Annotated in this window: 51 protein-coding genes and 6 tRNA genes (1 of these 57 only partly in view); 41 read left to right on the forward strand and 16 right to left on the reverse strand. The window is 72.4% G+C overall.

Features of this window, described 5'->3' with window-relative positions; genetic code table 11:
* Nucleotides 1-105: 105 nt before the first annotated feature.
* From ACFXHB_RS27620 to ACFXHB_RS27635, 4 genes are all read right to left on the reverse strand, one after another.
* Nucleotides 106-177 (reverse strand) — tRNA-Val (locus ACFXHB_RS27620).
* A gap of 41 nt (nt 178-218) precedes the next feature.
* Nucleotides 219-290 (reverse strand) — tRNA-Val (locus ACFXHB_RS27625).
* Nucleotides 291-324: 34 nt separating this feature from the next.
* A tRNA-Cys gene (locus ACFXHB_RS27630) sits at nt 325-398 on the reverse strand.
* Between the two features lie 40 nt (nt 399-438).
* Nucleotides 439-511, reverse strand: a tRNA-Gly gene (locus ACFXHB_RS27635).
* A 307-nt stretch (nt 512-818) separates the two neighbouring features.
* Here ACFXHB_RS27635 and ACFXHB_RS27640 point away from each other — a divergent pair.
* The 3 genes from ACFXHB_RS27640 (at nt 819) to ACFXHB_RS27650 (ending at nt 3692) form a co-directional block, all read left to right on the forward strand.
* Nucleotides 819-1868: a chorismate-binding protein gene (locus ACFXHB_RS27640; RefSeq protein WP_380577357.1), complete on the forward strand. Its 1050-nt coding sequence runs from the start codon at nt 819-821 to the stop codon at nt 1866-1868.
* Nucleotides 1869-1943: 75 nt separating this feature from the next.
* Entirely contained in the window at nt 1944-2774 is an 831-nt protein-coding gene (locus ACFXHB_RS27645) for an aminotransferase class IV (RefSeq protein WP_380577358.1), read from the forward strand.
* 78 nt (nt 2775-2852) lie between these two features.
* Nucleotides 2853-3692: a GNAT family N-acetyltransferase gene (locus ACFXHB_RS27650; protein WP_380577359.1), complete on the forward strand. Its 840-nt coding sequence runs from the start codon at nt 2853-2855 to the stop codon at nt 3690-3692.
* A 7-nt stretch (nt 3693-3699) separates the two neighbouring features.
* Here ACFXHB_RS27650 and ACFXHB_RS27655 read toward each other — a convergent pair whose 3' ends face one another.
* Entirely contained in the window at nt 3700-4200 is a 501-nt protein-coding gene (locus tag ACFXHB_RS27655) for a DsbA family protein (protein WP_380577360.1), read from the reverse strand.
* A 119-nt stretch (nt 4201-4319) separates the two neighbouring features.
* Here ACFXHB_RS27655 and ACFXHB_RS27660 point away from each other — a divergent pair, with 119 nt between their 5' ends.
* A complete protein-coding gene (locus ACFXHB_RS27660; protein ID WP_380577361.1) occupies nt 4320-4793 on the forward strand; it encodes a hypothetical protein in 474 nt (157 codons plus the stop codon).
* A 46-nt stretch (nt 4794-4839) separates the two neighbouring features.
* Here ACFXHB_RS27660 and ACFXHB_RS27665 read toward each other — a convergent pair whose 3' ends face one another.
* On the reverse strand, nt 4840-5409 hold the full coding sequence (locus ACFXHB_RS27665) for a CGNR zinc finger domain-containing protein (RefSeq protein ID WP_380577362.1): 570 nt from the start codon (nt 5407-5409) through the stop codon (nt 4840-4842).
* A 449-nt stretch (nt 5410-5858) separates the two neighbouring features.
* The gene (locus ACFXHB_RS27670) at nt 5859-6272 is read right to left on the reverse strand and encodes an SsgA family sporulation/cell division regulator (protein ID WP_030056266.1); all 414 of its coding nucleotides are present in this window, start codon (nt 6270-6272) and stop codon (nt 5859-5861) included.
* 194 nt (nt 6273-6466) lie between these two features.
* Here ACFXHB_RS27670 and ACFXHB_RS27675 point away from each other — a divergent pair, with 194 nt between their 5' ends.
* From ACFXHB_RS27675 to ACFXHB_RS27685, 3 genes are all read left to right on the forward strand, one after another.
* Nucleotides 6467-6973, forward strand: a complete 507-nt coding sequence (locus ACFXHB_RS27675) for a TIGR02611 family protein (protein ID WP_380577363.1) — start codon at nt 6467-6469, stop codon at nt 6971-6973.
* A gap of 112 nt (nt 6974-7085) precedes the next feature.
* A tRNA-Val gene (locus ACFXHB_RS27680) sits at nt 7086-7157 on the forward strand.
* Between the two features lie 211 nt (nt 7158-7368).
* A tRNA-Val gene (locus tag ACFXHB_RS27685) sits at nt 7369-7440 on the forward strand.
* A 101-nt stretch (nt 7441-7541) separates the two neighbouring features.
* Here the strand turns inward: ACFXHB_RS27685 and ACFXHB_RS27690 are convergent.
* Nucleotides 7542-8309, reverse strand: coding sequence for a 3'-5' exonuclease (locus tag ACFXHB_RS27690; RefSeq protein ID WP_380577364.1), 768 nt, complete (start codon nt 8307-8309; stop codon nt 7542-7544).
* Between the two features lie 147 nt (nt 8310-8456).
* Between ACFXHB_RS27690 and ACFXHB_RS27695 the strand changes: the two genes are divergently transcribed.
* The 4 genes from ACFXHB_RS27695 (at nt 8457) to ACFXHB_RS27710 (ending at nt 12923) form a co-directional block, all read left to right on the forward strand.
* Nucleotides 8457-9011: a DUF4365 domain-containing protein gene (locus ACFXHB_RS27695; RefSeq protein WP_380577365.1), complete on the forward strand. Its 555-nt coding sequence runs from the start codon at nt 8457-8459 to the stop codon at nt 9009-9011.
* 31 nt (nt 9012-9042) lie between these two features.
* Complete coding sequence (locus ACFXHB_RS27700; protein ID WP_380577366.1) at nt 9043-10215, forward strand: hypothetical protein; 1173 nt, start codon at nt 9043-9045, stop codon at nt 10213-10215.
* A gap of 87 nt (nt 10216-10302) precedes the next feature.
* A complete protein-coding gene (gene thrS, locus ACFXHB_RS27705) occupies nt 10303-12282 on the forward strand; it encodes a threonine--tRNA ligase (protein ID WP_380577367.1) in 1980 nt (659 codons plus the stop codon).
* Between the two features lie 80 nt (nt 12283-12362).
* Complete coding sequence (locus ACFXHB_RS27710) at nt 12363-12923, forward strand: HIT family protein (RefSeq protein WP_380577368.1); 561 nt, start codon at nt 12363-12365, stop codon at nt 12921-12923.
* A gap of 63 nt (nt 12924-12986) precedes the next feature.
* Here ACFXHB_RS27710 and ACFXHB_RS27715 read toward each other — a convergent pair whose 3' ends face one another.
* Nucleotides 12987-14633 (reverse strand): hypothetical protein, encoded by a 1647-nt coding sequence (locus ACFXHB_RS27715; RefSeq protein ID WP_380577369.1) that lies wholly within the window; start codon nt 14631-14633, stop codon nt 12987-12989.
* A 183-nt stretch (nt 14634-14816) separates the two neighbouring features.
* Between ACFXHB_RS27715 and ACFXHB_RS27720 the strand changes: the two genes are divergently transcribed.
* Nucleotides 14817-15251 (forward strand): thiol-disulfide oxidoreductase DCC family protein, encoded by a 435-nt coding sequence (locus ACFXHB_RS27720; RefSeq protein WP_380577370.1) that lies wholly within the window; start codon nt 14817-14819, stop codon nt 15249-15251.
* Nucleotides 15252-15296: 45 nt separating this feature from the next.
* Here ACFXHB_RS27720 and ACFXHB_RS27725 read toward each other — a convergent pair whose 3' ends face one another.
* Nucleotides 15297-17360, reverse strand: coding sequence for an elongation factor G-like protein EF-G2 (locus ACFXHB_RS27725; RefSeq protein WP_380577371.1), 2064 nt, complete (start codon nt 17358-17360; stop codon nt 15297-15299).
* A gap of 287 nt (nt 17361-17647) precedes the next feature.
* Between ACFXHB_RS27725 and pgsA the strand changes: the two genes are divergently transcribed.
* The 16 genes from pgsA to ACFXHB_RS27805 all read left to right on the forward strand — a co-directional run bounded on the left by pgsA (nt 17648) and on the right by ACFXHB_RS27805 (nt 33635).
* Nucleotides 17648-18295: a phosphatidylinositol phosphate synthase gene (pgsA, locus tag ACFXHB_RS27730; RefSeq protein WP_380577372.1), complete on the forward strand. Its 648-nt coding sequence runs from the start codon at nt 17648-17650 to the stop codon at nt 18293-18295.
* Between the two features lie 17 nt (nt 18296-18312).
* Nucleotides 18313-19305: a phosphatidylinositol mannoside acyltransferase gene (locus ACFXHB_RS27735; protein ID WP_380577373.1), complete on the forward strand. Its 993-nt coding sequence runs from the start codon at nt 18313-18315 to the stop codon at nt 19303-19305.
* A gap of 31 nt (nt 19306-19336) precedes the next feature.
* A complete protein-coding gene (locus ACFXHB_RS27740; protein ID WP_380577375.1) occupies nt 19337-20521 on the forward strand; it encodes a glycosyltransferase family 4 protein in 1185 nt (394 codons plus the stop codon).
* 109 nt (nt 20522-20630) lie between these two features.
* The gene (locus tag ACFXHB_RS27745; protein WP_380577376.1) at nt 20631-21002 is read left to right on the forward strand and encodes a 5-carboxymethyl-2-hydroxymuconate Delta-isomerase; all 372 of its coding nucleotides are present in this window, start codon (nt 20631-20633) and stop codon (nt 21000-21002) included.
* A gap of 28 nt (nt 21003-21030) precedes the next feature.
* Nucleotides 21031-21576 (forward strand): hypothetical protein, encoded by a 546-nt coding sequence (locus ACFXHB_RS27750; RefSeq protein WP_380577377.1) that lies wholly within the window; start codon nt 21031-21033, stop codon nt 21574-21576.
* A gap of 155 nt (nt 21577-21731) precedes the next feature.
* Nucleotides 21732-22643 (forward strand): pyridoxal 5'-phosphate synthase lyase subunit PdxS, encoded by a 912-nt coding sequence (gene pdxS / locus ACFXHB_RS27755; protein WP_380577378.1) that lies wholly within the window; start codon nt 21732-21734, stop codon nt 22641-22643.
* Nucleotides 22644-22694: 51 nt separating this feature from the next.
* Nucleotides 22695-23318, forward strand: a complete 624-nt coding sequence (pdxT, locus tag ACFXHB_RS27760) for a pyridoxal 5'-phosphate synthase glutaminase subunit PdxT (protein WP_380577379.1) — start codon at nt 22695-22697, stop codon at nt 23316-23318.
* 100 nt (nt 23319-23418) lie between these two features.
* Nucleotides 23419-24177 carry a YebC/PmpR family DNA-binding transcriptional regulator gene (locus ACFXHB_RS27765; RefSeq protein WP_380577380.1) on the forward strand — a complete coding sequence of 253 codons (759 nt, stop codon included), beginning with the start codon at nt 23419-23421 and terminating at the stop codon, nt 24175-24177.
* Between the two features lie 175 nt (nt 24178-24352).
* On the forward strand, nt 24353-24955 hold the full coding sequence (gene ruvC / locus ACFXHB_RS27770; protein WP_380577408.1) for a crossover junction endodeoxyribonuclease RuvC: 603 nt from the start codon (nt 24353-24355) through the stop codon (nt 24953-24955).
* Entirely contained in the window at nt 24952-25563 is a 612-nt protein-coding gene (ruvA, locus tag ACFXHB_RS27775; RefSeq protein WP_380577381.1) for a Holliday junction branch migration protein RuvA, read from the forward strand. Before ruvC ends, ruvA begins: the two co-directional genes overlap by 4 nt.
* A 64-nt stretch (nt 25564-25627) precedes the next feature.
* Nucleotides 25628-26704, forward strand: a complete 1077-nt coding sequence (gene ruvB / locus ACFXHB_RS27780; protein WP_380577382.1) for a Holliday junction branch migration DNA helicase RuvB — start codon at nt 25628-25630, stop codon at nt 26702-26704.
* A 246-nt stretch (nt 26705-26950) separates the two neighbouring features.
* Entirely contained in the window at nt 26951-27364 is a 414-nt protein-coding gene (yajC, locus tag ACFXHB_RS27785; RefSeq protein ID WP_380577383.1) for a preprotein translocase subunit YajC, read from the forward strand.
* Nucleotides 27365-27509: 145 nt separating this feature from the next.
* Nucleotides 27510-29312, forward strand: a complete 1803-nt coding sequence (secD, locus tag ACFXHB_RS27790; protein WP_380577384.1) for a protein translocase subunit SecD — start codon at nt 27510-27512, stop codon at nt 29310-29312.
* 4 nt (nt 29313-29316) lie between these two features.
* Nucleotides 29317-30423: a protein translocase subunit SecF gene (gene secF, locus ACFXHB_RS27795; protein ID WP_380577385.1), complete on the forward strand. Its 1107-nt coding sequence runs from the start codon at nt 29317-29319 to the stop codon at nt 30421-30423.
* 26 nt (nt 30424-30449) lie between these two features.
* Nucleotides 30450-31001, forward strand: coding sequence for an adenine phosphoribosyltransferase (locus ACFXHB_RS27800; RefSeq protein WP_380577386.1), 552 nt, complete (start codon nt 30450-30452; stop codon nt 30999-31001).
* Between the two features lie 153 nt (nt 31002-31154).
* Nucleotides 31155-33635, forward strand: coding sequence for a RelA/SpoT family protein (locus tag ACFXHB_RS27805; RefSeq protein ID WP_380577387.1), 2481 nt, complete (start codon nt 31155-31157; stop codon nt 33633-33635).
* Between the two features lie 49 nt (nt 33636-33684).
* Here ACFXHB_RS27805 and ACFXHB_RS27810 read toward each other — a convergent pair whose 3' ends face one another.
* From ACFXHB_RS27810 to ACFXHB_RS27820, 3 genes are all read right to left on the reverse strand, one after another.
* Entirely contained in the window at nt 33685-34122 is a 438-nt protein-coding gene (locus ACFXHB_RS27810; protein ID WP_380577388.1) for a hypothetical protein, read from the reverse strand.
* A gap of 344 nt (nt 34123-34466) precedes the next feature.
* On the reverse strand, nt 34467-35696 hold the full coding sequence (locus ACFXHB_RS27815; RefSeq protein ID WP_380577389.1) for a DUF349 domain-containing protein: 1230 nt from the start codon (nt 35694-35696) through the stop codon (nt 34467-34469).
* A 264-nt stretch (nt 35697-35960) separates the two neighbouring features.
* Complete coding sequence (locus tag ACFXHB_RS27820; RefSeq protein ID WP_380577390.1) at nt 35961-36797, reverse strand: peptidylprolyl isomerase; 837 nt, start codon at nt 36795-36797, stop codon at nt 35961-35963.
* A 280-nt stretch (nt 36798-37077) separates the two neighbouring features.
* On the opposite strand from ACFXHB_RS27820, the gene ACFXHB_RS27825 reads away from it, so the two are divergent.
* From ACFXHB_RS27825 to ACFXHB_RS27840, 4 genes are all read left to right on the forward strand, one after another.
* Nucleotides 37078-37794 carry an MBL fold metallo-hydrolase gene (locus tag ACFXHB_RS27825; protein WP_380577391.1) on the forward strand — a complete coding sequence of 239 codons (717 nt, stop codon included), beginning with the start codon at nt 37078-37080 and terminating at the stop codon, nt 37792-37794.
* Nucleotides 37795-37805: 11 nt separating this feature from the next.
* Complete coding sequence (gene hisS, locus ACFXHB_RS27830) at nt 37806-39068, forward strand: histidine--tRNA ligase (protein ID WP_380577392.1); 1263 nt, start codon at nt 37806-37808, stop codon at nt 39066-39068.
* Complete coding sequence (gene aspS, locus ACFXHB_RS27835; protein WP_380577393.1) at nt 39065-40870, forward strand: aspartate--tRNA ligase; 1806 nt, start codon at nt 39065-39067, stop codon at nt 40868-40870. The genes hisS and aspS overlap by 4 nt, the downstream gene beginning before the upstream one ends.
* A 92-nt stretch (nt 40871-40962) precedes the next feature.
* A complete protein-coding gene (locus ACFXHB_RS27840) occupies nt 40963-41469 on the forward strand; it encodes a GNAT family N-acetyltransferase (protein WP_380577394.1) in 507 nt (168 codons plus the stop codon).
* On the opposite strand, the gene ACFXHB_RS27845 is transcribed toward ACFXHB_RS27840, so the two are convergent.
* Nucleotides 41466-42392 carry a LysR family transcriptional regulator gene (locus tag ACFXHB_RS27845; protein ID WP_380577395.1) on the reverse strand — a complete coding sequence of 309 codons (927 nt, stop codon included), beginning with the start codon at nt 42390-42392 and terminating at the stop codon, nt 41466-41468. The genes ACFXHB_RS27840 and ACFXHB_RS27845 overlap by 4 nt on opposite strands.
* 265 nt (nt 42393-42657) lie before the next feature.
* On the opposite strand from ACFXHB_RS27845, the gene ppk2 reads away from it, so the two are divergent.
* From ppk2 to rpsD, 3 genes are all read left to right on the forward strand, one after another.
* A complete protein-coding gene (ppk2, locus tag ACFXHB_RS27850; RefSeq protein WP_380577409.1) occupies nt 42658-43440 on the forward strand; it encodes a polyphosphate kinase 2 in 783 nt (260 codons plus the stop codon).
* A 165-nt stretch (nt 43441-43605) separates the two neighbouring features.
* Nucleotides 43606-44955: a replication-associated recombination protein A gene (locus ACFXHB_RS27855; protein WP_380577396.1), complete on the forward strand. Its 1350-nt coding sequence runs from the start codon at nt 43606-43608 to the stop codon at nt 44953-44955.
* 361 nt (nt 44956-45316) lie between these two features.
* The gene (rpsD, locus tag ACFXHB_RS27860) at nt 45317-45931 is read left to right on the forward strand and encodes a 30S ribosomal protein S4 (RefSeq protein ID WP_063346792.1); all 615 of its coding nucleotides are present in this window, start codon (nt 45317-45319) and stop codon (nt 45929-45931) included.
* A gap of 120 nt (nt 45932-46051) precedes the next feature.
* Here rpsD and ACFXHB_RS27865 read toward each other — a convergent pair whose 3' ends face one another.
* Nucleotides 46052-46372 carry a tetratricopeptide repeat protein gene (locus tag ACFXHB_RS27865; protein ID WP_380577410.1) on the reverse strand — a complete coding sequence of 107 codons (321 nt, stop codon included), beginning with the start codon at nt 46370-46372 and terminating at the stop codon, nt 46052-46054.
* 78 nt (nt 46373-46450) lie between these two features.
* Entirely contained in the window at nt 46451-48688 is a 2238-nt protein-coding gene (locus ACFXHB_RS27870; protein WP_380577397.1) for an ATP-binding protein, read from the reverse strand.
* A gap of 240 nt (nt 48689-48928) precedes the next feature.
* Between ACFXHB_RS27870 and ACFXHB_RS27875 the strand changes: the two genes are divergently transcribed.
* The 6 genes from ACFXHB_RS27875 to mltG (ACFXHB_RS27900) all read left to right on the forward strand — a co-directional run.
* Nucleotides 48929-49405 (forward strand): DUF948 domain-containing protein, encoded by a 477-nt coding sequence (locus tag ACFXHB_RS27875; protein WP_380577398.1) that lies wholly within the window; start codon nt 48929-48931, stop codon nt 49403-49405.
* 4 nt (nt 49406-49409) lie between these two features.
* Nucleotides 49410-49847, forward strand: a complete 438-nt coding sequence (locus tag ACFXHB_RS27880) for a DUF6167 family protein (RefSeq protein ID WP_380577399.1) — start codon at nt 49410-49412, stop codon at nt 49845-49847.
* Entirely contained in the window at nt 49847-52516 is a 2670-nt protein-coding gene (gene alaS / locus ACFXHB_RS27885; RefSeq protein ID WP_380577400.1) for an alanine--tRNA ligase, read from the forward strand. Before ACFXHB_RS27880 ends, alaS begins: the two co-directional genes overlap by 1 nt.
* Complete coding sequence (gene ruvX / locus ACFXHB_RS27890; RefSeq protein WP_380577401.1) at nt 52516-53001, forward strand: Holliday junction resolvase RuvX; 486 nt, start codon at nt 52516-52518, stop codon at nt 52999-53001. Before alaS ends, ruvX begins: the two co-directional genes overlap by 1 nt.
* A gap of 91 nt (nt 53002-53092) precedes the next feature.
* Nucleotides 53093-54385 (forward strand): endolytic transglycosylase MltG, encoded by a 1293-nt coding sequence (mltG, locus tag ACFXHB_RS27895; RefSeq protein WP_380577402.1) that lies wholly within the window; start codon nt 53093-53095, stop codon nt 54383-54385.
* A gap of 151 nt (nt 54386-54536) precedes the next feature.
* Nucleotides 54537-56252, forward strand: partial view of an endolytic transglycosylase MltG gene (gene mltG, locus ACFXHB_RS27900; RefSeq protein ID WP_380577403.1) — the 5' portion only. 234 nt of this gene lie beyond the right edge of the window; only the first 1716 of its 1950 coding nucleotides appear in the window; it begins with the start codon at nt 54537-54539; its stop codon lies off the right edge, out of view.

Below are 56252 nucleotides of genomic sequence, written 5' to 3' on the forward strand. Positions count from 1 at the left end.
ACTGGGATTGAACCAGTGACCCCTACCGTGTCAAGGTAGTGCTCTCCCGCTGAGCTAATCGCGCCTGGTGAGGCGGTCTTGCAGCAGACCCCGAAGGGCCCGACGTGCGCGATACTGGGATTGAACCAGTGACCCCTACCGTGTCAAGGTAGTGCTCTCCCGCTGAGCTAATCGCGCCTGGTGAGGCGGTCTTGCAGCAGACCCCGAAAGGCCCGACGTGCGCGATACTGGGATTGAACCAGTGACCCCTACCGTGTCAAGGTAGTGCTCTCCCGCTGAGCTAATCGCGCGGGGAGGTCAACCGGACGAACCGGTCGGACCTCTTGGAGGTGGAGACGGGATTTGAACCCGTGTAGACGGCTTTGCAGGCCGTTGCCTCGCCTCTCGGCCACTCCACCAGGCAACACTCGAAGAACGATCTTACACTGTTCTCCATCGAGCGGACGACGAGATTCGAACTCGCGACCCTCACCTTGGCAAGGTGATGCTCTACCAACTGAGCCACGTCCGCCTGTCTCCCGGGGGCTTCACCGCTTTTCCTCGGCTGCGCTCCCTGGCGACGTGTTGAACTCTAGCGGATTCCTGGGCCAGCTAAAAATCCGTTCCCGCAGCGTGCCGCGGGGGTGCCTCCAGGGCGCCGTGCCGCGGGGCCGCCGCCCCCCACCTGCGGCGCACCCGAACGGTCAGCCGCGGGTCACCCGGCGCACACCCGCGTGACGCCCACAGCTGCTCGCGCCCCCGTCGGCGGCCCGACCTTCGTTCGCGCCCCCGACCTACACTTCAGGCACCGCAGCCCAGCCACCCCGCGCAGGAGAACCGTGTCCGGCCACCCCGTCCCCCACAGCCCGCTCGCCCGCTTCGGCGGCCGCATCGCCACCGGGCTGCGCGACGTCACCTCGGACCCGGCCGCCCTGGACTCCGCCGGCTTCTGGGCCGTCGCCCACGACTTCGAGGGCCGCCTCACCTGCGCCCGCTTCGACGAGGTCCGCTCCGCCCCCGTGCCCCCGTCCGGCGCCGGCTGGCTCGGCCCGGCCGCCGACAGCTGGCACAGCTCCCTGGACCGCGCCGCCTACGAGGCCGGCGTCCGCCGCGTCCGCGACCACATCGCGGCCGGCGAGGTCTACCAGGCCAACCTCTGCCGCGTCCTGTCCGCCCCGCTGCCGGACCTGACCCGTACCGACATCGACGCCCTCACCGGTCTGCTCGCGCACGGCAACCCCGCCCCCTACGCGGGCACGATCCGGATTCCCGCGCACGGCGTCGAGATCGCCACCGCCTCGCCCGAGCTCTACCTGCGCCGCGACGGCCGCACCGTCTCCTCCGGCCCGATCAAGGGCACCGGCCGCACCGAGGCCGACCTGCTGGAGAAGGACCACGCGGAGAACGTGATGATCGTCGACCTGGTCCGCAACGACCTGGGCCGGGTCTGCGACACCGGCACCGTCACCGTTCCCGACCTCTGCGTGGTCGAGAAGCACCCCGGACTGGTCCACCTGGTCTCCACCGTCCAGGGCACCCTGCGCGCGGACGCCGGTTGGCCCGAGCTCCTCGACGCGACCTTCCCGCCCGGCTCGGTCACCGGCGCCCCCAAGTCCAGTGCGCTGCGGATCATCGAGGCCCTGGAGACCGCCCCGCGCGGCCCCTACTGCGGCGCCGTCGGCTGGGTCGACGCCGACCGGGGCGAGGCCGAACTCGCCGTCGGCATCCGCACGTTCTGGATCGACCGGAGGGCCCCCGAGGCGCCCGTGCTGCGCTTCGGCACCGGCGCGGGCATCACCTGGGGCTCCGACCCCGCGCGCGAGTGGGCGGAAACCGAACTCAAGGCCGCCCGCCTGGTCGCGATAGCGTCGGGCACCGAAACCGACTGAAGCGGCACGACGGCCCCCGGGCCGCCATCGACCGCGCCCACCGCACCGCCCAACCGCCTTGAGGAGCAGCCCTCGATGCAGCACCCCACCAAGAGCTGGGTCAACGGCTCACTCGTCGACTCCGCCGACGCCGCGCTGTCCGTCCTCGACCACGGGCTCACCACCGGCGACGGCGTCTTCGAGACCATGAAGGCCGTCGACGGCCGTGCCTTCGCCGTCACCCGCCACCTCGACCGGCTCACCCGCTCCGCCCGCGGTCTCGGCCTGCCCGATCCCGACCACGACCTGGTCCGTACGGCCTGCGCCGAGGTGCTGGCCGCCAACCCGATGCCGCTCGGCCGCCTGCGCCTCACCTACACCGGCGGTCCGGCCCCGCTCGGCTCCGAGCGCGGCGACGGCGCCCCGACCCTGGTCGTCTCCCTCGGCGCCGCCGCCCGCCGCCCGGACACCACCGCCGTCGCCACCGTCCCGTGGCGCCGCAACGAGCACAGCGCCGTCGCCGGCCTCAAGACCACCTCGTACGCCGAGAACGTCGTCGCGCTCGCCGCCGCCCACCGCGCGCACGCCTCCGAGGCGCTGCTCGCCAACACCGCCGGACAGCTCTGCGAGGGCACCGGCTCCAACGTCTTCGTGGTCCTCGGCGGCCGGCTGCTCACCCCCACCCTCGCCTCCGGCTGCCTGGCCGGCATCACCCGCCGGCTCGTCGTCGACTGGTGCGGCGCGGAGGAGACGGACCTGCCGTCGGACGTGCTCCGGGAGGCCGAGGAGATCTTCCTGACCTCCACCCTGCGCGACGTCCAGGCCGTCACCCGGGTCGACGACCGCGAGCTCGCCGGGCCCGGGCCCGTCACCGCCAAGGCGATGGCCGTCTTCGCCGAGCGCAGCGGGGACGACCTCGACCCCTGAGCCCGGCCGCGCCGGCCCCGGACTCCTCGCCGGCCCCGGGCGGATAGAACACCCGGACGGCGGGGAAGGGACCACGACATGACCACCACGCTGCGCCCCGAGGGGCCGGAGTCAACCGTCGCCGGCGGTCGCACCAGACGCTGGCAGATCTGCGCCAACGGCCGCCCGGTCGGCGCCCTGCGCACCACAGCCGTTCCTCGTGGCCCCCAACTCTGGGGCGAGATATCGGAGTTGGAGGTCACCGAGGGGCTCGGTCGGGGGCGCGGCACCTTCGGCGCACTGGCGGCCGAGGAGGTGCTCCGCGGCTGGGGCTGCACCCGGGTCGACGCCGACATCCCCGAGGGCGCCCAGGTCGGCCGCGCCCTCGCCGTCACCCTGGGCTACACCGAGCGGATGCGGAACATGGCCAAGCGCCTCGACGGCCCGCCCGCGTTGCCGGCCGGCGTCACCGCGCGCCGGATCGACAGCGCGGACTTCCCGGGGTGGCTGGCCGCCGCCAAGGAGGGCTATCTGTCCGACCTGGTCTCCTCCGGCCTCGGCGCGGAGCAGGCCCGGGCCAAGTCGGACGCCGACCACCTGTCCCTGCTGCCGCTGGGCGCGGACAGCCCCGGGGTGGCCCTGCGCCGCCTGTACGGGGACGTGCCGGACCCGCTGGGCTCGCTCTGGCTGGCCCTGCGGGTCCGGGATCTGCCCGACGGCGCCCCGCTCGCCTGGGTGATGGTCGTCGAGGTGGCCGAGGCGCACCGGGGTGCCGGTCACGGCCGCTCGTTGATGCTGCTCGCCGAACGCGAGTGCCTGGCCGCCGGAGTGCGCGACCTCGGGCTCAACGTGTTCACCGGGAACGCGGTCGCGATCCGGCTCTACGAGTCGCTGGGCTACCGGATCACCAACCGGGTCTACGGCAAGCCACTGACCTGACCATGCGTCAGGAGGCCTTCGCCGCCTCGACGGCGGCGACGATCCGGGCCCGCAGGCCGTCCTGGCTCTGCCCGCCGTCCAGTCGCTGTCCGCCGACCACGTACGTCGGGGTGCCCCGCACCCCGATCGCCTTCCCCTCGGCCTGGTCGGCGTCCACGATCAGCGTGTGCCGGCCGTCGACCAGAGCGGTGTCGACCTCCTCGGCGTCCACTCCCACCGCGCGGGCGACCTCCAGCAGCACGTCCTCGCCGCGCGCCGAGAGGTCGTCGACCCGCTCCAGCAGCGCCTCGACGTACGGCCAGCCCAGGCCCTGGGCGAACGCCTCCTCGGCGGCCTGCGCCGCGGCGTACGCGTGCTTGTGCTTCTCCAGCGGGAAGTGGCGCAACTCGACGACGAGCGCGTCACCGTACTGCTCGCGCAGCGCTCGTACGTCGTCCAGGGCGGTACGGCAGTCCGGGCACTGGAGCTCGCACCAGAACTCAAGACGGGGGAGGGAACCTTCGATCATGCTCCCAGTGTTCCACTAGTGGGTCCCGCGCCGTTCCGGTGGTGGACCCGGGCGCCGGCCGGCAGCGACGGGAGGTCCGATCCGATGACCAGGACGACTGGACGTGACGGAGCGCGGCCGTGTTGACGGCGGCGGTCTCCTTCGTGCTCACCGCCGGCGGCGTGGCGGTCGCGGGTCTGCGCGCCTACCGCCGGCGCTACCTCTCCGCGATCCGCTGGTTCGCCGTGGCGCTGCTGCCGGCGGGGCTCTATCTGACCGGCCTGTTCCCCGTGGCGCGCACGATCGGCAGTGAGTTCGCCGACTGGGCGACGAAGCTGGTGTTCGACCCCCGGGTCTGGACGGGCATCGTGCTGCTGGCGGTGTCGGCCGCGCTGCTGGTCGCCACCCGCTGGGCGGGCCGCCGCCGAGCGGTGGACGCCACCGGCGACGGCCGGGCCGTCACCGGGCCCGCCGCCGGGCGGGCCGCCGTCACCGGGGCGCCGGTCGCGCCGGGGGCCGCGGACCGCAAGAGTGCCCCGAAGGCGGGTGGCCAGGACGACGGCCTGGGCGACTTCTCCGACATCGAGGAGATCCTGCGCCGCCGCGGCATCTGACCGTGCCGTTCCCGGCCCCGGTGGTGAGGGCGTCGGCGGGGAGGACTCAGGCGGAGGTCACGGCCTCCGCCGAGCGCTGGCGTGCCCGGTAGGCGGCGACGTGCAGCCGGTTGCCGCAGGTCCGGCTGTCGCAGTACCGCCGTGAGCGGTTGCGCGAGAGGTCCACGAAGACCCGGGCGCAGTCCGGTGCCTCGCAGCGGCGCAGCCGCTCGCGCTCGCCCGCCGTGAGGATGAACGCCAGCGCCATGCCCAGCTCGGCCGCGAGGTGGTCGCGCAGCGCGGCGTGCGGGGCGAAGTAGTGGATGTGCCAGCCGTGGTGGTCGTGGTTGGTCAGTCGCGGCGTGGTGCCGGCGGCGGCGACCAGCGCGTTGACCAGCTCGGCGGCCTCCGCCGTGGACTCGGTGCCGAACACCTCCCGCAGCCGGGTGCGCAGCTCGTGCACCGTGCGCAGGTCGTCCTCGGTCAGCGAGTCGATCTCGCTGATCTCCTGGCGGATCACGAAGGCGTCCAGCGCCGCCACGTCGGGCAGCAGCTCGTTGCCGCACACCTCGGGCGCGGTGTTGAGCAGCTCGACGAGGATGCTCAGCGCGCACTCGGTGTCATGGGTGATCAGCACGTGGGGGCTCCTCACGCGGAGGGGGCCGTCGGCACCCCGCGTCTACGGTCAGTCTCAGACCTTACCGGGCCCCGCAGCGGCGGGCCGCCGCTTCGTTCGAAGGGGTGTGCGGATCACATCAGGGCGTGCGGGCCGGCCGGGGCGCGGTCGCGCCGGAGACGGTGCGCCGCGCGGTCGGAGCGACCACGCGTCCGCTGCCGGCGCGGAGGTGTGCGGGGAAACCAGTGGCGCCCGGCAGCGAGGCCGGCCACCCGTACGGATGGCCGGCTCCGGTGCCGGGCGCCTGCGGTGCTGAGGCCCGCCCCGGTGGGGGAGAACCGTTTCACCGGCCCCGAGACCGCGTCGTGCGCGGCTGAGTCGTGCGGCCGTGCCCCCGAGTAGGACGGCTGCGGTGGCGGCAGGGGGTTACGGCCCCGCTGTCGGCGGGGCGTGACCGCCTCCGGGTGGGGTCAGCTTTCGGCGAGGATGTGGGACAGCTCCCGGTCGAGGTCGAAGTGACGATGTTCGGTGCCGGGCGGCACGGCGGCGTCCGTCCGCTTGAGAAACGACTCAAGCGCTCGGGCCGGGGCCTCCAGCAGGGCTTCTCCTTCCGGAGAGCTCAGCGCGATGCAGACCACCCCTTGCCCGTGGCTGCGCGACGGCCAGACCCGGACGTCGCCGGTCCCGGTGGGTCGGTGCAGCCCCTCCGCGAGGAGATCTCGGGCGAACACCCACTCCACGGTCTCGTCGGCGCCGGTGTGGAACGTGGCGTGCACGGCATAGGGGTCGGCGGTGTCGTAGCGCAGGCCCGCGGGGACGGGCAGTGAGGACTCGCTGGACACGATGAGGCGCAGGTGCAGCTCGCAGCTGACCGTGGTGTTCATAAGCGCCATGGCCTTTCGCTCAGTGTGCGCTCGGGGAATCGCACGTCGGCGAACGGACCATCCCACCTCCACGACCGATGTAAACCCCTCTGTCCCGATTCGGGGCCGAGTCGTACCCCTTACGGCGCATTGCGGAATCGGCACGGAGTGCCCGGCGGGGCATTACCGGGCCACTTCTCGGTTAGTTTCCTGGCATGACTGTGCGAAGCGACAAGGCGCGCGGGAACGCGGGCGGGAACACGAGAACGGGTGATGCGGTCGTGCCGGACGACTCGGGGGTACGGGCGCCGGACGGGGGCGAGGGCACGACGGGCGCGGACGGCGGCCGGCCGCTGGGCTCGCGCGCGCCGCACTTCATCCGGCGGTCCAGGCCGCTGCACCTGAGCTGGCAGGTGGCCGTGTTCCTGGTCGGCCTGGCGGTGGTGGTGGCCGGCGTGATCATGCTGCCGCTGCCCGGTCCCGGCTGGGTGGTCATCTTCCTGGGCATGGGCATCTGGGCGACCGAGTTCGTCTGGGCCCAGCTGGCCCTTCGCTGGACCCGCCGCAAGGTGGCCGAGGCGGCCCAGAAGGCGATGGACCCGCGGGTCCGCCGCCGCAACATCACCCTCACCGCGATCGGCCTGGCGGTGATCGCCGGGATCGGCGGCTGGTACCTCTGGAAGTACGGGATCACCATGCCCTGGAAGATCGACCGGAGCTGACCCGGCCGGCGGCGGCCGGGGCGGCCCGTTCGGGTGACGGGCCGGGGCGGGGAGCCCGGGGCGGGGGTGTTCGGAGCACCCCGGGAGATGCGGTAATGTTTTCCCTGCACCCGGGCGATTAGCTCAGCGGGAGAGCACTTCGTTCACACCGAAGGGGTCACTGGTTCGATCCCAGTATCGCCCACCGGAATGCATTGTGATATGTGAGGCCCAGTCGATTATCGGCTGGGCCTCACGTGTATTTCGGTAATCCCCGGTGAACTGCTGCCGGGGAATCCGACTGAGGCCCAGTCACCTCCCGTGCGGAGCGCGAGTTCTGCGGACGCGTCGGCCGTCCGGCCGGGTGCGAGTTGTACGACGCCCCCCGAACGGTGCTACTGTTCATCTCGTTGCCCGGGCGATTAGCTCAGCGGGAGAGCACTTCGTTCACACCGAAGGGGTCACTGGTTCGATCCCAGTATCGCCCACCGGACAGCAGACAGGCCCTGATCGGGACACCGGTCGGGGCCTGTCGCATTGCTGCGTTCGTAGGCCGACCGACCGGGCGACCGCCACCCGGGCCCGGTGGCTAGGCCGCGATCTCGCAGCTGTGCTCCGCCGACAACCGCCGCCCGCAGCCGCAGCGGGCCGGGCGCAGCGGCCAGGAGAGGTCCACCCGCTCCGGCGTCCCCGAGCGGTCGAACCAGTTCTGCAGCCCCCGGGCCTGGGCCGCGTGCCAGACCGCCTGCCGCAGGTGCAGCTCGGCCGCCGACAGCCCGCCCAGTGCGGCGGGGTAGCGGGTGCCGATCGTGCGGACCAGCCCCAGCGCCGCCGTCGCGTCGGCCGCGGCGTCGTGGGCCCCGGTCAGCTCCACCCCGTAGTGCGCGCACAGGTCGGTCAGGGTGCGCCGGCCCTTGCGGTAGCGGTCCACGTGCTTGTCCAGCACCCGGGGGTCGAGCACCAGCAGCCCGGTCGGGCCCAGCGCGTCCGCCAGCGTGGTGGCCCGGTGGCGGCGCAACTCCCGGTCCAGCAGCGTCAGGTCGTACGGCGCGTTCATGACCACCACCGGGCGCCCGGCGCGCGCCTGCTCGGCGAGGGCGCGGGCGATCTCCGCCACCACCGTCGGGGCCGGGCGGCCGTGCGCGCGGACCCGCTCGTCGCCGATGCCGTGGATCGCCCGGGCGCCGTCGGGTATCGGCACACCGGGGTCGGCCAGCCAGGAGGTGCTCTGCGGGGGTGCGCCCGGGCTGAGTTGGACGACCAGGGCGGCCGAGACGATCCGGTCGGTCTCGACGTTCACGCCGGTGGTCTCGGTGTCGAAGGAGGCGAGCGGGCCGGTGTACCAGTGCTGCTGCATGACTGCCCCTCAGGTACTGCGTTCCGTTCCCTTGATACCGCCCCTGACGTCCGTTCAACCGTTTGGCGGTGTCCGGGCCGGGCACCCTGCGGTCAGGTGCCCGGTTCGAATCCGGACGGGCCCGGGGCCGGGGGAGGCTACGGGGCGATGACGCTGACAGAGCCGCAGCCCGAGGAGGCGGCGGCCGTCCTGCGGGGCGATCTGGCCGTGACGGCCTGCATGGAGACCTTGCAGGTCGGCTATCTGCACGCGGTGGTGGCGGCGGCGGGCTGCTCGTTGTCCCAGCCCTTCCCCGACAACGGCATCGACTGGCAGGTCAGCCACGGCTCGCGCGACCACGCGGTGGACGACGAGGTCACCATCAAGGTCCAGCTCAAGGCCACCCAGCAGATCGCGCCCGATCCGCGCGGCCCCTTCTTCAGCTTCACCCTGGACAACGACCACCTGCGCAAACTGGCGCGGGCGCGGGTCGCGGTGCCCAGGATCCTCGTCGTGATGCTGCTGCCGCGCCGGGTCGACCGCTGGCTGTCGGCCGGGCCGGACGCGCTGGAGCTGCGGCATTGCTGCTACTGGGTCAACCTGGCCGGCCACCCGGTCACCGGGCAGCGGCGGACCAACGTCCGGGTGCCCACCGCGAAGGTCTTCGACGACCGAGCACTGTGCGACATCATGGCGCGGGTCGGTGCGGGCGGCAGTCCGTGACGGCCCGGCCCCGGCGGGGAGGAGCAGGACCATGACGCTGCCACGCGGGCCGCAGGAGGCCGCCCGGGCACTGCCCGACCCGGCGGCCGTCGACCCGGCCGTGCTCGCCACCCTGCTCGCCCGGCACGGCTGGGTCCGGCGCGGCGGCCCCTCGGCCCGGTACGGCCGGTGGACACCCCCCGGCGACTCCGACCCCGGCACCAGCCTGCTGGTGCCGGCCGCCGAGGGCTTCGACGACGCCGTCGAGCTGCTCGCCGACGCCGTCACCGCGCTCTCGCGCTCGCGCAGCCCGTCCGCCCGCTCGATCCTGCTCGCGCTGACGGTGCCGGGGGACGAGCTGCGGTGGCGGCGCGAGCTGCCGGGCCCGGCGCACGCCGCGCCCTGGGACGACGCCGAGCGGCTCCAGCGGGCGGCGCGGGCGATGCTCGCCGCCGGGGCCAAGGCGGGGCGGACCAGGGCCGCCTACTTCGGCGCCCGACTGGACGGCTGGGCCGGGGACTTCCTGGAGCAGGTGCTGGTGGTCGGCGGCGGCCCGGCGGCGGACAGCGGCGCCGGGCTCACCGCGTACACCCCGGCGCCCGAGGGGCGGGCCGCGGTCACCACCCTGGTCCGCGCGCTGGAGGCGCTGCGGGACGCCGTGGACTACCGCCGGGTCAGTGGGGGCCCGGCGGCCTTCGAGAACGCGGTGCAGGCCGGGGTCAGCCGGGAGCTGGTGCAGTCCGTCGAGGAACTGGTGCGCGGCGCGACGGCGGCGCAGCTGACCGTCGCCTGGTCGGCCGCCGCCGGCCCGCCCGGTGGCTTCGGCGACCGGCGGATCGCCCTGGAGTTCTCGCCCGGCGACCTGCCCGCGCTGGAGGAGGCCGCCGTGCTGCTGGAGCGGATCGAACCGGCGGTCGCGGTCAGCGTGGTCGGCCTGGTCGTCCGGCTCAAGCGCGCGGACCCGGCCGGGCCGGGCACCGTCCGGCTGAAGGTGCTCGCCGGCGCGGAGGTCGGCGAGGTGCGGGTGCGGCTCGCCGACCAGGCCTACCGGGTGGCCGTCGAAGCCCATCTGGCGGGGGCCCCGGTGCGGCTCAGCGGCCGCTTGGAGCGGCGCGGCGGTTTCCGGCGGCTCACCCACCCGGGCGCCCTGGAACCGTGCGGCCTGGACGAGGGCGAGCGGGAGCGGCTGCTGAAGACCCTGGGAGAAGGGGGAGCGGGGGCATAGGTGCGCGGCGGGTCCGGTGCTCTCGGTACCATCGTCACGCGCAGCGCAGTGTTGCGTCCTATGAATCCAGCACGTCAGGAGAGACCGGTGACGGACGTCCGGGTAATCATCAACCGCGAACCCGATCGGGAAGAGCGCGTGGTGACCACGGGCACTACGGCCGCCGAGCTCTTCGCCGACGACCGCTCGATCATCGCCGCCCGCGTCGGCGGCCAGCTCAAGGACCTCGCGTACGCCGTGCGGGACGGCGACGAGGTCGAGCCGGTCGAGATCGGCAGCAAGGACGGCCTGGACATCCTGCGCCACTCCACCGCGCACGTCATGGCCCAGGCCGTGCAGCAGCTCTTCCCGGAGGCCAAGCTCGGCATCGGCCCGCCGGTCAAGGACGGCTTCTACTACGACTTCGACGTCGAGAAGCCGTTCCACCCCGATGACCTCAAGGCCATCGAGAAGAAGATGCAGGAGATCATCAAGCGGGGCCAGAAGTTCTCCCGCCGGGTGGTCACCGACGAGGCCGCCGCCGAGGAACTGGCCGCCGAGCCGTACAAGCTGGAGCTGATCGGCCTCAAGGGCTCCGCCGCCACCGCCGGCGAGGGCGCCGACGTCGAGGTCGGCGCGGGCGAGCTGACCATCTACGACAACGTGGACGCCAAGACCGGCGAGCAGTGCTGGGGCGACCTCTGCCGCGGCCCGCACCTGCCGTCCACCCGGATGATCCCGGCGTTCAAGCTGATGCGCAACGCGGCCGCCTACTGGCGCGGCAGCGAGAAGAACCCGATGCTGCAGCGCATCTACGGCACCGCCTGGCCGACCAAGGACGAGCTGAAGGCGCACCTCGACTTCCTGGTCGAGGCCGAGAAGCGCGACCACCGCAAGCTCGGCAACGAGCTCGACCTCTTCTCCATCCCGGAGGAGATCGGCTCCGGCCTCGCCGTCTTCCACCCCAAGGGCGGCATCATCCGCCGCGCGATGGAGGACTACTCGCGCAAGCGGCACGAGGACGAGGGCTACGAGTTCGTCTACACCCCGCACGCCACCAAGGGGAAGCTCTTCGAGAAGAGCGGCCACCTGGACTGGTACGCCGACGGTATGTACCCGCCCATGCAGCTCGACGAGGGCGTGGACTACTACCTGAAGCCCATGAACTGCCCGATGCACAACCTGATCTTCGACGCGCGCGGCCGCTCGTACCGTGAACTGCCGCTGCGCCTCTTCGAGTTCGGGACGGTGTACCGGTACGAGAAGTCCGGTGTGGTGCACGGTCTGACCCGTGCCCGGGGCTTCACCCAGGACGACGCGCACATCTACTGCACCCGTGAGCAGATGGCGGACGAGCTCGACTCGACGCTGACCTTCGTGCTCAACCTGCTGCGCGACTACGGTCTGACCGACTTCTACCTGGAGCTGTCCACCAAGGACCCGGTCAAGTACGTCGGTTCGGACGAGGCCTGGGAGGAGGCCACCGCGGTGCTGGCGAGCGTGGCCGAGAAGCAGGGCCTGCCGCTGGTCCCGGACCCGGGTGGCGCGGCCTTCTACGGCCCGAAGATCTCGGTCCAGGCGCGGGACGCCATCGGCCGGACCTGGCAGATGTCCACCATCCAGCTGGACTTCAACCTGCCCGAGCGCTTCGACCTGGAGTACACGGCGGCGGACGGCTCGCGGCAGCGGCCGGTCATGATCCACCGGGCGCTGTTCGGCTCGATCGAGCGGTTCTTCGCGGTGCTGCTGGAGCACTACGCGGGCGCCATGCCGCCGTGGCTGGCCCCGGTCACCGTGACCGGCATCCCGATCACCGACGAGCACGTGCCGTACCTGCTGGAGGTCGCGGCCGAGCTCAAGAAGCGCGGGATCCGGGTCGAGGTGGACACCTCGGACGACCGCATGCAGAAGAAGATCAGGAACGCGCAGAAGACCAAGACCCCGTTCATGCTGATCGCCGGCAACGACGACGTCGAGGCGGGCGCGGTGTCCTTCCGCTACCGCAACGGCGAGCAGAAGAACGGTGTGCCGCTGGCCGAGGCGATCGCCGAGATCGTCGATGCCGTGGAGCGCCGCGTCCAGGTGTGACGCCGGGAACGGTACCGGTCGCGGGGCGGTCTCCTCAGGGAGTCTGCCCCGCACCGCTTTGCAAGCCACGCCGTACGAATATGCTGATCAGCATGACGACTGAGCCGGAACTGCAGCGGGGCGTCGGCGAGCCGGACGGCTTCCGCCGCCTGTGGACCCCCCATCGGATGGCCTACATCCAGGGCGAGAACAAGCCCACCGGCCCGGCTCCGGACGACGGTTGTCCGTTCTGCTCGATCCCGTCGCTGAGCGACGAGGACGGGCTGGTCGTCGCTCGTGGCGGTGCCGTGTTCGCGGTGCTGAACCTGTACCCGTACAACGGCGGGCACCTGATGGTGGTGCCGTACCGGCACGTCGCGGACTACACCGAACTGGACGAGGTGGAGACGGCCGAGCTGGCGGTGTTCACCAAGAAGGCGATGACCGCGCTGCGGGCGGCCTCCGGGGCGCACGGGTTCAACATCGGGATGAACCAGGGTGCGGCGGCCGGTGCCGGGATCGCGGCGCACCTGCACCAGCACGTGGTGCCGCGCTGGGGCGGGGACACCAACTTCATGCCGGTGGTCGGCCACACCAAGGTGCTGCCGCAGCTGCTGGCGGACACCCGCAAGATGCTGGCCGAGGCCTGGCAGCGGAGCTGAGCCCGGCGAACACGCGTGGGGCCCCGCCGGATTCCTCCGGCGGGGCCCCACGCGTCGTGGCGGTCAGCCCGCGTCGTACTGGTCGACCTTGTAGGGCCGGGTGCCCTGGGCCTCGGACTTGATGATCGAGGCGCGGGTCTTGAAGAAGCGCTCGGCGTCGAGGTCGTGCTCCTCCAGGAACTCCAGGACGGCCGCGTGCACGGCGGTGAGCACGGGGGTGGCCGCGTTGAGCGCGTTGTCGGTCATCGACCGGGTGTTCCAGGGCGGTGCGGCCCAGACGTGCCGCAGCCCGAACGGCTCGGGCAGGCCGAGGCCGCCGCCGAGCCAGGAGAGCAGACCGGGGCTGCGGTAGAGGGGGGCGCGGACGGCCTGCCGGACCACCTCGTCGTTGTCGATCAGGGGGAGCTTGACCGTCCGTTCCTCCCAGAACTTCAGGCTCTTCGGGACGGACTTCTCCTTGTCCTTGGGCTTGTCGGAGAAGACGCCGTTGACCGGGCCGAGCGCGTAGCCGGCCACGCTGACGTTCAGGGTGTGCGCGAGCAGGACGACGGTGACGGTGAAGGTGAGGACCAGCTTGCCGTCGTGCGTCACGAACTGGGTGGCCAGGTAGTGCCGGGGGCCGCCCGGGAACGTCTGCTTGTCGGCGATGGTCTGGACGGCGAACTCGCGCATCCGGTCGCCGTCCATGTCAGCGTTGTCGGGCCGGCCGATCTCGTCGGCGCCCTCGCCGACCTCGTAGACCACCCACTGCTTGACCGCGACGTTGGGGATGCCGCTGTTGGCGACCTCGCTGATGCCGAGACCCTTGAGATGACCGGCGATCTTGCGGACGAGGTCCCAGGGGTGGAAGGCGCGGAAGTCGGCGTGGCCCTCCGCCGGGCGCAGGGCGTCGACCATCTTCCACTCGCCCCAGCGCCGGCCGGCGCCGAGGATGCCCTTGGGGCCGGCGTAGTGCTGGATGTTGGTCTCCTGCTCGCCCTCCAGGCGGCCGAGCTTGGCGCGCAGGTCGGCGGCCTTCTTGTCCAGGTCGTCACGGGGGACGGCCCGGGGGACGGTGGCGGCGACGGCGTTGCCCTCGACGAGGTCCAGCCAGCGCGCGCGCAGGTCGACGGCGGACGCGACCACGATGCGCCTGGCGAGGTACCAGCCGACCACCGGCGCGAGCATCACGATGCGCAGGTAGACGCCCAGCAGGCCGCCGGCGGGCGGCTTGAGGGCGAGGAGCACGGCCACGGCGGCGGCCGCGGCGAGCACCAGCCCGCCGAAGAAGGCGGCGTTCTTGGGGTTGTCCCGCTTCAGCCAGGCACGCAGCTGGAAGGCGCCGAGCCAGAGCAGGGTGCCGGGCAGGAACAGCACGCCGGTGACGACGGTGACGGTGGTGAGCCTGCGGTCGCGGGCGACCCGGAGGTCCTCGGCGGCCAGGCAGTGCTCGACGATCTGGCGGGTGTCGATGCCGAAGGACGGGACGAGCGGCTTTCGGTCGCCGCCGAGGGTGCGGCCCACGACGGCGCGGCTGAAGGCCTCACCGAGATTGGGACGGAAGAGGGCGAAGCGCCCCTTCTTCTCCGTGGCGTGGGTGACCGTCTCGACGAACTTGCCGACCTCGCCGTCGCGGTAGGCGGCCGAGGAGAGCGCCTGGGTGACGGCGGTCTGCGGGCCGGTGTCGGTCCGGGGTATCTGCGCACCCGGGGTCATGTCGAGTGTCGTCACGGTGGCGTCCCCTCCTCCCCTTGTCAGCCGCAGGTTACCGTGCCGCGGTACCGGCGCGCGGATGATCGTCTGAAGTGCCGTCACGTTCGGGCCACGACGGGCTCGTGGGGCATGATGCCCAGCTTTCGGTGCTGCGACGCCCCCGTGCGGGAGCGACCCGGCGCAGTGGGGCACGATGGGCGCATGAACGCTACGGAGGGAGTCGTCATGAAGGATCCGGTCCTGGTTTTCGACGGGGACTGCGCGTTCTGCACGACGTGTGCCGGTTGGGCGGAGCGGTACCCGCGGCAGACGCTGGCGTCGGGCGGCTGGGAGGCGGTGCCGTTCCAGTTCGCGGACCTGGCGGAGCTGGACGCGCACGCCGGCGGGCGCGGCGAGGTGTCCTGGGAGCGCGCCGAGCGCGAGGTGCTCTGGGTGACGCCGGCGGGCCGGGTGTACGGCGGCGCGCAGGCGGTGGCCCGGCTGCTGATGCGCTCGGGCGGGGCCTGGGCGTACCTGGGCGGGCTGCTGGCGCTGGCCCCGGTCCGGCCGGTCGCGGGTGTGCTGTACCGCTGGGTGGCGAAGAACCGGCACCGGATGCCGGGGGGTACACCGGCCTGCGCGCTCCCGCGGCGCTAGGCCGGGGCCGGGTCGGCGGCGCCGGGACGGGGCCGGTCCGCGGCGCTAGGACGTGCCCGGTCGGTCGGCGTACTTCGCCGCGAGGGCGGTGGGCATCGGTTCGTGGCGCAGGTGGGCCCGGGAGAACTCGGCGGTGCCGTGGGTGAGGGCGCGCAGGTCGACGGGGTAGCGGGTGAGTTCGAGCTCGGGGACCTCGGCGCGCAGCAGGGTGAGGCCGGGCCCGCCGGTCTCGGTGCCCAGGACCCGGCCGCGGCGGGCGGAGAGGTCCCCGAGGACGGCGCCGAGGTAGTCGTCGGGCAGCAGGACACCGACCGCCGAGACGGGTTCGAGCAGGCGGATGACGGCGTGCTCGGCGGCGTCGCGCAGGGCGAGGGCGGCGGCGTTCTGGAAGGCGGAGTCCGAGGAGTCGACGGAGTGCGCCTTGCCGTCGGTGAGGGTGACCCGGATGTCGACGAGCGGGTAGCCGGCGCCGACGCCCTTGGCGAGCTGGGCGCGGACGCCCTTCTCGACCGAGGGGATGAAGTGCTTGGGCACGGCGCCGCCGACGACGTGCTCCTGGAACTCGAAGCCGGCGCCGGCCGGCAGCGGTTCGACCTCCAGGTCGCAGATCGCGTACTGGCCGTGCCCGCCGGACTGCTTGACCAGCCGGCCGTGGCCCGCGGCGGCGGTGCCGAAGGTCTCGCGCAGGGCGACCTCGGGCTCGACGGTGTCGACGTGGACGCCGTGCCGGCCGCGGAGCCGGTCGAGGACGACCTCGGCGTGGGCCTCGCCGGTGCACCAGAGGACCAGCTGGTGGGTGTCGGGGTTCTGCTCCAGGCGCAGCGCCGGGTCCTCGGCGGTGAGCCGGGCGAGGGCCTGGGAGAGCCGGTCGTCGTCGGCCTTGCTGTGGGCCTCGATGGCGATCGGCAGCAGTGACTCGGGCAGTGGCCAGCCGTCGAGCTTCACGGGGTGCCCGGGCTCGTGGACGGTGTCGCCGGCGCGGGCGGTGGTGACCTTGGCCGCGCAGACGAGGTCCCCGGCGACGGCGTGCGGCACGGGTCGTTGCAGTTTGCCGAAGGGGCTGGTGAGGCCGGTGACGCGTTCGTCGCCGTCCTGTTCCCCGGGGTGGTCCGGGCCGGACAGGTGGATCCGGGTGTCGGGGCGCAGGGTGCCGGCGTAGATCCGCAGCAGGCTGATCCGGCCGACGTAGGCGTCGGCGGTGACGCGCACGACCTGGGCGGCGAGCGGGGCGTCGGGATCGCAGTCGGGGCCGGGGCGGGTGCGTTCGGTGGGGTCGGGGAACGCGGTGGTGATCAGGTCGAGGAGTTCGGCGGCGCCGAGCCCGCGGTCGGTGGTGGGCAGGGCGGGGTGCAGGGCGCAGGCGAGGACCTCGCGGCGCAGTCCGGCTTCGAGGGCGTCGGTGTCGAGCGGTTCGCCGGCGAGGTAGCGCTCCATCAGGGTGTCGTCCTGGCCGGAGATGGCCTCGACGAGGCTCTCGCGGGCGGGGCCGGTGTCGGGCAGCGGCTCGGCGGCGCCGTAGGCGCGGCCGGTGAGCAGGTCGACGGTGCCGGCCGGGTGGCCGTCGTGGTGGACGGGGAGGAAGAGCGGGCGCAGGGTGTCCGGGCCCAGTCCGAAGGCGTCGTGGCAGGCGGTGAGGATGTCGTCGAAGTCGCTGCGGGCGATGTCGAACTTGGCGACGGCGATGGCGCGGGGGATGCCTTCGGCGGCGCACTCGCGCCACAGGACGCGGGTGGGGTTGGTGACCGGGTCGGTGGCGGAGACGACGAAGACGGCGCCGTCGGCGGCGTGCAGGGCGGCCCGCAGGTCGGCGGTGAAGTCGGGGTGGCCGGGCGGGTCGATCAGGTTGACCTTGACGCCGTTCCATTCGAGCGGGAGCAGCGACAGCTGCACGGAGCGCTGTTGCTGGTGCTCGATCTCCTCGTGGTCGGAGACGGTGTTGCCGTCGGTGACGCGCCCGGCCCGGCCGACCGCGCCGGCGGCGAGGGCGAGGGATTCGGCGAGCGTGGTCTTGCCCACGCCGCCGCAGCCGATGAGGACGACGTTGCGCAGCTGCCTCGGGTCGGTGACGGTGGGTGCCTGGCCGGATCGTGCGGTGCTGCGGTCGGGCATCGGGGTCTCCTCCCGTCGCGCCGAGACTGTCGTGAAAAGTCTAGGGGCGGTGTTCGGGGCGCCGCGTGTCGTGGAGGGCGCGGTGACCGGGTGTGCGCGCCCGTGCGCCCAGGGTGGCGGCGCCGTCGGGCGGGCGGGGCGGCGGGGGCCGGTGGGCGGTGCGGTGCGTTCGGGGGTGTCGTCGGCGTGGCTACCATGGGTGCGCCGGGTGGGCTGATCCGTCCGGCCGTCTGCCGCGCACTCTGCCGCAGGCGGGTACCAGGGAGATCGGAGCGGTCCGGAAGGCCATGCTCAACAAATACGCGCGTGCCTTCTTCACACGTGTCCTGACCCCGTTCGCCGCGTTCCTGATCCGGCTGGGCGTGAGCCCGGACGCGGTGACGCTGATCGGTACCGCCGGTTCGGTGGCCGGTGCGCTGGTGTTCTTCCCGCGCGGGGAGTTCTTCTGGGGCACCATCACGATCACGCTGTTCATCTTCTCGGACCTGGTGGACGGCAACATGGCCCGTCAGCTGGGCCGGACCAGCAAGTGGGGTGCCTTCCTGGACTCCACGCTGGACCGGGTGGCGGACGCGGCGATCTTCGGCGGACTGGCGATGTGGTACGCGGGCGAGGGCGACAACAACCTGCTCTGCGCGGTGGCGATCTTCTGCCTGGCGAGCGGTCTGGTGGTCTCGTACACCAAGGCGCGGGCGGAGAGCCAGGGTCTGCCCTGCGACGTGTCGGGCCTGGTGGAGCGGGCCGAGCGGCTCGTGATCAGCCTGGTCGCGGCCGGGGTCGCGGGCCTGCACACCTTCGGGGTGCCGTACGTGGAGTGGCTGCTGCCGATCGCGCTGTGGCTGGTGGCCGCGGGCAGTCTGGTCACGGTGGTCCAGCGGATGGTGACGGTGCGCCGGGAGGCGTTCGAGGCCGACCGAGCGGCGGCCGGGAGCTGAAGGGGGGCGGGCCTTCGGTGAAGGACCGACTGGTGTACGCGGCCTACGCGTCGGGCTGGGCGGTGCTGCGGCACCTCCCCGAGCCGGCGGCCCGGGGCCTGTTCGACCGGATCGCCGACTTCGCGTGGCGCAGGCGCGGCAAGCGGGTGCTCCAGCTGGAGGCGAACCTTCGGCGGGTCCGCCCGGGGCTGGACGAGGCCGGGCTGCGGGAGCTGTCGCGGGCCGGGATGCGCTCGTACATGCGGTACTGGATGGAGTCCTTCCGGCTGTCGGTGTGGAGCCGGGAGCGGGTCGCGCGCGACGTCCGGGTGGAGGGCTTCGAGCAGCTGCGGGCGGCGATGGAGTCCGGCCGCGGCGCGCTGGTCGCGCTGCCGCACATGGGCAACTGGGACCTCGCGGGCGCCTGGGTGGCGCTGGAGGGGTACCCGTTCACCACGGTCGCGGAGCGGCTGGAGCCCGAGAAGCTGTTCGACCGCTTCGTGGCGTTCCGGGAGAGCCTCGGCATGGAGGTGCTCGCGTTGACCGGCGGTGGGGTGAATGTCGTCGGCACGCTGGCCCGCCGGCTGCGCGAGGGGAAGCTGGTCTGCCTGGTCGGCGACCGGGACCTCTCCGAGGCCGGGATCGAGGTGACCTTCTTCGGCGAGGCGACCAGGATGCCGGCCGGTCCGGCGGCGCTCTGCCAGCGGACCGGGGCGGCGCTGCTGCCGGTCTCGCTCTGGTACGACGGCCCGCTGCTGCGGGCGCGGATCCACCCCGAGGTGCCCGTGCCGGCGGAGGGGGACCGCCGGGAGAAGACCCAGGCGATGACGCAGGCGATGGCGCAGATCTGGGAGCGCGGCATCCGCGAGCACCCCGAGGACTGGCACATGCTGCAGCGGTTCTGGCTGGCCGACCTGCCGGTCCGTGCGACGGTGGACGGGGCGGCGCTGCCGGCCGCGGCCGGGCACCCGGCCGACCCCGCCCGTCCCGCCCCGGCCGGCGAGCCCGCCGCCGAGGCCTCCGGGCCCTGACCCGCCGCACCTACAGGATCACGAGGAACCAGTGAAGATCGGCATCGTCTGCCCGTACGACTGGGACGTTCCCGGCGGGGTGCAGTTCCACATCCGGGACCTGGCCGAGCACCTGATCGGTCTCGGCCACGAGGTGTCGGTGCTGGCGCCCGCCGAGGACGACGAGGCGCTGCCGCCGTACGTGGTCTCGGCCGGGCGGGCCGTGGCGGTGCCGTACAACGGCTCGGTGGCGCGGCTGAGCTTCGGCATCCTGTCGGCCGCGAGGGTCCGGCGCTGGCTGAACGAGGGCCGGTTCGACATCCTGCACGTGCACGAGCCGGCCTCGCCGAGCCTGTCGATGCTGGCGGCCTGGTCGGCGTCCGGGCCGATGGTCGGCACCTTCCACACCTCCAACCCGCGTTCGCGGGCGATGATCGCGGCCTCGCCGATCCTCCAGCCGGGTCTGGAGAAGATGCGCGCCCGGATCGCGGTGAGCGAGTACGCCCGCCGGACCCTGGTCGAGCACCTGGGCGGCGACGCGGTGGTGATCCCCAACGGCGTGGACGTCGGCTTCTTCGCGGACGCGGAGCCGGACGCGCGCTGGACCGGTGGGGCGGCCGCCGGTGAGCCCGGCACGATCGGCTTCATCGGCCGGATCAACGAGCCGCGCAAGGGCCTGCCGACGCTGCTGGCCGCGCTGCCGCGGATCCTGGCCGCGCGGCCGGGGGTGCGGCTGCTGGTGGCCGGCAAGGGGGACGAGGAGGAGGCGGTCGCCGGGCTGGCGCCCGAGGTCCGCGCGCAGGTGGAGTTCCTCGGCATGGTCAGCGACCGGGACAAGGCGCGGCTGCTGCGCAGCGTCGACCTCTACGTGGCGCCGAACACCGGCGGCGAGAGCTTCGGGATCATCCTGGTGGAGGCGATGTCGGCGGGCGCCCCGGTGCTGGCGAGTGACCTCGACGCGTTCAAGCAGGTGCTGGACGGGGGCGACGCGGGGGAGCTCTTCCCGGTCGAGGACGCGGACGCGCTGGCCGCGGCGGCGCTGCGGCTGCTGGGGGACCCGGGCCGGCTGGAGGAGCTGCGCAAGGCGGCCTCCCGGCACGTGCGGCGGTTCGACTGGTCGACGGTCGGCGCGGACATCCTGGCGGTGTACGAGACGGTGACGGCCGGCACCGCGGCGGTGGTCGGGGAGGACGAGCGCGGCGGCCGGCGCGGCCGGTTCGGGCTGGCCCGGGACTGATCCGGGACTGATCCGGGAGGTCCGGGCCGCTCCGGCCGGGAATCGACGGTGGTCCCGCGCGGTTGGGGCTGCCGGACCAACCGATCATCGTGACCCCTGGAGGCACCGGATGCCGCAGATCTCCGTCGACTACTCCCCGAGCCTGGCCGGCGCCTTCGACCGCCGGGAGCTGGGCCTGGCCATCAACCGGCTCGTCGTGAAGACCATCGACGCCAGTCCCGGGGCGTGCAAGACGGTCTTCCGCGAGGTGCGGGAGTTCGTGGTCGGTGTCGACGAGGACGGGGCCGACGACGCCCAGGTGTACGTCGAGTTCCAGATCTTCCCGGGCCGCACCCCGGCGGCGAAGGCCGCGCTGAGCGACGCCGTGCTGGCGCTGCTGGCCGAGCGGATCGCGCCGGCGCCGGGCACCCGGCTGTTCACCGCCGTCAACGTCGCGGACATCGACCGGGACAGCTACCGCAACGCCACCGCCGGGGGCTGATGCCGGGCACGGGGTAGCGTAGCGCCCCGTGACTACCTGGATCTGGGCCGGCGTGGCCGTGGTGCTGTTCGGCATGTACCTGAGTTGGACGGCCGGCCGGCTGGACCGGCTGCACGCCCGGATCGACGCCGCGCGCGCGGCGCTGGACGCGCAGCTGGTCCGGCGGGCCTCGATGGCGATCGAGCTGGCCGCCTCCTCGCTGCTGGACCCGGCGGCCTCGCTGCTGTTGCTGGACGCCGCGCACGCGGCCCGGCAGGCCGACGACGAGCAGCGCGAGGTGGCGGAGAGTCAGCTCAGCATGGCGCTGCGCGCGGTGTTCGCCGAGCCGGAGCAGGTCGCCGCGCTGGTCGCCGAACCGGGCGGCGAGGAGGCGGTGAAGGAGCTGACGGCCGCGGTGCGCCGGGTGCCGATGGCGCGGCGGTTCCACAACGACGCGGTGCGCGCGGCCCGGGCGGTGCGCGAGCACCGGCTGGTGCGCTACTTCCGGCTGGCGGGCAAGGCACCGTTCCCGATGGCGTTCGAGATGGACGACGCCCCGCCGCTCGCGCTGACCCCGGAGGGCGCTCCGGCCTGAGCGTTCGCCTTCTCACAGGCCGAGTCCGGGGTGCCCGGATCCGGCCTGTTTGTCGTATCCCGTCGGCCGGGCTGGACTTGAAGGCGCATGGAGAGACCACTTTTTCCGCCTACCATAGGGCGATAGCACTGGTTCATCTTCGAGTGAGGTCTCACGTGTCCAGCACCCCCACCACCGCAGACCAGCCGCAGATCGGTACCGCCCGGGTCAAGCGCGGCATGGCCGAGCAGCTCAAGGGCGGTGTGATCATGGACGTGGTCAACGCCGAGCAGGCCAAGATCGCCGAGGACGCCGGCGCTGTCGCCGTCATGGCGCTGGAGCGCGTCCCCGCCGACATCCGCAAGGACGGCGGCGTGGCGCGCATGTCGGACCCGAACATGATCGAGGAGATCATCGCCGCGGTCTCGATCCCCGTCATGGCCAAGTCCCGGATCGGCCACTTCGTCGAGGCCCAGGTCCTGCAGTCGCTCGGCGTGGACTACATCGACGAGTCCGAGGTGCTGACCCCGGCCGACGAGGTCAACCACTCGGACAAGTGGGCGTTCACCACGCCGTTCGTCTGCGGCGCCACCAACCTGGGCGAGGCCCTGCGCCGGATCGCCGAGGGTGCGGCCATGATCCGCTCCAAGGGCGAGGCCGGCACCGGCAACGTCGTCGAGGCCGTTCGCCACCTGCGCCAGATCAAGAACGAGATCGCCCGCCTGCGCGGCTTCGACAACAACGAGCTGTTCGCCGCCGCCAAGGACCTGCGCGCTCCGTACGAGCTGGTCAAGGAGGTCGCCGAGCTCGGCAAGCTGCCGGTCGTGCTGTTCTCCGCCGGTGGTGTGGCCACCCCGGCCGACGCCGCGCTGATGCGCCAGCTCGGTGCCGAGGGCGTCTTCGTCGGCTCCGGCATCTTCAAGTCGGGCGACCCGGCCAAGCGTGCCGCCGCGATCGTGAAGGCCACCACCTTCTACGACGACCCGAAGATCATCGCGGACGCCTCGCGCAACCTGGGCGAGGCCATGGTCGGCATCAACTGCGACACCCTGCCCGAGAGCGAGCGCTACGCCAACCGCGGCTGGTAGTCGGCCCCGCGCCACGTACACACGACGTAACGATCGAAGAGGTTTGAGACCGTGAGCACTCCAGTCATCGGCGTCCTCGCCCTGCAGGGCGACGTCCGCGAGCACCTGGTCGCGCTGGCCGAGGCCGACGCGCTCGCCCGCCCGGTGCGCCGTGCCGAGGAGCTGGCCGAGGTCGACGCGCTGGTGATCCCCGGCGGGGAGTCCACCACCATGTCCAAGCTGGCGCTGCTGTTCGGCGTGATGGACCCGCTGCGCGCGCGGGTCGCGGCGGGCATGCCGGTCTACGGCACCTGCGCGGGCATGATCATGCTGGCCGACAAGATCCTGGACGGCCGTGAGGACCAGGAGACCGTGGGCGGCATCGACATGACCGTGCGTCGCAACGCCTTCGGCCGCCAGAACGAGTCCTTCGAGTCCGGTGTCGCCTTCCAGGGCCTGGACGACGCCCCGGTGCACGGCGTGTTCATCCGCGCCCCCTGGGTCGAGGCCGTCGGCGCGGGTGTCGAGGTGCTGGCCGAGCTGCCGGCCGCCGACGGTCCGGAGAGCCGTGTCGTGGCCGTCCGTCAGGGCAACCTGCTGGCGACCTCGTTCCACCCCGAGCTGACCGGCGACCACCGGGTGCACGGGTACTTCGTGCGGATGGTCGAGGAGCACCTGGTGGCCGCCGCGCGGTGACGCTTCGCCGCCGAACGCGGACCGTGTGGGCCCCACCGGTGCGCGGCACCGGTAAGATCCCTTCTGTTCATTTCCCTTTGGCGACGTAAAGGAGCTGGCGATGTCCGGCCACTCTAAGTGGGCTACCACCAAGCACAAGAAGGCCGTGATCGACGCCAAGCGCGGCAAGCTCTTCGCCAAGATGATCAAGAACATCGAGGTGGCGGCGCGCACCGGCGGCGGCGACCCGGCCGGCAACCCGACGCTCTACGACGCCATCCAGAAGGCGAAGAAGAGCTCGGTCCCGATCGACAACATCAACCGCGCCGTCAAGCGCGGTTCGGGTGCCGAGGCCGGCGGGGCCGACTACTCGACGATCATGTACGAGGGCTACGGCCCGAACGGTGTGGCCGTCCTCATCGAGTGCCTCACCGACAACCGCAACCGCGCCGCCTCCGACGTGCGCGTCGCGATGACCCGCAACGGCGGCTCGATGGCCGACCCGGGCTCGGTCTCGTACCTGTTCAACCGCAAGGGCGTCGTGATCGTCCCCAAGGCCGACGGGGTCGACGAGGACAAGCTGTTCGAGGTCGTCCTCGACCAGGAGCCCGAGGAGATCAACGACCTCGGCGAGTCCTTCGAGATCGTCTCCGAGGCCGCCAAGATGGTCGCCGTCCGGACCGCCCTGGTGGACGCCGGCATCGACTACGACTCGGCCGAGGCCAACTTCCTCCCGAGCATGCAGGTCGAGCTGGACGTCGAGGGCGCCCGCAAGATCCTGAAGCTGATCGACGCCCTGGAGGACAGCGACGACGTGCAGAACGTCTTCGCCAACTTCGACATCAGCGACGAGGTCGGTGCGCAGCTCGACGCCGAGTGATCGTACGCACCTCCCGGCCCGGTGGTCCCACGACCACCGGGCCGGTGTCGTCGGTGGGACTGTCCGACCCTGGCGGTAGCCTTCGCTGGTCGCCCCGGCGCGAGCCGGCGAGGGTGCCGGCGGTGGGCCGGAGCGACCGCGGGCGAACGACGCGTGACTGAGAGGCGGGGCCGTGGTGCGGGTACTGGGTGTGGACCCGGGGCTGACCAGGTGCGGGATCGGGGTGGTCGACGGCGCTCCGGGCCGCCCGCTGAAGATGGTCGGGGTCGGCGTGGTGCGCACACCCGCCGAGGCGGACATCGGGCCCCGGCTGCTGCTGGTCGAGCAGGGCATCGAGAGCTGGCTCGACGAGCACCGGCCCGACCTGGTCGCCGTCGAGCGGGTCTTCGCCCAGCACAACGTCCGCACCGTGATGGGCACCGCCCAGGCCAGCGCGGTCGCCATGCTCTGCGCCACCCGGCGCGGCATCCCCGTCACGCTGCACACCCCCAGCGAGGTCAAGGCCGCCGTGACCGGCTCCGGCCGGGCCGACAAGGCCCAGGTCACCGCGATGGTGCAGCGGCTGCTGCGGCTGGACGCCCCGCCCAAGCCGGCCGACGCCGCCGACGCGCTGGCGCTGGCCATCTGCCACATCTGGCGCGGCGGCGCGAGCGACCGGATCGCCGCGGCCCTCGCCAAGGCGGCGCCCGCGCCGGCGGCGGCCACCGGGGCCCCGACCGGCGCGCCCGCGGCCCGAGCCCCGTACTCCGCACGATCCCCCCGAGGAGCCGCCCGATGATCGCCTTCGTCCAAGGGCCGGTGGCCGCCGTCAGCGGCGGCACCGTCGTCGTCGAGGTCGGTGGGGTGGGCATGGCCGTCCAGTGCACCCCGGCGACCGCCGCGGGCCTGCGCCCGGGCGAGCCGGCCCGGCTCGCCACCTCCCTGGTGGTCCGGGAGGACTCGCTCACCCTGTACGGCTTCGCCGACGACGACGAGCGGGCCGTCTTCGAGATCCTCCAGGCCGCGCCCGGCGTCGGTCCGCGCCTCGCCCAGGCCATGCTCGGTGTGCACAGCCCGGACGAGCTGCGCGCCGCCGTGGCCGCCGGCAACGAGAGGGCGCTGATCGCCGTCCCCGGCATCGGCAAGGCGAAGGCCGCCAAGCTGCTGCTGGAGTACAAGGACAAGCTGGGCTCCCCGCACGGCGGCGTCCCGGCCCAGAAGCCGGTCGCCACGCGGCCGGCGCCCTGGAGCGAGCAGCTGCACACGGCACTGGTCGGCCTCGGCTACGCGCCGCGCGAGGCGGACGAGGCGGTCACCGCCGTCACCCCCGAGGCGGAGGCCCAGGCCGTCACCGATGTGGGCGCGCTGCTCAGGGCCGCGCTGCGCACCCTCAACCGGACCCGCTGACCCGCGCCCGCCGCCGGCCGGCCAGAGATCATCTGTCACCTTGTCGACATTGGAGCCCGCACCGATGAGCCCGTACGACTCCGACCCGGCCGACCGGCTGGTGACGGCCGCCGCCGACGGCGAGGACCAGGCGGTCGAGGCGGCGCTGCGCCCCAAGCAGCTGGACGAGTTCATCGGCCAGGAGCGGGTGCGCGAGCAGCTGTCCCTGGTGCTGCAGGCCGCCCGCCAGCGCGGCACCGCACCCGACCACGTCCTGCTGAGCGGCCCGCCCGGGCTCGGCAAGACCACCCTCTCCATGATCATCGCGGCTGAGCTGGGCGCGCCGATCCGGATCACCTCCGGCCCGGCCATCCAGCACGCGGGCGACCTGGCCGCGATCCTCTCCTCGCTGGCCGAGGGCGAGGTGCTCTTCCTGGACGAGATCCACCGGATGTCCCGGCCGGCGGAGGAGATGCTCTACATGGCGATGGAGGACTTCCGGGTCGACGTGATCGTCGGCAAGGGTCCGGGGGCCACCGCCATCCCGCTGGAGCTGCCGCCGTTCACCCTGGTCGGCGCCACCACCCGGGCCGGGCTGCTGCCACCGCCGCTGCGCGACCGGTTCGGCTTCACCGGGCACATGGAGTTCTACGCGCCCGCCGAGCTCCAGCGGGTGGTGCACCGCTCGGCCGCGCTGCTGGACGTCGAGATCGACCCGGCCGGCGCGGCCGAGATCGCCGGCCGCTCCCGGGGCACCCCGCGGATCGCCAACCGGCTGCTGCGCCGGGTCCGCGACTTCGCGCAGGTCCGGCACGACGGCGTGGTCACCCCGGAGATCGCCGCCCGGGCGCTGGACGTCTACGAGGTGGACGCCCGCGGGCTGGACCGGCTGGACCGCGCGGTGCTGGACGCGCTGCTGCGGCTGTTCGGCGGCGGTCCGGTCGGCTTGTCGACATTGGCGGTCGCGGTGGGTGAGGAGGCCGAGACGGTCGAGGAGGTCGCCGAGCCGTTCCTGGTCCGTGAGGGCCTGCTGGCCCGGACCCCGCGCGGCCGGATCGCCACCGCGGCGGCCTGGCAGCACCTCGGGCTGACCCCACCGGTCCAGACCAGTCGGGGCGCGGTGCCGGCCCAGTCGGAACTCTTCCGGGCGGACGAGGGCTGAACGGGTGACACCGGGACGATCGGGGCACCGGCACGCCCCGGCAGGTCCGCGCGGAGAAGCCGGGGGAGAAGTCCGGGGAATCTGTGCAGGCGCAGGCTCGCCACTTTCGGCGGCAGGATGCGATGCTTGGCGTTGTCCGATCAGTTCGGGGTCGCCTAGACTCCGCCGGACCGCCCCTCTCACCTGACGGGCCGACCATTACCACACAGGCCGCCGGCCGGCGGCCCGTAAAGGACCCTGGCTGCAGTGAACCTCATCATCCTTCTCCTCCCGATCATCGCGATCGTGCTCATGTTCCGGTCGCAGAAGAAGCGCCAGCAGCAGCAGCAGCACATGCAGACCGCGCTGGAGCCCGGGGCGGGAGTGCGCACCATCGGTGGCCTGTACGCCCAGGTGAAGGCGGTCAACGAGGAGACCGTCGAGCTGGAGATCGCGCCCGGCGTGGTCACCCACTTCACCAAGAGCGCGATCGCGGCGGTCCTGGACCCGCAGGAGTACGACGCGATCATCAACGGCCGCCCGGCCGAGGACGAGCTGTCCGAGTCGGAGGACGGCGAGGCCGACACCGACGCCGAGTCGGTCGAGGACAAGCCGCTGACGCTCACCAAGGACGGTGCCGACAAGGGCGACGTCGAGGGCGGGGCTCCCGCGAGCAAGTAGTACGGTCGGGCACTCGCCCGGCCGCGCGGCGCATGGCCGCGAGCCCACAGGATCTCAGGGCCGCAGATCCGCCACGCCCCCGTCCGCCACGAGCCGGACGGGGGTCCGGTAGGGGAGGTGGCATGGACAGGGAGAAACGAGCAAGGTGGCAACACCCAAGTCGCGCCCGCGCGACGGTTACCCGAGGCGGGCGCTGGCCCTCATCCTGGTGGTCACCGTCGGACTGGTCGCCCTCATGTTCGGGACGGGTCACACCAAGCCCCGCCTGGGTATCGACCTCGCCGGCGGTACCAGCATCACGCTGAGCGCGAAGTCGACCGACCCCAAGGCGATCAACAAGTCCAACATGGACATCGCCACCGGGATCATCGAGCAGCGGGTCAACGGGATGGGCGTCTCCGAGGCTGAGGTCCAGACCCAGGGCGACCGGAACATCATCGTCAACATCCCCAAGGGTGGCGACAAGCAGACGGCGGCCGAGCAGATCGGTACCACCGCGCAGCTGTACTTCCGCCCGGTCCTCGCCCTCGCCCCGAGCGGTGTCCAGGTCCCGTCGCCGACCGCGTCCCCCTCGGCGAGCGGCAGCGCCGCCCCGAGCGCGACCCCGTCCGCCACCGGCACGGCCGCCGCCACCGCGGGCGCGCCCAGCGCGAGCGCCGGCGCGACCAAGCAGGGCCGCGCCGTCGGCGAGGCCCTCGCCGCCGACGCCACCCCGACCCCGGGCGCCTCCGGCAGTGCCGCCGCGACCCCGCCGGCCACCGGAGCCCCGAGCGCCCCCGCGGCCACCGCGCCGAGTGACGCGGACCTCTCCGCGGCGATGACCTCGGGCACCGTGCCGCCGGAGCTGGCCGCCGAGTTCGCCGCCATCGACTGCTCGCAGACCGGGCAGCGCAAGAACCTGCAGAAGTCCGAGGAACAGCCGGCCGTCGCCTGCACCCAGAAGGACGAGCGCGGGATCTACTACAAGCTGGCCCTCGGCCCGGTCTCGGTGAAGGGCGCCGACGTCTCCAAGGCGCAGGCCACCATCGACACCCAGCAGGGCGGCGGCTGGCAGGTCCAGCTGCAGTTCAACGGCAAGGGCACCGAAGCCTTCACCGACATCACCACCAAGCTGGCCGCTCAGCAGGCCCCGAGCAACCAGTTCGCCATCGTGCTGGACGGCCAGGTCGTCTCCCACCCGTACGTCCGCGGCGCCATCCCCGGCGGCTCGGCCGTGATCTCCGGCGGCTTCACCCAGACCGAGGCGCAGAGTCTCGCCAACGTGCTGAGCTTCGGCGCCCTGCCGCTGGAGTTCACCACCGACGACGTCACCACCGTCTCGCCGCAGCTCGGCGGGGACCAGCTGAAGGCGGGCCTGATCGCCGGCCTGATCGGCATGATCCTGGTGGTGCTCTACTCGCTGGTCTACTACCGCGGCCTCGGCCTGGTCTCGATCGCGGGTCTGATCGTCTCGGCCATCCTGACCTACTCGATCATGAGCCTGCTCGGTGCGGGGATCGGCTTCGCGCTGAACCTGCCGGCCGTCTGCGGCGCGATCGTCGCGATCGGTATCACCGCCGACTCCTTCATCGTGTACTTCGAGCGCATCCGCGACGAGGTCCGCGAGGGTGCCCCGCTGCGCCCGGCGGTCCAGCGGGCCTGGCCGCGTGCCCGGCGCACCATCCTGGTGTCGGACTTCGTGTCCTTCCTCTGTGCCGCGGTGCTGTACCTGGTCTCGGTCGGCAAGGTGCAGGGCTTCGCGTTCACGCTGGGCCTGACCACCGCGCTCGACGTCGTGGTGATCTTCCTCTTCACCAAGCCGCTGATCACCCTGCTGGCCCGCCGGAAGTTCTTCTCCGAGGGTCACCCGTGGTCCGGTCTGGACCCGAAGCGCCTGGGCGCCCGCCCGCCGCTGCGCAGCAGCCGTCGCCGCAGCTCCTCCTCCTCTGCCGCCGTGAAGGAGGCCTGACACCGTGTCGCGCTTCTCCAATCTGGGTCACCGGCTCTACCAGGGCGAAATCAGCTTCGACTTCGTCGGTCGCCGCAAGCTCTGGTACAGCATCTCCGGCGTGATCGTGCTGGTCGCCGCCGTCGGCCTGGCCATGGGCCTGAAACTCGGCATCGAGTTCAAGGGCGGCTCGGTCTACACCGTCGCCAAGCCCGGGCTGACCGTCTCGCAGGCGCAGGACGCGGTGGACAAGATCGTCCACTCGCACCCGCTGGTGCAGGACGTCGACAACGGCAAGAAGATCCGCATCCAGGTCAGCTCGGAGGAGCAGGTCTCCTCCTCGGTCTTCACGGACAAGCTGTCCAAGGAGATCGGCGTGCCGGTCGCCGAGATCGACACCCAGGTGATCGGCCCCAGCTGGGGTGAGCAGATCTCCAACAAGGCCCTCACCGGCCTGATCATCTTCATGATCCTGGTGACGGTCTACCTGGCGATCGCCTTCGAGTGGCGGATGGCGGTGGCCGCCCTGGTCGCCCTCATCCACGACCTCCTGATCACCATCGGGGTCTACGCCCTGGTGGGCTTCGAGGTCACCCCCGGTACGGTGATCGGCTTCCTGACCATCCTCGGGTACTCGCTCTACGACACGGTCGTCGTCTTCGACACCGTGAAGGAGAACGCCAAGGGGCTCACCAAGCAGAACAAGATCACCTACAGCGAGGCGGCCAACGCGGGCCTCAACCAGACCCTGGTCCGCTCGCTCAACACCACGGTGGTCGCCCTGCTCCCGGTGGCGGCGCTGCTGTTCATCGGCGGCGGCCTGCTGGGCGCCGGCACGCTGAACGACATCTCGCTCGCCCTGTTCATCGGCCTCGCCGCCGGTGCCTACTCCTCGATCTGCGTCGCCACCCCGCTGCTGGCGCAGCTCAAGGAGGAGCAGCCGGAGATGAAGGCGCTGGCCAAGCGGGTCGCGCAGCGGCGGGCCGCGGAGGCCAAGGCCGCCGCGGCGGCGGCCGAGGCTCCGGAGGGCGAGGAGATCGCCGACGGCGACCTGCCGGCGGGTATGGTCGGTCAGCGCGGCCGGGCGGCCGGCACCTCGCGTGCCAAGGGCCGTCCGTCCACCAAGCGCTGACGCCCGACCGACCGTAAGGACTCTTCGTGACCACCGCCGACACCGCACTGGCCGAGCTGCTGAACAGCAGGATCCGGGACGTCCCGGACTACCCGAAGCCGGGTGTGCTGTTCAAGGACATCGCGCCGCTGCTCGCCGACGCCGAGGCCTTCGCGGCCCTCACCACGGCGCTGGCGGAGCGGGCCGCGACCCTCGGTGCGACCAAGGTGGTGGGCCTGGAGGCGCGCGGCTTCGTGCTGGCGGCCCCGGCGGCCTTCGCGGCCGGGCTCGGCTTCGTGCCGATCCGCAAGGCGGGAAAGCTGCCCGGCGAGGTGTTCCGGCGCTCGTACGAGCTGGAGTACGGCTCGGCGACGCTGGAGGTGCAGTGCGACGCCTTCGCGCCCGGTGAGCGGGTACTGGTGGTGGACGACGTGCTGGCCACCGGCGGGACGATCGGTGCCTCGCTGGACCTGGTCAAGGAGGCCGGCGCCGAGCTGGCGGGCGTCGTGGTCCTGATGGAGCTGGGCTTCCTGGACGGCCGGGAGCGGTTGGCCGGCCACCTGGGCGGCGCGCCACTGGAAACGCTGGTCACGGTCTGAGCGAACGGCCCGGAGGGGCCGGTCGGAGGAACCAGGCGAGGGCGGCGGTCGGATCATCCGACCGCCGCCCTCCGCGTGTCCGGGACCGGGCGGCTGAACACGGGGGCGCCGGGCTCGGTACCATGAAGGTTCATCCCCTCCCGGTTGTGCGTGATGGTGCGAGCCGCACGAGGGGCCGGCCCGGTGCCCCGAGGAGTGTCCTTGCCCGACGAGGTTGTGCCCACGGCCGAAGCGGCCGCCCCCGAAAGCCGTCCCACGCCCTCGGGGGCCACCCCGGCACGCCCGGCGCCGACCTCCTCGCGCCCGGTGGCTCCCGCGAGCCGCCCGTCCTCCTCCGGGGGCATGCGCGCCCGGCTGGCCCGCCTCGGCGGCCAGCGCTCCAGCGTGCTCAACCCGGTGCTGGAGCCGCTGTTCCGCTCGATCCGGGCCAACGACCCCAAGGCCGACCCGGCCCTGCTGCGGGACATCGAGAAGGCGTACGCCGTCGCGGAGAAGTGGCACCGCGGGCAGAAGCGCAAGAGCGGCGACCCGTACATCACCCACCCGCTCGCGGTGGCGACCATCCTGGCCGAGCTGGGCATGGACGCCGCCACCCTGATGGCCGGGCTGCTGCACGACACCGTCGAGGACACCGACTACGGCCTGGAGACCCTGCGCAAGGACTTCGGCGACTCGGTGGCGCTGCTGGTCGACGGCGTCACCAAGCTGGACCGGGTGAAGTTCGGCGAGGCCGCGCAGGCCGAGACCGTCCGCAAGATGGTCGTCGCGATGGCCAAGGACCCGCGGGTCCTGGTGATCAAGCTGGCCGACCGCCTGCACAACATGCGCACCATGCGCTACCTCAAGCGGGAGAAGCAGGAGAAGAAGGCCCGCGAGACGCTGGAGATCTACGCCCCGCTGGCGCACCGGCTGGGCATGAACACCATCAAGTGGGAGCTGGAGGACCTCGCCTTCGCGATCCTCTACCCCAAGATGTACGACGAGATCGTGCGGCTGGTCGCCGAGCGCGCCCCCAAGCGGGACGAGTACCTGGCGACCGTGATCGACCAGGTCCAGGGCGACCTGCGTGGCGCCCGGATCACCGCCTCGGTCACCGGCCGGCCGAAGCACTACTACTCGGTCTACCAGAAGATGATCGTCCGGGGCCGGGACTTCGCCGAGATCTACGACCTGGTGGGCATCCGGGTCCTGGTCGACACCGTCCGCGACTGCTACGCGGCGCTGGGCACCATCCACGCGCGGTGGAACCCGGTGCCGGGGCGGTTCAAGGACTACATCGCGATGCCCAAGTTCAACATGTACCAGTCGCTGCACACCACGGTGATCGGTCCCGGGGGTAAGCCCGTCGAGCTGCAGATCCGCACCTTCGACATGCACCGCCGGGCCGAGTACGGCATCGCCGCGCACTGGAAGTACAAGCAGCGCGCGGTGGCCGGCGCCTCCAAGGTCCGCACCGACACCCCGACCCAGACCCGCAAGGACGACAAGGCCGGCGCCGTCAACGAGATGGCCTGGCTGCGGCAGCTGCTGGACTGGCAGAAGGAGACCGAGGACCCGAGCGAGTTCCTGGAGTCGCTGCGTTTCGACCTCTCCAACAACGAGGTCTTCGTCTTCACGCCCAAGGGCGACGTGATAGCGCTGCCGGCCGGGGCCACCCCGGTGGACTTCGCCTTCGCCGTCCACACCGAGGTCGGGTACCGCTGCATAGGGGCGCGGGTCAACGGGCGGCTGGTGCCGCTGGAGTCGACCCTGGAGAACGGCGACAGCGTCGAGGTCTTCACCTCCAAGGCGGAGAACGCCGGGCCGTCCCGCGACTGGCTCGGCTTCGTCAAGTCCCCGCGCGCCCGCAACAAGATCCGCGCCTGGTTCTCCAAGGAGCGCCGCGAGGAGGCGATCGAGCACGGCAAGGAGGCCATCGCCCGGGCGATGCGCAAGCAGGGCCTGCCGATCCAGCGGATCCTCACCGGCGACTCGCTGGTCACCCTGGCCCACGAGATGCGCTACCCGGACATCTCCTCGCTGTACGCGGCGATCGGCGAGGGCCATGTCGCCGCGCAGAACATCGTGCAGAAGCTGGTGCAGGCGCTCGGCGGCGAGGAGGGTGCCACCGAGGACCTGGCCGAGACCGCCACGCCGACCCACGACACCCGTCGGGCGGTGCGCCGCCGGGCCAAGGGCGACCCGGGCGTCATCGTCAAGGGCGTCGAGGACGTCTGGGTCAAGCTGTCGCGGTGCTGCACCCCGGTGCCGGGCGACCCGATCGTCGGCTTCGTCACCCGTGGCAACGGCGTCTCGGTGCACCGCGCCGACTGCGTCAACGTGGAGGCGCTCAGCCAGCAGCCCGAGCGGATGATCGAGGTCGAGTGGGCGGCCACCCAGTCCTCCGTCTTCCTGGTGGCCATCCAGGTCGAGGCGCTGGACCGGTCCCGGCTGCTCTCGGACGTCACCCGGGTGCTCTCGGACCAGCACGTCAACATCCTGTCGGCGGCGGTGCAGACCTCGCGCGACCGGGTGGCGATGAGCCGCTTCACCTTCGAGATGGGCGACCCCAAGCACCTCGGCCACGTCCTGAAGGCCGTCCGCGGCGTGGAGGGCGTCTACGACGTCTACCGGGTCACCTCGGCCCGCAAGTAGCGCGAACACCGACGGGGCGCGGGGGACACCCCGCGCCCCGTCACCCGTGTCAGGTGTACTGAACGGGGCTGTACGAGTAGTTGACGACCGACCCGTTGACGGTCACGACGATGAACGACTGGTACCAGCGGCCGGACTGCTTGGCGGCGCTGAGGTTGATCAGGTGAGTGTTCGAGCACGTGCCGTTGTTCGAGACGACGTCACCGTTGTTGGAGGTCAGCGTGATGCGGACATTACAGTCGCTGCCCTGCCAGCCGGTGCTCTTGAGATAGGTGTCGGAGTAGACCCGACCGGATCCGGTGCTCACACAGACGTCGTACCGGAACCCGTTCTGCTCGGATCCCGCCGCGCACCCGCCGCCCGTGTCCGACACCGAGGTGGCAGCGGCACCGGCCGGCGTCGCGAAGCCCGCGGTGGCGAGCACCCCGGCGCCCAGCACGAGCGTGGCCTTGCCCAGGCCTCGGCGCAGGACTGTGGTTTTCGACATGATTCCCCTCCCTGAGTGCCCCGCTCGATAGGTGAGCGGGGGTGCCGGTGTTTGTTGCCGGCGAGTTTCACGCTAGAAGAGGCGCGTGGGGTTCACCAGTGGACCGGAAGGGAATCGGTCAGTGTGCGATTTGAGCACCGAGCGGCTTTTGGCGCGTGATGCACTGGTGCATTCGGCGTGAATCGGTGGATCACATTGCCAGTCCATGATCTTTATACGTACCAGCAGGGAAATGATTGGCCGGAACGCCTGCGCCGGGCCATCGGCGCAGGCGCCAGCGCCCCGGAACGGCCGAAGGGCCCCGGGGTCTCCCGGGGCCCTTCGGCGTGTCGTTCCTCGGCGGATCAGCCGCTGAACTCCTCCTGGCTGCGCTGCGCCTGCTCCAGCAGGGTCTGCACACCGGCCAGCTCGGACTCCAGCTTGGCGGTCCGGCTCGCGTTACCGGCGGCGCGGGCCTTGTCCAGGTCGGCCTGGATCTTCTCGGCCTTGGCCTCGAAGAGGCCGACCATGCCGGCGGCGCGGGCCTTGGCCTCCGGGTTCGAGCGCTTCCACTCGCTGTCCTCGGCCTCGCGGATCGCCCGCTCGACGGTGCCGAGCCGGGCGTCCAGCTTCGGACGGGCGTCGCGCGGCACGTGCCCGATCGCCTCCCAGCGCTCGTTGATGTCGCGCAGCGCGGCCTTGGCGGCCTTCAGGTCGGTGATCGGCAGGATCGTCTCGGCCTCGGCCGCCAGCGCCTCCTTCAGCTTCTGGTTGCCGACCTGCTCGGCGTCGCGCTCGCTGAACACCGCGGACCGGGCCTGGAAGAAGACGTCCTGGGCGCCGCGGAACCGCGCCCACAGCTCGTCCTCGATGTCGCGCTGGGCGCGCCCGGCGGCCTTCCAGCGTGCCATCAGGTCGCGGTAGCTGGCCGCGGTCTCGCCCCACTCGGTGGACGAGGAGAGCGCCTCGGCCTCGGTGACCAGCCGCTCCTTGGTGGCCCGGGCCTGGTCGCGCTCGGCGTCCAGGGTCGCGAAGTGCGCCTTGCGGTGCTTCGAGAAGACCGAGCGGGCGTGCGAGAACCGGTGCCACAGCTCGTCGTCGCTCTTGCGGTCCAGCCGGGGCAGGCCCTTCCAGGTGTCCACCAGCGCGCGCAGCCGGTCCCCGGCCTCCCGCCACTGGGTGGACTCGGCGAGCCGCTCGGCCTCCGCGACCAGCTCCTCCTTGGCCGTGCGGGTCTCGTCCTGCGCCTTGGCGCGGGCCGCCTTGCGCTCCTCGCGGCGGCTCTCGATCTCACCGGTCAGCGCGTCCAACCGCTTGGCCAGCGCGTCCAGGTCGCCGACCGCGTGTCCCTCGGTCACCTGGGCGCGCAGGTGGTCCAGCGCGGTCTGGGCGTCCTTGGCGGCCAGGTCGGTGGTGCGCACCCGCTTCTCCAGCAGGCCGATCTCCACCTCGATGCCCTGGTACTTGCGCTCGAAGTAGGCGAGGGCCTCCTCGGGCGAGCCGGCCTGCCAGGAACCCACGACACGTTCGCCGTCGGCGGTCCTGACGTAGACCGTGCCCTGCTCGTCGACACGGCCCCACGGGTCGCTGCTCATAGCGCGTCCTCCACATGACGTCGCGCCCGCGCCGGGGCGGTACGCGTACGTCGTCCACAGTTGATGTGCGGCGGACCGATGGGTCCGCCGTCCCGTCCGCCGTGCTTTTGCTGCCGAGGGTGACGGCCGGCGGGTCTGGGCACCCTACACAACGCCAACATAGGCGACCAGGCCCGGTGCTGTCCGCATCCGGGGCCGGGCGATTTCGGGCCGGGACCGCGCCGGTGCGCCGCGCGGGCGGGCGCGGCGCGGTCCCGGTACGGGTCAACCCTTCGCGGCGGTCACCGAGTTGAGGGTGACGTCGGCCATCGGGTGGCCGTCGGTGCCACCCTCCAGGGTGCCCGCGGCGGCGATCTTCTGCAGCACGTCCAGGCCGCCGGTGATCTTGCCGAACGGGGTGTAGTTCGGGCCGAGCTGGGTGTCCTTGTAGACCAGGAAGAACTGGCTGCCGTTGGTCCCCGGACCGGAGTTGGCCATCGCCAGGGTGCCCGCCGGGTACGTCGCGCCGGTCAGGTTCTCGTCGGCGAACTTGTAGCCGGGACCGCCGGTGCCGCCCGGGTTGGTCGCGCTGGCGGTCGGGTCGCCGCACTGCAGCACGTAGATGCCGCCGGTGGTCAACCGGTGGCACTTGGTGTGGTCGAAGAACTGCTGACCGGCCAGGAAGGTGAAGGAGTTCACCGTGTGCGGCGCCTTGGCCGCGTCCAGCGAGAGCGTCACCTTGCCGCAGTTGGTGTCCAGCGTCGCCGTGTAGGCGCCGGCGGCGTCGACGTTCATGGCCGGCTCGGCCGGCCACTGCTTGCCGTTCGGCGTGCCCGGCGCCGGGTCGGCGCAGCCCTCGACCGGCTTGCGGGTCGGGGTGGTGGGCTCGTCGGTGGCGGTGGGCGCGGCCTGCGCCGAGGACGAGCTGTCCTTCTTGTCGTCCGAGTCGAAGGCACCCGTGCCCACCAGGGCACCGCCGCCCGCCAGCACGACCACGGCGAGCGCGCTGCCGAGGATCGTGTTGCGACGCCGGCGCGCGGTGTGCATCTCGGCCCGGCGCTGCGCCTGGCGCTCGTACTTCTCGCGGGCGAGCTGCCGCCGCCGCTGTTCGCTGCTGACCACCGGCCGTGTCTCCTACATGGGTGCTGTCGACCCCTGCCGTCCAGGGGCGGACGGCGGGGGAGTCTGTACGCGGATGCTGAAGCGGATCATCGCATCCATCGGCGGCCAAGTGTAGGGACCGCGACCGTAAGAACGCGGTGAACCTGTCAGGACGAAGTGAACCTGTCACCCCTATCTGGTTCGCAACCGGACCCGGACCGCCGGTAGGCTTCCGTTACATCACCTCGTGTAGCCGCATCCCGCAGCCGCCACGGCCGACCCGAATCACGAAGGACGCGCGTTGTTCATCGCCGGATTCCCCGCTGGAGCCTGGGGCACCAACTGCTACCTGGTCGCACCGGCGGCCGGCGAGGAGTGCGTCATCGTGGACCCGGGGCACCAGGCCGCCCGCGGCGTGGAGGAGCTGGTCCGCGAGCACCGGCTCAAGCCGGTCGCGGTCGTCCTCACCCACGGCCACATCGACCACGTCGCGTCCGTGGTCCCGGTCTGCGGCGCGCGCGGCGTCCCGGCCTGGATCCACCCCGAGGACCGCTACATGATGGCCGACCCGGAGAAGGCGCTCGGCCGCTCGCTCGGCACCCAGCTGATGGGCGAGCTCACCGTCGGCGAGCCCGACGACGTGCGCGAGCTCACCGACGGCAGCGTGCTGGAGCTGGCCGGTCTGAAGCTCACCGTCGACCACGCGCCCGGCCATACCAAGGGGTCGGTGACGTTCCGGACGCCCGGCGCGGAGGAGCTCCCTCCGGTGCTCTTCTCGGGTGACCTGCTCTTCGCCGGCTCCGTCGGGCGTACCGACCTCCCGGGTGGAGACAGCGAGGCGATCCTGCGGTCGCTGGCCCGGGTGTGCCTGCCCCTCGACGACGCGACCGTGGTCCTCTCCGGCCACGGCGGACAGACCACCATCGGCCGCGAGCGCGCCACCAACCCCTACCTCCGACAAGCGGCGCGGAGCTCCGGCTCCGTCGAGGACACAGCCTTCCCGCGACGAGGAATGTGACGGAAGAGAAGTTGAGCACCTTCACCGCCCCCAAGGGCACCTACGACCTGCTGCCCCCCAGCTCCGCGACCTTCCTGGCGATCCGCGAGCGGATCGCCGCGCCGGCCCGCCGCGCCGGCTACGGCTACATCGAGACCCCGGTCTTCGAGGACGTGAAGCTCTTCTCCCGCGGTGTCGGCGAGTCCACCGACATCGTCAGCAAGGAGATGTACAGCCTCACCACCAAGGGCGGCGACGAGCTCGCGCTGCGCCCCGAGGGCACCGCCTCGGTACTGCGCGCCGCGCTCCAGGCCAACCTGCACAAGCAGGGCAACCTGCCGGTCAAGCTCTGGTACTCCGGCTCCTACTACCGCTACGAGCGGGCGCAGAAGGGCCGTTACCGCCAGTTCTCGCAGGTCGGTGCCGAGGCGATCGGCGCCGAGGACCCGGCGCTGGACGCCGAGCTGATCATCCTGGCCGACGACGCCTTCCGCTCGCTCGGCCTGCGCGACTACTCGCTGCTGCTCAACAGCCTCGGCGACAAGCAGTGCCGCCCGGTCTACCGGGCCGCGCTGGTCGAGTTCCTGGCCGGCCTCGACCTGGACGAGGACACCCGCCGCCGGGCCGAGATCAACCCGCTGCGCGTGCTGGACGACAAGCGCGAGTCGGTGCAGGCCCAGCTCGGCGGCGCGCCGATGCTGCGGGACTTCCTCTGCGAGGAGTGCAAGGCCTACGACGAGAAGGTCCGCGAGCTGCTGACCGCCAACGGCGTGGCCTTCACCGACGACCCCAAGCTGGTCCGCGGGCTGGACTACTACACCCGCACCACCTTCGAGTTCGTGCACAACGGCCTCGGCGCGCAGTCGGCGATCGGTGGCGGCGGCCGCTACGACGGGCTCTCCGAGATGATCGGCGGCCCCGTGCTGCCGTCCGTCGGCTGGGCCCTCGGGGTGGACCGCAGCTACCTGGCGATGGAGGCCGAGGGCGTCGTCCTCGACCTGCCGGCCGCCACCTCCGTCTACGCCGTCGCGCTCAGCGACGAAGCCAAGAACGTCCTGTTCGCCAAGGTGGTCGAGCTGCGCCGCGCGGGCGTCGCCACCGACCTCGCCTTCGGCGTCAAGGGCATCAAGAACGCGATGAAGTCCGCGGACCGTTCCGGCGCCCGCTTCGCCGTGCTCGCCGGTGACCGGGACCTCGCCGACGGCGTCGTCCAGCTCAAGGACATGACCACCGGCGAGCAGAACCCCGTCGCCCTCGACGCTCTCGTCACCACCCTGAAGGAGAAGCAGCTGTGATCCGCACGCACGACGCGGGCACGCTCCGCCCGGAGCACGCAGGCACCACCGTCACCCTGGCCGGCTGGGTCGCCCGCCGCCGAGACCACGGCGGCGTGGCCTTCATCGACCTGCGGGACGCCTCCGGCACCGTGCAGATCGTGGTCCGTGACCTCGACTCGGTGCACGGCCTGCGCGCCGAGTACTGCGTCAAGGTCGTCGGCGACGTCCGGGTGCGGCCCGAGGGCAACGAGAACCCGGACATCCCGACCGGCGCCGTCGAGGTCGTGGTCAGCGAGATCGAGGTGCTCTCCGAGGCCGCCCCGCTGCCCTTCCCGGTCGCCGAGTACGAGCCCGGTACGGTCAACGAGGAGGTCCGCCTCCGTTACCGCTACCTGGACCTGCGCCGCGAGGGTCCGGCCAAGGGCCTGCGCCTGCGCTCCAAGGTCAACAACATCATCCGCCGGGTGATGGAGGAGAACGACTACCTCGACATCGAGACGCCGTACCTCACCCGCTCCACCCCCGAGGGCGCCCGCGACTTCCTCGTCCCGGTCCGTCTGCAGCCCGGCCACTGGTACGCGCTGCCGCAGTCGCCCCAGCTGTTCAAGCAGCTGCTGATGGTGGCCGGCATGGAGCGGTACTACCAGATCGCGCGCTGCTTCCGCGACGAGGACTTCCGCGCCGACCGCCAGCCGGAGTTCACCCAGCTGGACATCGAGGCCTCCTTCGTCGACCAGGAGGACATCCTGGCCCTCGGCGAGAAGATCATCGGCTCGATCTGGCGCGACGTGCACGGGTACGAGATCCCGGCCCCGCTGCCCCGGATGACCTACGCGGACGCGATGGGCCGCTACGGCTCGGACAAGCCCGACGTCCGCTTCGGCCAGGAACTCACCAACCTGACCGAGTACTTCGCGGGCACCTCGTTCCGGGTCTTCCAGGCCCCGTACGTCGGCGCCGTGGTCATGCCCGGCGGTGCCTCGCAGCCGCGCAAGCAGCTCGACGCCTGGCAGGACTGGGCCAAGGCGCGCGGCGCCAAGGGCCTCGCCTACGTCCTCATCGACGCCGAGACCGGCGAGCTGCGCGGCCCCGTCGCCAAGAACCTCTCCGAGGAGCACCTGGCCGGCCTGGCCGCCGCCGCGGGCGCCAAGAACGGCGACGCGATCTTCTTCGCGGCCGGCAAGGAGCGCCCCTCGCAGGAGCTGCTCGGCGCCGCCCGTCTGGAGATCGGCCGCCGCTGCGAGCTGATCGACGCGTCCCAGTGGGCCTTCCTCTGGGTCGTCGACTTCCCGATGTTCGAGCCGATCGAGGACGACAAGGGCGAGTTCCAGGGCTGGCACGCGGTGCACCACCCGTTCACCGCCCCGACCGCCGAGTCGCTCGCCACCTTCGACACCGACCCGGGTTCGGCGCTCTCCAACGCCTACGACCTCGTCCTCAACGGGTCGGAGCTGGGCGGCGGTTCGATCCGTATCCACCAGCGGGACGTGCAGAAGCGGGCGTTCGACGCGATCGGCCTCTCCGAGGAGGAGGCGGCCTCGCAGTTCGGCTTCCTGCTGGACGCCTTCAACTACGGCCCGCCGCCGCACGGTGGCGTCGCCTTCGGCCTCGACCGGATCGTCACCCTGCTCGGCGGGTACGACACCATCCGGGACGTCATCGCGTTCCCGAAGACGTCCACCGGCGGTGACCCGCTGACCGGTGCGCCGACCCCGATCACCCCGGCGCAGCGTCGCGAGGCCGGCGTCGACGCCCAGCCCAAGGTCCGCGAGGACGCCAAGGCCGCCGAGGCCAAGTCCGAGGCCCAGCCCAAGGCCTGACGCTCGATCGGCTAACCTTTCACGGCCCCGGACGGCATACCCGCCGTCCGGGGCCGGTCCACAACGGTGTGCGACGCAGAGAGGCTTCCCCCATGAAGGTCACCACCAGAATCGAGTGTCCCGAGGACGCGCCCGCCACCAGACGGGTCCACATGGCCGCCTTCCCCGGCCCCGACGAGGCCGACCTGGTGGACGCGTTGCGCCGCGACCCCGCCTGGCTGCCCGGGCTGTCCCTGGTCGCGGTGGACGAGACCGGGCTGGTGATCGGCCACGCGCTGCTCACCCGGCTGCGGGTCGGCGACGGCCCTGGCCTGGCGCTCGCGCCCGTCGCGGTCGCCCCGGAGTGGCAGCGCAAGGGTGTCGGCGAACTGGTCGTCAAGGCCGCGCTGACGGCGGCGGAGGAGGCGGGCGAGAAGCTCGTCGTCGTCCTGGGCGATCCGGACTACTACGGCAGGTTCGGTTTCACCCCGGCCGAGCAGCACGAGGTCACCGGCCCGTTCGAGGTGCCGGCGGCCTACTTCCAGGCGCTCGCCCTTCCGGCGTACGACGGCGGCCCGCGCGGCCTCTGCCGCTACCCGGAGCCCTTCGAGGCGGTCTAGCCCGAGCGGACCGGGGCCGCCGGGCCGGCCGAGAACCCGACCGTCGCCCGGCAGCTGCGCACGAAAGCGGTCATGGCGGGCGTCAGTTGCCGGTCCTTCGGCCAGTACAGCCCGACCTGGCTCGGGCTCAGCCCCCGCACCGGCCGGTACGCGACATCCTCCCGCGCCGCCAGCCTGCTCATCGCCTCCGGGGCGAAACCGACGCCCTGGCCGCACACCACCGCGGCCAGCCACTCGTCGGAGTTGTGTGCCACCGCGCCGATCCGCACCGGCCGCCCGCCCCGCTCCCGGAGCGCCAACCAGTAGTCGCGCCACTGTCCGGCCTCCTGCGGGAGCGCCACGAAGGGCTCGTCCAGCAGCTCGGCGAACTCGATCACCTCGTGGCCGGCCAGTCGGTGCCCGGCCGGCAGCGCCGCGCACCGCGGCTCCTCGCCCAGCACCGCGACGTTGTACTGCTCGGAGATCGACGGTGGCGCATGCCAGAGCGTCAGGTCGATCTCCCCGGAGGCCAGGCCCGAGGTCGGGTCGAACCAGTTGTTCTGCCGCAGTTCGACCTGCCAGCCGGGCATCCGCCGGGTGAAGTCCGTCACCGTCCGACGGGTCATCAGGTTGATGATGCCGCCCTCGAAGCCAACCCGCAGCGTCGAGCCCTGCTCGGCCGCCGCCGCCCGGGTGGCGCGCAGCGCGTCGTCCCAGCCGGCCAGCATCGTGCCGGTCCGCTCGGCCAGGGCCCGGCCGGCGTGGGTGGGCGCCATGCCCCGCCGCGAGCGCTCGAACAGTTCCACCCCGAGCAGGGTCTCCAGCTGGCGGATCTGTTTGGTGAGGGTCGGCTGCGAGAGGAACAACCGGGCCGCCGCGGCCGTCAGCTGGCCCTCCTCGCAGACCGCGGCGAAACTGCGCAGCAGTCGGGTGTCCACATCCATGCCCCAAGGTTATGGAACGGGATATTGGACCGGCCCGGCAGGTCTGGGCCAAGGTGAACCGTTCGGCCCGCGCGGCCGTGCCACGGGGGAGCCCGGCAGCGGCGGTTCAGGGGGCCGCCGCTGCCGGACCGGCCGCGACGACCTGCGCCGGACCCGGGTTGCGCCTACGGTGAGGGTTCATCAGCCCTGGCCGAACGGAGGCACCCAGGTGGCAGCCAAGTCCGAGCACGTTCCCGGCAGCGGGCCCGAGCACCGGCAGGAGCGGCTGGCGAAGAAGCCGTACGAGCGGGAGCTGTTGCGGCTCCAGAACGAGCTGGTGAAGCTCCAGGAGTGGGTGCGGGCCGAGGGCGCCCGGCTGGTCGTCGTCTTCGAGGGGCGCGACGCGGCCGGCAAGGGCGGCGCGATCAAGCGGGTGACGGAGTTCCTGAACCCGCGCATCGCCCGGGTGGCGGCGCTGCCCACCCCCACCGAGCGCCAGCGCACCCAGTGGTACTTCCAGCGCTACGTCGAGCACCTGCCGGCCGCCGGGGAGATCGTGCTCTTCGACCGCAGCTGGTACAACCGGGCCGGCGTCGAGAAGGTGATGGGCTTCTGCACGCCCGAGGAGTACCGGCAGTTCCTGCACCAGTGCCCGACCTTCGAGCGGATGCTGACCGAGGCGGGCATCCTGCTGCGCAAGTACTGGTTCTCGGTGAGCGACACCGAGCAGGAGCGGCGGTTCCGGGCCCGGCTGGAGGACCCGATGCGCCGCTGGAAGCTCTCCCCGATGGACATCGAGTCGATCAGCCGCTGGGAGGACTACTCGCGGGCCAAGGACGAGATGTTCGTCCACACCGACATCCCGGACTCGCCGTGGAACGTCGTGGAGAGCGACGACAAGCGCCGGGCGCGGATCAACATGATCGCCCACCTGCTCTCCACCCTCCCGTACCACGAGGTGGCCCCGCAGACCGTCGAGCTGCCGCCCCGGCCGCGCTCGCGCGGCTACCAGCGGCCGCCACGCGACCTGCAGAGCTACGTACCGGACCACGCGGCGGGGATCGGGTAGTGCCGCTCCGAACGGCCCGGCGGCGTCGCCGGGCCGTTCGCGGCGCGTGCGACGGGAGGAGCCCACGAGAGCGCGGGTGCCCGCCGCGGCGCCCGCCGTCCTGCCGGACCTGCCCGGGCGGTCCTGGGTTCCGGGGCTGTCGGTCGGCTCGCATAGGCTTCCGGTGTGGACGAACCGGACCTCTTCACCGCCGCCGCCGAGGAACGCCAGGCCAAGGAGCCCGGCCGGGCACCGCTCGCCGTACGGATGCGCCCGCGCACCCTGGACGAGGTCGCCGGGCAGCGGCAGCTGCTGAAGGACGGCTCGCCGCTGCGCCGGCTCGTCTCGGGCTCGCGCGGCCCGGCGGCGACCAGTTCGGTCATCCTCTGGGGCCCGCCGGGCACCGGCAAGACCACCCTGGCGCACGTGATCAGCCAGGCCGTCGAGGGCCGCTTCGTCGAGCTGTCCGCGATCACCGCGGGCGTCAAGGAGGTCCGCGCGGTCATCGACGGGGCCCGCCGGGCGGTCGGGATGAACGGCCGGGAGACGGTGCTCTTCCTGGACGAGATCCACCGCTTCTCCAAGGCCCAGCAGGACTCGCTGCTGCCCGCCGTGGAGAACCGCTGGGTCACCCTGATCGCCGCGACCACCGAGAACCCGTACTTCTCGGTGATCTCCCCGCTGCTGTCGCGCTCGCTGCTCCTCACGCTGGAGTCGCTGACCGACGAGGACGTCCGTGCCCTGCTGCACCGCGCGGTGGCCGACGAGCGCGGTCTGGCGGGCGCGCTGGAGCTCACCGCGGAGGCGGAGGACCACCTGGTCCGGCTGGCCGGCGGGGACGCCCGGCGGGCGCTCACCACGTTGGAGGCGGCGGCCGGTGCGGCGCTGGAGAAGGGTGAGCCGAGCATCACGCTGGCCACCACCGAGACGGCCGTCAACCAGGCCGCGGTGCGCTACGACAAGGACGGCGACCAGCACTACGACGTGGCCAGCGCGCTGATCAAGTCGATCCGCGGCAGTGACGTGGACGCCACCCTGCACTACCTGGCCCGGATGATCGAGGCGGGGGAGGACCCCAGGTTCATCGCCCGACGGCTGATGATCTCCGCCAGCGAGGACGTCGGCCTGGCCGATCCGACGGCGCTGGCCACGGCGGTCGCAGCGGCCCAGGCGGTGGCGCTGATCGGCTTCCCGGAGGCGCGGATCATCCTCTCCCAGGCGGCGATCGCGCTGGCGCTGGCGCCCAAGTCCAACGCCGCCTACCTGGCCATCGACGCGGCACTGGCGGACGTCCGGCAGGGTCTGGCGGGCGCCGTGCCGCCGCACCTGCGGGACGCGCACTACGGCGGCGCGGGCAAGCTCGGGCACGGTCAGGGCTACCAGTACCCGCACGATCTGCCGGAGGGCATCGCGGCGCAGCAGTACGCACCGGACGCCGTGCACGGCAAGGCGTACTACCGGCCGACCCGGCACGGCGGGGAGGCCCGGTACGCGGACATCGTGGAATGGACCAGGGGCCGGCTCCGGGGCGAATGACCGGCCGGGCGGCCCGGCGGGCGCCGCGGGAGGACCGGGGGAGATCGGCGGGTATACTCGTGCGGAGTGCCGTGTCCCGGGCGCGGCGGCAGGGGAGACCCTGACCGACCGGCCGCACCAGCGGGGCAATGGCCGCGGTCTCCTTCGGGAGGCCCCAGGAGCGTCGCGCACCGTTTCGGTGTCGCGTGCAGCCCACCAACCCCGGTTCGGTGGGCCACTCGTGTGCTTGCACATTCGTGCCCGGCCTCGGAGAGCGGCTGATCGCACTGCCCTCGGGCGGTGGGGTTGTCTCCGGACCGCGAGGAGCGACCTCCGTCAACACCTGGTGAAGCCGTATTCGTAAGCAAGGAAGGTTTGGTTCATGGCGAACCAGAAGCGTCCCAAGGTCAAGATCGCGCGTGCGCTCGGCGTGCCGCTGACCCCGAAGTCCGTCAAGTACTTCGAGGCCCGCCCGTACCCGCCCGGCCAGCACGGCCGTGGCCGCAAGCAGAACTCGGACTACAAGGTCCGTCTGCTGGAGAAGCAGCGTCTGCGCGCCCAGTACGACCTGAGCGAGAAGCAGATGGCGCGCGCGTTCGACCGCGCGAAGAAGGCCGAGGGCAAGACCGGTGAGGCGCTCGTCGCCGAGCTGGAGACCCGTCTGGACTCCCTGGTGCTGCGTTCGGGCATTGCCCGCACCATCTACCAGGCCCGCCAGATGGTCGTCCACGGCCACATCGAGGTCAACGGCGGCAAGGTCAACAAGCCGTCGTACCAGATGAAGCCGGGCTTCGTCGTGACCGTCCGCGAGCGCAGCAAGGAGAAGGTCCCGTTCCAGGTCGCCCGTGAGGGTGGCTACGCGGGCGAGGGCCAGACCCCGAAGTACCTGGAGGTCAACCTGAAGGCCCTGGCCTTCCGCCTGGACCGCGCGCCGCAGCGCAAGGAGGTCCCGGTGATCTGCGACGAGCAGCTCGTCGTCGAGTACTACTCGCGCTGACCCGCGAGGGGTACGCCTGCCGTACCCAGCGAGCCCCCGTCGCCTCTTCAGGCGGCGGGGGCTCGTCCCTTTCCCGGGCGCGGCCCTCTTCCGAGCGCGTCCCCGTTCGAGGGGCCGGGCTCAGATCTCCTCGCCGGCCATCGCGGCGACCAGCCGCAGGTGCGGGCGGGCCTCCTCGGCGCGGCCCCGGCGCTCCAGGGTCCGGCCCAGCATCAGCCGGGCGTAGTCCTCGGCCGGGTGGGCGTCCAGGATGGTGCGCAGCTCGGTCTCGGCGCGGGAGAGCTGGGCCGAGTGGTAGTAGCTGCGGGCCAGCAGCAGCCGGACCGAGAGGTTGGCCGGCTCCTCGGCGAGGACGCCCTCCAGCAGGCGGGCCGCTTCGGCGTACGCCTTGGAGTCGAAGTGGAACGTCGCGAGGCGGTACTCGGCGTCGGCGGTGTGGATGGTCACGGTCGCTCCTTCCGGCGTCCGCCCGGCGGGGGTGCCGGGCGCGCTGCCGACCGCTGTAGCAATGGACAAGATTCAACTATTCCTGGCCGGTGAGGGCCTCGGCGCGGGCGCCACCGGGGCGGCCCCCGGTAACGCTCCCGGACCGCCCGCACGGCCGCCGCCCAGCACCCGGCGGACGGCGGCGTCGAGGTCCAGCCGCGCCCCGCGGTCGAAGCACTCGGTGAACTCCTGCTCGGTCAGCCCGGCCCGGGCCCGTTCCTCGCAGTGCCGGTGCGGGCCGTTGAAGGTGCGCGAGCCGAAGAACGGCTTGCCCACGGCCTGCCAGATCCGGTGGGCGGCGCCCTGCAGCACCCGGGCCTCGCGCAGGTCGCCGGGCCGGCCCGGCCCGACCGGCTCGGTCTCCAGCAGCGCCAGCAGGTCGATCGCCAGCACGATGCCCAGCAGATCGTGGAAGAGGTGGTTGAGTCGGACGCTCTCCCGGGCCCGCGCGCGGGCCAACCGCACCTCGCCGTCCATCCAGTGCGAGTACCCGAGCGCGTAGAGCCCGTAGGCGTACGCCCACTGCTCGCCGTGCTCCTCGCACAGCTCGCGGACCTGGCCCAGCCAGAACTCGCCGTTCTCCTGGTCGCCCTGGAACAGGTAGGCGATACCCAGCTCGAACATGGCCATCAGGACGTTGCTGTTGAGCTCGCCGATCGTCCGGTAGTGCCAGAGCGCCTCCTCGAAGAGCTCGGCGGCGCGGGCCGGCTCGTCACCGATCAGGGCCGCGCAGCCCTGCCGGTGGACGGCGTAGGCCAGTGCCCGGGCGTCCCCGGTGTCCAGTGCCTGGCGGCGGCACTCCTCCAGCGCCGGGCGCGCGGTGAGCAGGTCGCCCTGCAGGGTCGCCATGTAGCCGGTGACCCAGAGCGCCTTGGCACGGGCCTCGGTCGGCTCGGGGTCGAGGGCGAGCGCGCGGTCCAGCCAGTGCCGGCCCTCGCCGAGGTGGCCGCAGCCGACCCAGTAGAACCAGAGCGTGCCCGCCAGCAGCAGGGCGAGCTGCTCCTCGCCCGGCTCGGCGAGGCAGAACTCCAGTGCCGCGCGGAGGTTGGGGTGGGCCAGTTCGGTGCGCTCGGCGGTCTCCGCCTGCCGGGGGCCGAACCACTCGACCTCGCCCCAGGTGGCCACGCCCAGGTACCAGTCGCGATGGCGGCGCCGCAGCCGGTGCTCCTCGCCGGTCGCGCGCAGCCACTGCAGGCCGTACTCGCGCAGCGTGTCCAGCAGCCGGAACCGGACGCCGCCGGTGCCGCCGTCCTCGGCCCGTTGGCCGGCGGGCGCCTCGCCGCGCAGGACCACGGACTTGTCGATCAGCTCGGACAGCAGGTCGAGCAGGTCGTCCGGCTCGATGCCCGCGCCGGCGCAGACGAACTCGGCGGCCTCCAGGTCGAAGCTGCCCGCGAACACCGACAGGCGTGCCCAGAGCAAACGTTCCTGCTCGGTGCAGAGCTCGTGACTCCAGCCGATCGTCGTGCGGAGCGTCTGATGGCGCGGCAGGGCGGTCCGGGCGCCGCCGGTGAGCAGCCGGAAGCGGTCGTTCAGCCGGGCGTCGATCTGCTCCACCGAGAGCGCGCGCAGCCGCCCGGCGGCCAGCTCCACGGCCAGCGGGATGCCGTCCAGCCGGCGGCAGAGCTGGGCGATCCCCTCGGCGGAGGCGGTGGTGATCTCGAAGGAGGGCAGGACCGCCCGGGCCCGGTCCGCGAACAGCCGCACCGCGTCCGGCAGCGCGCCGGGGCCGACCGGATCCACCGGGAGCGGGGCCAGGACGAGCAGGTGCTCGCCCGGGGCGCGCAGCGTCGCCCGGCTGGTGGCCAGCACCCGCAGGCCCGGCAGCGCCCGCAGGAGCGCGTCGGCCAGCTCCGCGCAGGCGTGCACCAGGTGCTCGCAACCGTCCAGCACGATCAGCGTCCGGCGCCCGGCGAGCTGCTCGGTCAGCACCTCCAGCGGCGACCGGGCGGTGCCGTCGGTCAGCCGCAGCGCCTCCAGTACGGCGTGGCCGAGCAGCAGCGGGTCCTGCACGGGGGCGACCTCGACCAGCCAGGTGCCGTCGGGGAAGGCGCCGGCGGCCCGGGCCGCCGCGCGCAGGGCCAGCCGGCTCTTGCCCACGCCGCCCGTGCCGGTCACGGTCACCAGCCGGGCGGCGGCCAGCAGCCGGGCCAGCTCGGCGAGCTCCTGCCGGCGTCCGACGAAGCTGGTCACCTCGGCCGCCGGCCGGCCGGACCACGGCCCCTCCGCCGCGGCCGGGGCCGGGGGCTGTGCTGTCGAGTCGCCGGCCAAACGCTGCTCCCGGGTCCGGGCCCGGGCCTGGCCGGCCCGGACGTGTGCGCGGGCCGCACAGACGACGGCCCGTCTGGCAGAACGAGGTGACCGGCGGGTAGGTTACGCGCGCGGCTCGTACACCCGACCGGATCCGGGCGGCGGGCCCGGGGACGCCCCCGGCCGATATCCGGTCCGGAAACCGGCCGTGGTCGCGATAGGGTCTCCTTCGGAGAACAGCAAGGCGAGGGAGCGCACAAGGTGTCCGTGGGAGAGCTGGCCGGGTTGCTCGTCGCCGTGTTCTGGGCGGTCCTGGTCACCCTGCTCGCCGTCGTGCTGGTGCGGCTCTCGCGGGTGCTCAAGGAGGCCGCCGTCCTGGTCTCCGCCGTGACCGAGCAGGCCGTGCCGCTGCTGAGCGAGGCGGGTGCCGCCGTGCGCAGCGCCAACGAGCAGCTGGAGCGGGTGGACGAGATCACCGCCAACGTCCAGGACGCCGCCGCCAACGCCAACGCGCTCTCCTCCACCGTCGCGGCCACCCTGGGCGGGCCGCTGGTCAAGGTCGCGGCCTTCAGCTACGGCGTCCGCAAGGCCGTCGCCAAGCAGAACGGCACCGCGACGCTGCCCACCCGACCGGGCGAGCGCGAGGAGCTGGCCCGGCTGATCCGGGCCGAGGTGCGCGCCGCGACGGCGGCCAGGAGCGGCCTGTTCGCCCGGGTCCGGCGCGCGGTGAGGGGCTGACGGCATGGTGCGACGCATCTTCTGGATGGCGGTCGGCGCCGGCGCCACCGTCTGGGCCATGAACAAGGCCAACGAGGCCGTGCACCGGCTCACCCCGGACAGCCTCTCCGGCACCGCCGCCCGCGGCGCGCTGCACCTGGGCGACGCCGCCAAGCGGTTCGCCCAGGACGTGAAGGCCGGCATGGCCGAGCGCGAGGAGCAGCTGCGCGAGGACCTCGGACTGGACGGCACCGCCGTCGTCGAGCCCCGCCGCCGGGTACCGCGCGGCGAGCCCCAGTACCGAGCTATCTCGGCGGCGCCCGGCAGCCCGGCCGCCGCCCTGCCTCCGTCCAGCGGTGCCCGCGCATCGTCCCGCGGTGCCCGCACCACCCCAGCCATCGAAAAGACGCCCGGCCGCGCACTGCCGCCGCCGGGCGGTACCCCGAACCGGAAGGACCACTAATGGAGTCGGCAGAGATTCGCCGCCGCTGGCTGCGCTTCTTCGAGGAGCGCGGCCACACCGTCGTTCCGTCGGCGTCCCTGGTCGCCGACGACCCCACCCTGCTGCTGGTCAACGCCGGCATGGTGCCCTTCAAGCCGTACTTCCTCGGCGAGGTCAAGCCCCAGTTCTCCCGGGCCACCAGCGTCCAGAAGTGCGTGCGCACCCTGGACATCGAGGAGGTCGGGAAGACCACCCGGCACGGCTCCTTCTTCCAGATGTGCGGCAACTTCTCCTTCGGTGACTACTTCAAGGAAGGAGCCATCAAGTTCGCGTGGGAGCTGCTCACCACGCCCGTCGCGGACGGTGGCTACGGCCTGGAGAAGGAGAAGCTCTGGATCACCGTCTACAAGGACGACGACGAGGCCGAGCAGATCTGGCGCGACGTCATCGGCGTGCCCTCCGAGCGCATCCAGCGCCTCGGCATGAAGGACAACTTCTGGTCGATGGGCGTCCCCGGCCCCTGCGGCCCGTGCTCGGAGATCAACTACGACCGCGGCCCCGCCTACGGCGAGGAGGGCGGCCCGGCCGTCAACGGCGAGCGCTACCTGGAGATCTGGAACCTGGTCTTCATGCAGTACGAGCGCGGCCACGGCGACGGCAAGGACGGTTTCGAGATCCTCGGCGACCTGCCGAGCAAGAACATCGACACCGGCCTCGGCCTGGAGCGCCTCGCCGCCATCCTGCAGGGCGTCGACAACCTCTTCGAGATCGACACCAGCCGGATCATCCTCGACCGCGCCGCCGAGCTGACCGGCCACACCTACGGCGCCGACCACAAGTCGGACGTCTCGCTGCGCGTGGTCACCGACCACATCCGCACGGCGCTGATGCTGATCGGCGACGGCGTCACCCCCGGCAACGAGGGCCGCGGCTACGTGCTGCGCCGCATCCTGCGCCGCGCCATCCGCAACATGCGCCTGCTGGGCGCCACCGGTGTGGTCGCCAAGGACCTGACGGACGTCGCCATCAAGGCGATGGCCCCGCAGTACCCGGAGCTGGAGGCCGACCGCAAGCGGATCGAGACGGTCGTCGTCGGCGAGGAGGCCGCCTTCCTGCAGACGCTGAAGGCCGGCACGAGCCTGCTGGACACCGCGGTCACCGAGACCAAGCAGTCCGGCGGCGCGGTGCTCTCCGGTGAGCAGGCGTTCAAGCTGCACGACACCTACGGCTTCCCGATCGACCTCACCCTGGAGATGGCCGAGGAGCAGGGCCTCCAGGTGGACGAGGCGGGCTTCCGCCGCCTGATGCAGGAGCAGCGGGACCGCGCCAAGGCCGACGCCAAGGCCAAGAAGATGGGCCACGCCGACGTCGCCGCGTACCGCGAGGTCGCCGACAAGTCCGGCGCCAGCGTCTTCACCGGCTACAACCTCACCGAGGGCGAGGCCACCGTGGTCGGCCTGCTGGTGGACGGCGTCCCGGCGCCGGCCGCGAGCGAGGGCGACGAGGTCGAGATCATCCTCGACCGCACCCCGTTCTACGCCGAGGGCGGCGGCCAGCTCGCCGACCACGGCCGGATCCGCCTGGACTCCGGCGCGGTGGTGGAGATCCGCGACGTGCAGCAGCCTGTCCCGGGTGTGACCGTGCACTCCGGCGGAGTGCTGTTCGGCGAGGTCGTGCTCGGCGCCTCGGCGTACGCCACCATCGACATCGAGCGCCGCCGGGCGATCGCCCGCGCCCACTCGGCCACCCACCTGACCCACCAGGCGCTGCGGGACGCGCTCGGCCCGACGGCGGCCCAGGCCGGCTCGGAGAACGCGCCCGGCCGCTTCCGCTTCGACTTCGGCTCGCCCGCCGCCGTGCCCGGCAGCGTGCTGGTCGACGTCGAGCAGAAGATCAACGACGTGCTGACCCGCGAGCTGGACGTCACCGCCGAGGTCATGACGATGGACCAGGCCCGCAAGGCCGGCGCCATCGCGATGTTCGGCGAGAAGTACGGCGACGAGGTCCGCGTCGTCACCATCGGGGACTTCTCCAAGGAGCTCTGCGGTGGCACGCACGTCGGCAACACCGCCCAGCTCGGCCTGGTGAAGCTGCTCGGCGAGTCCTCGATCGGCTCCGGCGTGCGCCGCGTCGAGGCACTGGTCGGCGTCGACGCCTACAAGTTCCTCGCCCGCGAGCACACCGTGGTGGCCCAGCTGACCGACCTGGTCAAGGGCCGCCCGGAGGAGCTCCCGGAGAAGATCTCCGGCATGCTCGCCAAGCTCAAGGACGCCGAGAAGGAGATCGAGCGCTTCCGCGCCGAGAAGGTCCTGGCCGCCGCGGCCGGCCTGGCCGACGGCGCCGAGGACGTCCAGGGCATCGCCGTGGTGGCCGCCCGGATCGCCGACGGCACCGGGGCCGACGAGCTGCGCAAGCTGGTCCTGGACGTGCGCGGCCGGCTCGGCTCGCGCCCGGCCGTGGTCGCCGCCTTCACCGTGGCCAACGACCGCCCGCTGACCGTGATCGCCACCAACGAGGACGCGCGCGGGCGCGGCATCAAGGCGGGCGAGCTGGTCCGGGTCGCCGCCAAGACCCTCGGTGGCGGTGGCGGTGGCAAGGACGACGTCGCCCAGGGCGGCGGCTCCAACCCGGGCGCGGTCGACGAGGCCATCGCCGCGGTGCGCGGGCTGGTCGCGGAGCGCGCCAGCTGATGGTCGACCAGGACCAGGAACGGCCCTTCCGCCGCGGCCGGCGGATCGCCGTCGACGTCGGTGACGCCCGGATCGGGGTCGCGTCCTGCGACCCCGACGGGGTGCTCGCCACGCCGGTGGAGACCGTCCCCGCCGGGGTGAAGTCGCAGGCCAGGATCGCCGCCATCGCCGAGGAGTACGACGCGATCGAGGTGATCGTCGGGCTCCCGCGCTCGCTCAGCGGCAAGGAGGGGCCGGCGGCGGAGAAGGTCCGCGGCTACGCCACCCGGCTGGCCAACCGGCTCTACCCGGTGCCGGTCCGGCTGGTCGACGAGCGGATGTCCACCGTCACGGCCACCCACGGGCTGCGCGCCTCCGGGGTCAAGGCCAAGAAGGGCCGCTCGGTGGTCGACCAGGCCGCCGCGGTGGTGATCCTGCAGACCGCCCTTGAGTCCGAACGGGTGAGCGGACGCCCGCCCGGTGAGAGCGTCGAGGCGGTCGGCTGACCGGCCTGATCTAACGTCCCGGTGAAGGGGCCCGTGCGGACGCGTCCGCACGGGCCCCTTCTGCTCGTGCCGGGACCGCCGAGGGGGCGCAATGACCGACCAGGACTTCACGCCCGGGCTCACGCCCGGCCACCTCGGTGCGCCGGTGCTGGAACCCGAGGGTCGTCCGCCCGGTGCGCCCCGCCCCCGCCCCGATGCGCCGGATCCGCACCGCCGGCGCAACGGGCTGGCCTGCGGGCTGACGGCGCTCGCCCTCCTGCTCGTGTTCGGCGGGGCCGGTCTGACCGGCTACACCTGGCTGCAGCGGCAGCAGAAGCCGCCGGCCGCCGCCGACTACGCGGGCGCGGGCAGCGGTGACGTCCAGGTCTCGGTGCCCGAGGGCGCCGGGCTCACCCAGATCGCCTCCGCGCTGGTGCGCAACGGCGTGGTGGCCAGCTCGCTCGCCTTCACCCGGGCGGCCAAGGGCAGCGCGGCCGCCGCCGGGCGGATCCAGCCCGGCACCTACACGCTGAAGCAGAAGATGTCGGCGGCCGCCGCGCTGGCGATCCTGGTCGACCCCGCCAACGCCAACGGCCTGACCATCCCCGAGGGCTGGCGCGGCAACCAGATCTTCGCGGCGATCGACAAGAAGCTGAACCTGCCCGAGGGCACCACCCAGCGGGCCGCCCAGGAGCAGGGCGCCGAGCTGGGGCTGCCGGAGTTCGCCAAGGGCAGCCCGGAGGGCTACCTCTTCCCCGCGACGTACAGCGTGACCGACGACACCACCGCGGTCGACCTGCTGAAGCAGATGGTGGAGCGGGCCGGCAAGGAGTTCTCCCGGGACGACGCGGAGGTCGTCGCGCAGAACCTCGGGCAGAGCCTGTACGGGCTGGTGACCATCGCCAGCATGGTGCAGGGCGAGGCGGACAACACCGAGGACATGGCCAAGGTGGCCCGGGTGATCTACAACCGGCTGGCCAAGAACATGCCGCTCCAGCTGGACTCCACGATCAACTACGCGCTCGGGCGCTCGACCCTGAACACCACCGTCACCGAGACCAAGCTGGACTCTCCCTACAACACCTACCTGCACACCGGACTGCCGCCGACGCCGATCGGCAACCCGGGACGGCAGGCGATCATGGCGGCGGTCGACCCGGCGCAGGGCGACTGGCTGTACTTCGTCACCGTGAAGCCGGGGGACACCCGGTTCACCGACAGCTTCGAGGTGCAGCAGCGCAACGTGGCCGAGTTCAACGCCGTCCGGGCCGCGCAGCCGAGCGCCTCGGCGAGTGCCCCGGCGAGTGCCCCGGCGAGTGCGCCGGCGGGCGGGTCGGCCGGCGCCCCGGACGGGGCGGCCACGGGCCAGGCGACGGCCGCGCCGGGCGCTCCGACCGGGCAGTAGGCCGACGTCGGCCCTGCCGGAGGCCGGTCTGCGGTACGGTAACGTCTCCCTCCAGGCGATGCAGTAGCACGCCGGTTCGAGAATCAGCCGGGACGCCGTCCCGGACGGCCGGTCCGATCCTCCGGCCGTCTCCGTCGGTGTAAGGGGATCAATGACCGATCTGGGTCGGGGCTACGGCCCCCAGGGCTCCGAGCCGTGGCACCCGGGCGACCCCGGGTACGGTGGCCGGCAGCCGGTTCCCGGCCAGCCGGACGGCCAGTGGCAGCAGCATCCCCAGCACCAGCAGCAGTACGGCGGCGAGCAGGGCTTCGCGGACCAGCAGCAGGGGTACCCGCAGCAGATGCAGCAGCAGGGTTACCCGCAGCAGGGGTACCCGGGCGGCGGCCAGCAGCAGCCGCAGCAGTACGGGGGCGGCCAGCAGTTCCCGCCGGGGCAGTCGCAGCAGTACGGCGGGGGCCAGCAGGGTTACCCGCAGCAGGGTCAGGGCGGCGGGCCGGGGTTCCCGGGCGGGCAGGGCTACCAGGATCAGCAGCAGGGGTACCCGCAGCAGGGCTTCCCCGGGCAGCAGCAGGACTTCCAGGGGTACCAGGGGCAGCAGGGGTATCCGCAGCCGATGGCCCAGCCGGGGGCACCGCAGCCCGGTATGCCCCAGCAGGGCGCGCCTCAGCAGAGTGCGCCCCAGCCCGAGCAGCAGCAGCAGCCCGGTATGCCCCAGCAGGGCGCGCCCCGGTCGGGTGTGTCCCAGCCGGGCGGGCAGCCGTCGGGCGGGCGGGCCGCGCGGCGTCGCCAGGAGGCCGAGGCCCCGGCCGGGCCCGGGCCGGACGGCATCGACTGGGAGGCCGAGGCCGCCGCGCTGGAGGCCGGTGCCGACCGGGTCGAGGCCGCGCACGGGCCCGACGAGGACGAGTGGGACGGCCACGAGGACGACTTCGCCGAGGGCGGCGAGGAGGAGCACGGCTTCCTCGGCGAGGAGGACAACTCCCGCGAGGGCAAGAAGAAGCGCAAGGAGAAGGGCAAGAAGTCCGGCCGGCGCAACGGTGGAGCCTGCCTGCTGGTCGCGCTGGTGATGCTCGGTGGTGTCGCCGGCGGCGGCTGGTGGGGCTACGGCTTCTACCAGGACCACTTCGGCCCGCCGCCGGACTTCGCCGGCCAGGGCAGCGGCTCGGTCACGGTGGAGATCAAGAAGGGCGCCGTGGGCGCCCAGATGGGCATGACGCTGAAGCAGGCCGGTGTGGTCAAGAGCGTCGAGGCCTTCACCCAGGCGTGCGGGAAGAACCCGAAGTGCACCAGCATCCAGTACGGCACCTACACCATGCCCAAGGAGATGTCGGGCGAGGCCGCCGTCGCCAACCTGGTGGAGGCGAACGGCGGTGAGAAGCTGATCGTCCAGGAGGGGCTGACGGCCGCCGCCACCTACGCCAAGATCGACGACAAGCTGCAGCTGCCCAAGGGCACCACGGCCGACGTGGCCAAGGCCCAGATCGCCAACCTCGGTCTGCCCGCGTACGCCGGCGGCAACATCGAGGGCTTCCTCTGGCCGGCCCGCTACTCGATCGCCGCGGGCATGAAGCCCGAGGACCTGCTCAAGCAGATGGTCAAGAACGCCGTCGACCGCTACGCGGGTCTGGACGCGCAGGCCTCCAAGATCGGCCTCAAGACCGCCTACGACGTGGTCATCGAGGCGAGCATCCTCCAGGCCGAGGGCAACAACCCGCAGGACTTCGCGAAGATGGCGAGGACCATCCAGAACCGGCTCGCCGACAAGGAGAAGATCGACGGCAAGCTCGGCATGGACACCACGCTGCAGTACTCGCTGGGCCGCAAGGTGCTGGACAAGAAGGACATCAACGACGGCTCCAACAAGTAC

The organism is Kitasatospora sp. NPDC059327 (genome assembly GCF_042752535.1).
Classification (GTDB): domain Bacteria; phylum Actinomycetota; class Actinomycetes; order Streptomycetales; family Streptomycetaceae; genus Kitasatospora.

What these genes read in the sequence shown, in the direction of transcription:
- ACFXHB_RS27815 (WP_380577389.1), bottom strand. Translation starts at nt 35,696, where the DNA reads ATGAGCAGCGACCCGTGGGGCCGTGTCGACGAGCAGGGCACGGTCTAC.
- rpsD (WP_063346792.1), top strand. Translation starts at nt 45,317, where the DNA reads ATGGCGAACCAGAAGCGTCCCAAGGTCAAGATCGCGCGTGCGCTCGGC.
- ACFXHB_RS27765 (WP_380577380.1), top strand. Translation starts at nt 23,419, where the DNA reads ATGTCCGGCCACTCTAAGTGGGCTACCACCAAGCACAAGAAGGCCGTG.
- ACFXHB_RS27840 (WP_380577394.1), top strand. Translation starts at nt 40,963, where the DNA reads ATGAAGGTCACCACCAGAATCGAGTGTCCCGAGGACGCGCCCGCCACC.
- ACFXHB_RS27880 (WP_380577399.1), top strand. Translation starts at nt 49,410, where the DNA reads ATGGTGCGACGCATCTTCTGGATGGCGGTCGGCGCCGGCGCCACCGTC.
- ACFXHB_RS27700 (WP_380577366.1), top strand. Translation starts at nt 9,043, where the DNA reads ATGACGCTGCCACGCGGGCCGCAGGAGGCCGCCCGGGCACTGCCCGAC.
- mltG (WP_380577402.1), top strand. Translation starts at nt 53,093, where the DNA reads ATGACCGACCAGGACTTCACGCCCGGGCTCACGCCCGGCCACCTCGGT.
- ACFXHB_RS27725 (WP_380577371.1), bottom strand. Translation starts at nt 17,360, where the DNA reads ATGCCCGACCGCAGCACCGCACGATCCGGCCAGGCACCCACCGTCACC.
- ACFXHB_RS27650 (WP_380577359.1), top strand. Translation starts at nt 2,853, where the DNA reads ATGACCACCACGCTGCGCCCCGAGGGGCCGGAGTCAACCGTCGCCGGC.
- ACFXHB_RS27710 (WP_380577368.1), top strand. Translation starts at nt 12,363, where the DNA reads ATGCTGATCAGCATGACGACTGAGCCGGAACTGCAGCGGGGCGTCGGC.
- ACFXHB_RS27695 (WP_380577365.1), top strand. Translation starts at nt 8,457, where the DNA reads ATGACGCTGACAGAGCCGCAGCCCGAGGAGGCGGCGGCCGTCCTGCGG.
- ACFXHB_RS27810 (WP_380577388.1), bottom strand. Translation starts at nt 34,122, where the DNA reads ATGTCGAAAACCACAGTCCTGCGCCGAGGCCTGGGCAAGGCCACGCTC.
- ACFXHB_RS27690 (WP_380577364.1), bottom strand. Translation starts at nt 8,309, where the DNA reads ATGCAGCAGCACTGGTACACCGGCCCGCTCGCCTCCTTCGACACCGAG.
- ruvA (WP_380577381.1), top strand. Translation starts at nt 24,952, where the DNA reads ATGATCGCCTTCGTCCAAGGGCCGGTGGCCGCCGTCAGCGGCGGCACC.
- ACFXHB_RS27845 (WP_380577395.1), bottom strand. Translation starts at nt 42,392, where the DNA reads ATGGATGTGGACACCCGACTGCTGCGCAGTTTCGCCGCGGTCTGCGAG.
- ruvX (WP_380577401.1), top strand. Translation starts at nt 52,516, where the DNA reads ATGGTCGACCAGGACCAGGAACGGCCCTTCCGCCGCGGCCGGCGGATC.
- ruvB (WP_380577382.1), top strand. Translation starts at nt 25,628, where the DNA reads ATGAGCCCGTACGACTCCGACCCGGCCGACCGGCTGGTGACGGCCGCC.
- ACFXHB_RS27675 (WP_380577363.1), top strand. Translation starts at nt 6,467, where the DNA reads ATGACTGTGCGAAGCGACAAGGCGCGCGGGAACGCGGGCGGGAACACG.
- alaS (WP_380577400.1), top strand. Translation starts at nt 49,847, where the DNA reads ATGGAGTCGGCAGAGATTCGCCGCCGCTGGCTGCGCTTCTTCGAGGAG.
- ACFXHB_RS27720 (WP_380577370.1), top strand. Translation starts at nt 14,817, where the DNA reads ATGAACGCTACGGAGGGAGTCGTCATGAAGGATCCGGTCCTGGTTTTC.
- ACFXHB_RS27670 (WP_030056266.1), bottom strand. Translation starts at nt 6,272, where the DNA reads ATGAACACCACGGTCAGCTGCGAGCTGCACCTGCGCCTCATCGTGTCC.
- pgsA (WP_380577372.1), top strand. Translation starts at nt 17,648, where the DNA reads ATGCTCAACAAATACGCGCGTGCCTTCTTCACACGTGTCCTGACCCCG.
- ACFXHB_RS27645 (WP_380577358.1), top strand. Translation starts at nt 1,944, where the DNA reads ATGCAGCACCCCACCAAGAGCTGGGTCAACGGCTCACTCGTCGACTCC.
- ACFXHB_RS27745 (WP_380577376.1), top strand. Translation starts at nt 20,631, where the DNA reads ATGCCGCAGATCTCCGTCGACTACTCCCCGAGCCTGGCCGGCGCCTTC.
- ACFXHB_RS27655 (WP_380577360.1), bottom strand. Translation starts at nt 4,200, where the DNA reads ATGATCGAAGGTTCCCTCCCCCGTCTTGAGTTCTGGTGCGAGCTCCAG.
- ACFXHB_RS27805 (WP_380577387.1), top strand. Translation starts at nt 31,155, where the DNA reads ATGGTGCGAGCCGCACGAGGGGCCGGCCCGGTGCCCCGAGGAGTGTCC.